Source organism: Rubrimonas sp. (genome assembly GCF_036788415.1).
Classification (GTDB): Bacteria; Pseudomonadota; Alphaproteobacteria; order Rhodobacterales; family Rhodobacteraceae; genus Rubrimonas.
The window spans coordinates 1-54,349 of the sequence record NZ_DAIQNN010000013.1 but is presented as its reverse complement, the minus strand read 5'-3'; the positions used below and the strand labels follow the sequence as shown (position 1 = coordinate 54,349).

56 protein-coding genes (1 of these 56 cut by a window edge) are annotated in these 54,349 nt (G+C 70.1%); 21 read left to right on the top strand and 35 right to left on the bottom strand.

The genetic code is table 11. The annotated features are described in order from the left end of the window. From V7Q31_RS05665 to V7Q31_RS05600, 14 genes are all read right to left on the bottom strand, one after another. A protein-coding gene (locus tag V7Q31_RS05665) for a PhoH family protein (protein WP_333832712.1) crosses the window boundary here: on the bottom strand, positions 1-902 show its 5' portion. Its footprint begins 151 nt before the window's first position; 902 of the gene's 1,053 nt are visible here — the first part of the coding sequence; it begins with the start codon at positions 900-902; the stop codon falls past the left edge of the window. An 85-nt stretch (positions 903-987) separates the two neighbouring features. Then, positions 988-2,331, bottom strand: a complete 1,344-nt coding sequence (miaB, locus tag V7Q31_RS05660; RefSeq protein WP_333832711.1) for a tRNA (N6-isopentenyl adenosine(37)-C2)-methylthiotransferase MiaB — start codon at positions 2,329-2,331, stop codon at positions 988-990. Between the two features lie 103 nt (positions 2,332-2,434). Further along, the gene (locus V7Q31_RS05655; protein WP_333832710.1) at positions 2,435-2,851 is read right to left on the bottom strand and encodes a MucR family transcriptional regulator; all 417 of its coding nucleotides are present in this window, start codon (positions 2,849-2,851) and stop codon (positions 2,435-2,437) included. A gap of 281 nt (positions 2,852-3,132) precedes the next feature. Then, a complete protein-coding gene (locus tag V7Q31_RS05650; protein WP_333832709.1) occupies positions 3,133-3,597 on the bottom strand; it encodes a GNAT family N-acetyltransferase in 465 nt (154 codons plus the stop codon). A gap of 6 nt (positions 3,598-3,603) precedes the next feature. Then, positions 3,604-4,206, bottom strand: a complete 603-nt coding sequence (tsaB, locus tag V7Q31_RS05645) for a tRNA (adenosine(37)-N6)-threonylcarbamoyltransferase complex dimerization subunit type 1 TsaB (protein WP_333832708.1) — start codon at positions 4,204-4,206, stop codon at positions 3,604-3,606. A 24-nt stretch (positions 4,207-4,230) separates the two neighbouring features. Then, positions 4,231-4,785, bottom strand: coding sequence for a NifU family protein (locus V7Q31_RS05640; RefSeq protein WP_333832707.1), 555 nt, complete (start codon positions 4,783-4,785; stop codon positions 4,231-4,233). 78 nt (positions 4,786-4,863) lie between these two features. Further along, the gene (locus V7Q31_RS05635) at positions 4,864-5,331 is read right to left on the bottom strand and encodes a universal stress protein (RefSeq protein WP_333832706.1); all 468 of its coding nucleotides are present in this window, start codon (positions 5,329-5,331) and stop codon (positions 4,864-4,866) included. A 70-nt stretch (positions 5,332-5,401) separates the two neighbouring features. Then, complete coding sequence (locus tag V7Q31_RS05630) at positions 5,402-5,938, bottom strand: bactofilin family protein (protein WP_333832723.1); 537 nt, start codon at positions 5,936-5,938, stop codon at positions 5,402-5,404. Continuing rightward, the gene (locus V7Q31_RS05625; protein ID WP_333832705.1) at positions 5,928-7,268 is read right to left on the bottom strand and encodes a peptidoglycan DD-metalloendopeptidase family protein; all 1,341 of its coding nucleotides are present in this window, start codon (positions 7,266-7,268) and stop codon (positions 5,928-5,930) included. The genes V7Q31_RS05630 and V7Q31_RS05625 overlap by 11 nt, the downstream gene beginning before the upstream one ends. A 213-nt stretch (positions 7,269-7,481) precedes the next feature. Beyond that, entirely contained in the window at positions 7,482-8,879 is a 1,398-nt protein-coding gene (locus tag V7Q31_RS05620) for an NAD(P)(+) transhydrogenase (Re/Si-specific) subunit beta (protein WP_333832704.1), read from the bottom strand. 11 nt (positions 8,880-8,890) lie between these two features. After that, positions 8,891-9,349, bottom strand: a complete 459-nt coding sequence (locus V7Q31_RS19185) for an NAD(P) transhydrogenase subunit alpha (protein WP_442976364.1) — start codon at positions 9,347-9,349, stop codon at positions 8,891-8,893. Between the two features lie 4 nt (positions 9,350-9,353). Then, the gene (locus V7Q31_RS05610) at positions 9,354-10,487 is read right to left on the bottom strand and encodes a Re/Si-specific NAD(P)(+) transhydrogenase subunit alpha (RefSeq protein ID WP_333832703.1); all 1,134 of its coding nucleotides are present in this window, start codon (positions 10,485-10,487) and stop codon (positions 9,354-9,356) included. 64 nt (positions 10,488-10,551) lie between these two features. Then, complete coding sequence (locus tag V7Q31_RS05605) at positions 10,552-10,683, bottom strand: aa3-type cytochrome c oxidase subunit IV (RefSeq protein WP_333832702.1); 132 nt, start codon at positions 10,681-10,683, stop codon at positions 10,552-10,554. A gap of 150 nt (positions 10,684-10,833) precedes the next feature. Further along, complete coding sequence (locus V7Q31_RS05600; protein ID WP_333832701.1) at positions 10,834-11,742, bottom strand: SDR family oxidoreductase; 909 nt, start codon at positions 11,740-11,742, stop codon at positions 10,834-10,836. 181 nt (positions 11,743-11,923) lie between these two features. On the opposite strand from V7Q31_RS05600, the gene V7Q31_RS05595 reads away from it, so the two are divergent. The 6 genes from V7Q31_RS05595 to V7Q31_RS05570 all read left to right on the top strand — a co-directional run bounded on the left by V7Q31_RS05595 (position 11,924) and on the right by V7Q31_RS05570 (position 16,767). Then, positions 11,924-12,835: an ROK family protein gene (locus tag V7Q31_RS05595; protein ID WP_333832700.1), complete on the top strand. Its 912-nt coding sequence runs from the start codon at positions 11,924-11,926 to the stop codon at positions 12,833-12,835. After that, entirely contained in the window at positions 12,832-13,113 is a 282-nt protein-coding gene (locus V7Q31_RS05590) for a succinate dehydrogenase assembly factor 2 (RefSeq protein ID WP_333832699.1), read from the top strand. The genes V7Q31_RS05595 and V7Q31_RS05590 overlap by 4 nt, the downstream gene beginning before the upstream one ends. 31 nt (positions 13,114-13,144) lie before the next feature. Beyond that, a complete protein-coding gene (gene mmsB / locus V7Q31_RS05585; RefSeq protein ID WP_333832698.1) occupies positions 13,145-14,032 on the top strand; it encodes a 3-hydroxyisobutyrate dehydrogenase in 888 nt (295 codons plus the stop codon). 151 nt (positions 14,033-14,183) lie between these two features. Continuing rightward, positions 14,184-15,203 (top strand): ABC transporter substrate-binding protein, encoded by a 1,020-nt coding sequence (locus V7Q31_RS05580; protein ID WP_333832697.1) that lies wholly within the window; start codon positions 14,184-14,186, stop codon positions 15,201-15,203. Beyond that, the gene (locus V7Q31_RS05575) at positions 15,200-15,991 is read left to right on the top strand and encodes an ABC transporter ATP-binding protein (RefSeq protein WP_333832696.1); all 792 of its coding nucleotides are present in this window, start codon (positions 15,200-15,202) and stop codon (positions 15,989-15,991) included. The genes V7Q31_RS05580 and V7Q31_RS05575 overlap by 4 nt, the downstream gene beginning before the upstream one ends. Next, on the top strand, positions 15,988-16,767 hold the full coding sequence (locus V7Q31_RS05570) for an ABC transporter permease (protein ID WP_333832695.1): 780 nt from the start codon (positions 15,988-15,990) through the stop codon (positions 16,765-16,767). The genes V7Q31_RS05575 and V7Q31_RS05570 overlap by 4 nt, the downstream gene beginning before the upstream one ends. Positions 16,768-16,773: 6 nt before the next feature. Here the strand turns inward: V7Q31_RS05570 and V7Q31_RS05565 are convergent, their stop codons facing one another. The 16 genes from V7Q31_RS05565 to V7Q31_RS05490 all read right to left on the bottom strand — a co-directional run bounded on the left by V7Q31_RS05565 (position 16,774) and on the right by V7Q31_RS05490 (position 30,713). Next, positions 16,774-17,628, bottom strand: coding sequence for a tellurite resistance TerB family protein (locus V7Q31_RS05565; RefSeq protein ID WP_333832694.1), 855 nt, complete (start codon positions 17,626-17,628; stop codon positions 16,774-16,776). Next, entirely contained in the window at positions 17,618-18,181 is a 564-nt protein-coding gene (locus tag V7Q31_RS05560) for a hypothetical protein (protein WP_333832693.1), read from the bottom strand. Before V7Q31_RS05560 ends, V7Q31_RS05565 begins: the two co-directional genes overlap by 11 nt. A 190-nt stretch (positions 18,182-18,371) precedes the next feature. Continuing rightward, positions 18,372-19,283 (bottom strand): AAA family ATPase, encoded by a 912-nt coding sequence (locus V7Q31_RS05555; protein WP_333832692.1) that lies wholly within the window; start codon positions 19,281-19,283, stop codon positions 18,372-18,374. Continuing rightward, positions 19,280-20,608, bottom strand: a complete 1,329-nt coding sequence (locus V7Q31_RS05550; RefSeq protein WP_333832691.1) for a HAMP domain-containing protein — start codon at positions 20,606-20,608, stop codon at positions 19,280-19,282. Before V7Q31_RS05550 ends, V7Q31_RS05555 begins: the two co-directional genes overlap by 4 nt. An 86-nt stretch (positions 20,609-20,694) precedes the next feature. After that, a complete protein-coding gene (gene dhaK / locus V7Q31_RS05545; protein ID WP_333832690.1) occupies positions 20,695-21,684 on the bottom strand; it encodes a dihydroxyacetone kinase subunit DhaK in 990 nt (329 codons plus the stop codon). Continuing rightward, entirely contained in the window at positions 21,681-22,139 is a 459-nt protein-coding gene (locus tag V7Q31_RS05540) for a hypothetical protein (protein ID WP_333832689.1), read from the bottom strand. The genes dhaK and V7Q31_RS05540 overlap by 4 nt, the downstream gene beginning before the upstream one ends. Then, complete coding sequence (locus V7Q31_RS05535) at positions 22,136-23,740, bottom strand: putative PEP-binding protein (RefSeq protein WP_333832688.1); 1,605 nt, start codon at positions 23,738-23,740, stop codon at positions 22,136-22,138. Before V7Q31_RS05535 ends, V7Q31_RS05540 begins: the two co-directional genes overlap by 4 nt. Beyond that, positions 23,724-24,038, bottom strand: a complete 315-nt coding sequence (locus V7Q31_RS05530) for an HPr family phosphocarrier protein (protein ID WP_333832687.1) — start codon at positions 24,036-24,038, stop codon at positions 23,724-23,726. The genes V7Q31_RS05535 and V7Q31_RS05530 overlap by 17 nt, the downstream gene beginning before the upstream one ends. Then, positions 24,035-24,436 (bottom strand): dihydroxyacetone kinase phosphoryl donor subunit DhaM, encoded by a 402-nt coding sequence (gene dhaM / locus V7Q31_RS05525; RefSeq protein WP_333832686.1) that lies wholly within the window; start codon positions 24,434-24,436, stop codon positions 24,035-24,037. The genes V7Q31_RS05530 and dhaM overlap by 4 nt, the downstream gene beginning before the upstream one ends. Further along, on the bottom strand, positions 24,433-25,062 hold the full coding sequence (dhaL, locus tag V7Q31_RS05520; protein ID WP_333832685.1) for a dihydroxyacetone kinase subunit DhaL: 630 nt from the start codon (positions 25,060-25,062) through the stop codon (positions 24,433-24,435). The genes dhaM and dhaL overlap by 4 nt, the downstream gene beginning before the upstream one ends. Then, positions 25,059-26,090 carry an ABC transporter ATP-binding protein gene (locus V7Q31_RS05515; RefSeq protein WP_333832684.1) on the bottom strand — a complete coding sequence of 344 codons (1,032 nt, stop codon included), beginning with the start codon at positions 26,088-26,090 and terminating at the stop codon, positions 25,059-25,061. The genes dhaL and V7Q31_RS05515 overlap by 4 nt, the downstream gene beginning before the upstream one ends. Then, entirely contained in the window at positions 26,083-27,198 is a 1,116-nt protein-coding gene (locus tag V7Q31_RS05510; protein ID WP_333832683.1) for an ABC transporter ATP-binding protein, read from the bottom strand. Before V7Q31_RS05510 ends, V7Q31_RS05515 begins: the two co-directional genes overlap by 8 nt. Positions 27,199-27,201: 3 nt before the next feature. Further along, positions 27,202-27,390: a hypothetical protein gene (locus V7Q31_RS05505; RefSeq protein ID WP_333832682.1), complete on the bottom strand. Its 189-nt coding sequence runs from the start codon at positions 27,388-27,390 to the stop codon at positions 27,202-27,204. A gap of 39 nt (positions 27,391-27,429) precedes the next feature. After that, positions 27,430-28,371, bottom strand: coding sequence for a carbohydrate ABC transporter permease (locus V7Q31_RS05500; protein ID WP_333832681.1), 942 nt, complete (start codon positions 28,369-28,371; stop codon positions 27,430-27,432). After that, positions 28,368-29,330, bottom strand: a complete 963-nt coding sequence (locus V7Q31_RS05495; RefSeq protein ID WP_333832680.1) for a carbohydrate ABC transporter permease — start codon at positions 29,328-29,330, stop codon at positions 28,368-28,370. Before V7Q31_RS05495 ends, V7Q31_RS05500 begins: the two co-directional genes overlap by 4 nt. Before the next feature lie 63 nt (positions 29,331-29,393). Continuing rightward, positions 29,394-30,713 carry an extracellular solute-binding protein gene (locus V7Q31_RS05490; RefSeq protein WP_333832679.1) on the bottom strand — a complete coding sequence of 440 codons (1,320 nt, stop codon included), beginning with the start codon at positions 30,711-30,713 and terminating at the stop codon, positions 29,394-29,396. A gap of 276 nt (positions 30,714-30,989) precedes the next feature. Between V7Q31_RS05490 and coaD the strand changes: the two genes are divergently transcribed. The 11 genes from coaD (at position 30,990) to atzF (ending at position 43,063) form a co-directional block, all read left to right on the top strand. After that, positions 30,990-31,493, top strand: coding sequence for a pantetheine-phosphate adenylyltransferase (coaD, locus tag V7Q31_RS05485; protein WP_333832678.1), 504 nt, complete (start codon positions 30,990-30,992; stop codon positions 31,491-31,493). A 71-nt stretch (positions 31,494-31,564) separates the two neighbouring features. After that, positions 31,565-32,155 (top strand): peptidylprolyl isomerase, encoded by a 591-nt coding sequence (locus V7Q31_RS05480; protein WP_333832677.1) that lies wholly within the window; start codon positions 31,565-31,567, stop codon positions 32,153-32,155. A 126-nt stretch (positions 32,156-32,281) separates the two neighbouring features. Continuing rightward, a complete protein-coding gene (locus V7Q31_RS05475; RefSeq protein ID WP_333832676.1) occupies positions 32,282-33,490 on the top strand; it encodes a sulfite oxidase in 1,209 nt (402 codons plus the stop codon). Positions 33,491-33,572: 82 nt separating this feature from the next. Continuing rightward, complete coding sequence (locus tag V7Q31_RS05470; protein ID WP_333832675.1) at positions 33,573-33,869, top strand: aldehyde dehydrogenase; 297 nt, start codon at positions 33,573-33,575, stop codon at positions 33,867-33,869. 71 nt (positions 33,870-33,940) lie between these two features. Further along, positions 33,941-34,999, top strand: coding sequence for a tRNA preQ1(34) S-adenosylmethionine ribosyltransferase-isomerase QueA (gene queA / locus V7Q31_RS05465; RefSeq protein ID WP_333832674.1), 1,059 nt, complete (start codon positions 33,941-33,943; stop codon positions 34,997-34,999). Positions 35,000-35,063: 64 nt separating this feature from the next. Continuing rightward, on the top strand, positions 35,064-35,747 hold the full coding sequence (locus V7Q31_RS05460; RefSeq protein WP_333832673.1) for a GntR family transcriptional regulator: 684 nt from the start codon (positions 35,064-35,066) through the stop codon (positions 35,745-35,747). 211 nt (positions 35,748-35,958) lie between these two features. Beyond that, positions 35,959-37,572: an ABC transporter substrate-binding protein gene (locus tag V7Q31_RS05455; protein ID WP_333832672.1), complete on the top strand. Its 1,614-nt coding sequence runs from the start codon at positions 35,959-35,961 to the stop codon at positions 37,570-37,572. A gap of 40 nt (positions 37,573-37,612) precedes the next feature. Continuing rightward, on the top strand, positions 37,613-38,752 hold the full coding sequence (locus V7Q31_RS05450) for an ABC transporter permease (protein WP_333832671.1): 1,140 nt from the start codon (positions 37,613-37,615) through the stop codon (positions 38,750-38,752). Beyond that, positions 38,749-39,621: an ABC transporter permease gene (locus tag V7Q31_RS05445; RefSeq protein WP_333832670.1), complete on the top strand. Its 873-nt coding sequence runs from the start codon at positions 38,749-38,751 to the stop codon at positions 39,619-39,621. The genes V7Q31_RS05450 and V7Q31_RS05445 overlap by 4 nt, the downstream gene beginning before the upstream one ends. Further along, positions 39,618-41,285: an ABC transporter ATP-binding protein gene (locus tag V7Q31_RS05440; protein WP_333832669.1), complete on the top strand. Its 1,668-nt coding sequence runs from the start codon at positions 39,618-39,620 to the stop codon at positions 41,283-41,285. Before V7Q31_RS05445 ends, V7Q31_RS05440 begins: the two co-directional genes overlap by 4 nt. Continuing rightward, complete coding sequence (atzF, locus tag V7Q31_RS05435) at positions 41,273-43,063, top strand: allophanate hydrolase (protein WP_333832668.1); 1,791 nt, start codon at positions 41,273-41,275, stop codon at positions 43,061-43,063. The genes V7Q31_RS05440 and atzF overlap by 13 nt, the downstream gene beginning before the upstream one ends. An 8-nt stretch (positions 43,064-43,071) precedes the next feature. Here the strand turns inward: atzF and V7Q31_RS05430 are convergent, their stop codons facing one another. The 3 genes from V7Q31_RS05430 to V7Q31_RS05420 form a co-directional block, all read right to left on the bottom strand. Continuing rightward, positions 43,072-43,272, bottom strand: coding sequence for a YdcH family protein (locus V7Q31_RS05430; RefSeq protein WP_333832667.1), 201 nt, complete (start codon positions 43,270-43,272; stop codon positions 43,072-43,074). Between the two features lie 153 nt (positions 43,273-43,425). Then, positions 43,426-46,140 (bottom strand): esterase-like activity of phytase family protein, encoded by a 2,715-nt coding sequence (locus V7Q31_RS05425; protein WP_333832666.1) that lies wholly within the window; start codon positions 46,138-46,140, stop codon positions 43,426-43,428. Positions 46,141-46,222: 82 nt separating this feature from the next. Next, the gene (locus V7Q31_RS05420; protein ID WP_333832665.1) at positions 46,223-47,725 is read right to left on the bottom strand and encodes a sensor histidine kinase; all 1,503 of its coding nucleotides are present in this window, start codon (positions 47,723-47,725) and stop codon (positions 46,223-46,225) included. Positions 47,726-47,866: 141 nt separating this feature from the next. Here V7Q31_RS05420 and rimO point away from each other — a divergent pair, with 141 nt between their 5' ends. Next, positions 47,867-49,252: a 30S ribosomal protein S12 methylthiotransferase RimO gene (gene rimO, locus V7Q31_RS05415; RefSeq protein ID WP_333832664.1), complete on the top strand. Its 1,386-nt coding sequence runs from the start codon at positions 47,867-47,869 to the stop codon at positions 49,250-49,252. 47 nt (positions 49,253-49,299) lie between these two features. Here the strand turns inward: rimO and V7Q31_RS05410 are convergent, their stop codons facing one another. Together V7Q31_RS05410 and V7Q31_RS05405 are read right to left on the bottom strand one after the other, a co-directional pair. Continuing rightward, a complete protein-coding gene (locus tag V7Q31_RS05410) occupies positions 49,300-49,479 on the bottom strand; it encodes a hypothetical protein (protein ID WP_333832663.1) in 180 nt (59 codons plus the stop codon). Continuing rightward, positions 49,479-50,858 carry a porin gene (locus V7Q31_RS05405; protein ID WP_333832662.1) on the bottom strand — a complete coding sequence of 460 codons (1,380 nt, stop codon included), beginning with the start codon at positions 50,856-50,858 and terminating at the stop codon, positions 49,479-49,481. Before V7Q31_RS05405 ends, V7Q31_RS05410 begins: the two co-directional genes overlap by 1 nt. 193 nt (positions 50,859-51,051) lie before the next feature. Between V7Q31_RS05405 and V7Q31_RS05400 the strand changes: the two genes are divergently transcribed. From V7Q31_RS05400 to V7Q31_RS05390, 3 genes are all read left to right on the top strand, one after another. Continuing rightward, positions 51,052-52,095, top strand: coding sequence for an alpha/beta fold hydrolase (locus tag V7Q31_RS05400; RefSeq protein WP_333832661.1), 1,044 nt, complete (start codon positions 51,052-51,054; stop codon positions 52,093-52,095). Beyond that, positions 52,085-52,720 (top strand): hypothetical protein, encoded by a 636-nt coding sequence (locus V7Q31_RS05395; RefSeq protein WP_333832660.1) that lies wholly within the window; start codon positions 52,085-52,087, stop codon positions 52,718-52,720. Before V7Q31_RS05400 ends, V7Q31_RS05395 begins: the two co-directional genes overlap by 11 nt. 17 nt (positions 52,721-52,737) lie before the next feature. Then, a partial coding sequence (locus V7Q31_RS05390; protein WP_333832659.1) for a hypothetical protein occupies positions 52,738-54,349 on the top strand: 1,612 nt, incomplete at its 3' end.

The window sequence follows — 54,349 nt, the reverse complement described above, 5'->3', positions numbered from 1 at the left end:
CGAGCCGCCTCGTCGAGGCCCGAGCGCACGCCGCGCGGCAGGTCGATCTGCGTCGGGTCGCCGGTTATCGCCATGCGCGAGCCCTCGCCCAGCCGGGTGAGGAACATCTTCATCTGCATCTCGGTGGTGTTCTGCGCCTCGTCGAGCACCACGAAGGCGTTGGCGAGGGTGCGCCCGCGCATGAAGGCGAGCGGCGCGACCTCGACATTGCCGAGCTCCATCTCGCGCTGAAGCTGCTTGCCGGGCAGCATGTCATGGATCGCATCGTAGAGCGGGCGCAGATAGGGGTCGATCTTCTCCTTCATGTCGCCCGGCAGGAAGCCGAGCCGCTCGCCCGCCTCCACCGCGGGGCGGCTGAGGATGATCTTGTCGACCCGCCCCTCGATGAACATCGAGACAGCCGCCGCCACCGCAAGATAGGTCTTGCCGGTGCCCGCCGGTCCGACGCCGAAGACCAGCTCGTGCTTGAACAGCGCCTCGACATAGGCGCGCTGGGCGGGCGTGCGCGGCTCGATCGTCTTCTTGCGGGTGTGGATCTCGACGCGGCCGCTTTCGAAGAGTTCGAGCTGGTCCCGCCGCGCGCCGCGCTCGGCGAAAGGCGAGGGCATACGGATCGCGGCTTCGACGTCGCCGGGTTCGACCGGACGGCCCGCCTCGATCCGGGCGTAGAGCTTGCCGAGCGCCGCGCCCGCGCGCTCGCGCGGACCGCGCTCGCCATGCAGGGCGAGCAGATTGCCCCGGCGCGTGATGGTCACGCCGAAGCCTTCCTCGATGGCGGCGAGATTTCGGTCGAAGGCTCCGCACAGGTCGATGAGCTTGCGGTTGTCGGCGAATTCGAGGCGCGTCTCCGCGAGGTCGGCGGAAGCTGTCTGCGTCGTCGTCTCGAGCTCTCGCGTCGCCACGAACCCCCCTGCGTCGCTGGCATCCTGTCGAGACAGATTGGCCGCCCCGCCGCCGCGCGCGCAAGCGAAATCGCGCCGAAGCGTTTCAGGCGGCGACGAGCACCGCGCCGAGGCTGTTGCGCATCGCCTCCTCGACGCGCACCCGGACGATCCGGCCCATCAAGTCGGGGGGCGCCTCGGCGTGGACGGCCTGCAGCCACGGGCTGCGACCGGTAAGCTGCCCGGTCGCGCGGCCCGGTTTGTCGAACAGCACGTCGATCTCGTCGCCGACGCGGCTGGCGTTGAAGATCGCCTGATCCATGTCGAGCCGCGCCTGCAGCCGGGCCAGCCGCTCGGCCTTGATCTCCTCGGGAAGCTGTTCAGCCTGCGCCGCGGGCGTGCCGGGACGCGGCGAATACTTGAAGCTGTAGGCCTGCGCGTAGCCGACCGCCGCCGCGAGATCGAGCGTCGCCTGGAACTCGGCCTCGGTCTCGCCGGGAAAGCCCACGATGAAATCGCCCGAGATCGCCATGTCGGGGCGGGCGGCGCGGATGCGTTCGATCAGCCGCAGATAGGACTCCGCCGTGTGGCCGCGGTTCATCGCCTTCAGCACCCGGTCCGCCCCCGCCTGAACCGGCAAATGCAGATAGGGCATCAGCCTGGGGTTTTCGGCATGGGCGGCGATCAGATCGTCGGCCATGTCGTTGGGGTGGGACGTCGTGTAGCGGATGCGCGCCAGCCCCTCGATCTCGGAGAGCGCGCCGATCAGCCGCGCGAGGCTCCAGGCGGCGTCGTCCGGGCCCCGCCCGTGATAGGCGTTGACGTTCTGGCCGAGCAGCGTGATCTCGACCGCCCCGCGCCGGACGAGCGCGCGCGCCTCGTCCAGCACCCGCGCGACCGGGCGCGACGCTTCGACGCCGCGCGTATACGGCACGACGCAGAACGCGCAGAACTTGTCGCAACCCTCCTGCACCGTCAGAAAGGCGGAGGGCGCCGCGCGATGGGCGGCGCTGCGACCGATATGGTCGAACTTGTCCTCGGTCGGAAACTCGGTGTCGATCAGGCCCCGCGCGCCGGCCTCGACCCGCGCGGCCATCTTCGGCAGGCGGTGATAGGCCTGCGGGCCGACGACGAAATCGACCAGCGGCTGGCGGCGCAGGATCTCCGCGCCTTCGGCCTGCGCCACGCAGCCCGCCACGCCGATCGCGAGCCGCCGGCCCGACGCCGCGCGCGCCTGCGACAGCGCGCGCAGCCGTCCGAGTTCGGAATAGACCTTCTCCGCCGCCTTCTCGCGTATGTGGCAGGTGTTCAGGACCACCAGATCGGCATGCTCGGGGTCGTCCACCCGCGCATATCCCGACGGGGCCAGCGCGTCGGCCATGCGCTCGCTGTCATAGACGTTCATCTGACAGCCATAGCTCTTGATGAAGACGCGCTTGGGAGCGGGCATGGGCGAGCCTCGGAACGGTGAAGGCGCGCCACAGCGGCGCGCCTTCTCGAATATGTCGCACGGGGGCGGCTTGAAAAGCCTCGCACCCGTCAGCTGTGTTGGGTCAGCCCTGCGCCGGGCGGTTGCGCCCCAGGCCATTTTCCTTGGCCAGACGCTGGCGCTTCAGCGAGTAGTTCGGCGCCACCATAGGATAGTCCGGCGACAGACCCCACTTCTCCCGATACTGCTCGGGTGTCATGTTGTAGGAGGTCATCAGGTGCCGCTTCAGCATCTTCATCTTCTTGCCGTCTTCAAGGCAGATGATGTAATCGTCGGTGACCGACTTCTTGACCGGGACTGCGGGTTTGAGCTCTTCCTTGGGTTCGCTGGGCGGCTCGGCGAGATTGCGCAGCGCGCCGTAGACCTGCTCGATCAGGGACGGCAGGTCCGCCATGCCGACCGAATTATGGGCGACGTGACTCGCGACGATCTGCGAGGTCATGTTCAGCAACTTCGACCGATCGAACTGCTCGTCAGACATGTTTTTCTCCTTGGTAGGCGGCGGCCAGAACCCCGGCTCCTTCGATGCGACTACCATCGAATCACCCGCCTGTGCTTGCTTCAATTCATGGCCGGAACGGTCATGATTTGCATTTACATGATAGGTCAACAGAATGAAAGGGGCCAGACGAAATTTTCTCTCAAACCTTCGTATTGCGCCAAATCGCCTCGAGTAATCCACAGAGCGACTGGCGCCAAATGCAAGCAGGGGCTCCTTGCGGTCCCCGGTGGGGCGGTCCACAGACTGCGCCGAATCGGACGTCACACGGATTTGAACGGAGCGACGGAGAGTTCGAGACGCAGCACGGCGGCGTCGACCCGCGCTCCGCACGCGGATCGATAGTAGCCGCGCCGCAGCCCGACTTCCGCGAACCCAGCGCCCGCATAGAGGGCGCGCGCCGCCGCGTTCGACGTCGCAACTTCGAGAAACATGGCCTGCGCTCCGTCCGCCCGCGCATGCGCGCAGGTTTCCGCAAGCAGCAGGCGCGCGAGACCGCGGCGACGGTTCTCCGGCGCGACCGCCAGCGTCAGAAGCTCGCCCTCGCCCGCCGCGACCCGCGTCAGCGCGAAGGCTCCGGCGCCCTGCGCGAACAGCGCGCCGCCTGGCGCGCGCGCAGCCGCCTCGATGGCCTCCGCCGACCAGCAGGGCGCGGCTTCATCGCGGAAAGCCGCTTCATGAAGCGCAGCGAGCGCCTTCCAGTCGGCGCCGTCGGGCGACAACCGCATACGCTGTCAGATGCGCGGGGCCGGCGCGTGAGCGGAGGGCGCCGCGTCGGGCGGGCGGAGATAGAGCGGCGCGGGCGCGGGCGCCCCGCCCTGACGGACCCGTTCGGCGACGAACCGCGCGAGCGGCGCGAGCCCGGCGGTCGCCAGAGCTTCGGGACCGAGCCGCGTCTCGCCCGGCGCGCACACGAGGCGCGGATCGTCCGCCTCCATCAACTCGGGCGGCCCCAGCGGGAAGCCGTCGCGGAAGCGCTGCGCGGCGACCCCGCCCGACGCGGGCAGCGCGACCAGGCAGGCCCCAGCGACGCCATGCCCCAACGCTTCGAGCCATTGCGCGCCGACCGCCGGAGCCCCGAGCCCCAGCGCCAGCCCGCGCGCCGCGGCGACGCCGATGCGCGCGCCGGTAAACCCGCTCGGCCCGGTGGCGACGGCGATGGCCTCGATGTCGCGTCGGCGGACACGCGCCTGACTGAGCGCCGCGTCGATCAGCGCGAACAGGCGCTCGGCGTGGCCGCGATCCATCGGCTCCCAGGCCTCGGCGCGCAGCGCCCCGTCCTCGAAGATTCCGGCGGCGCAGCGCGCCCCGGTGGCGTCGAGCGCGAGGATGCGCATCTGCGCCGCCCCCCGCACGTCGGCTCAGACCCCGACGGGCCTGACTTCGGAGACTTCGGGAATGTAGTGGCGCAGCAGGTTCTCGATGCCCATTTTCAACGTCATCGTCGAGGACGGGCAGCCCGCGCAGGCGCCGCGCATGTGCAGATAGACGACGCCACTCTCGAAGCCGTGGAAGGTGATGTCGCCGCCGTCCTGCGCTACGGCGGGACGCACGCGGGTGTCGAGCAACTCCTTGATCTGGCGCACGATCTCGCCGTCCGGGCCGTCATGCTCGGCATGGCCGCCGAGCGCGCCGCCCTCCATCACCGGCTCGCCGGAGGTGAAGTGCTCCATGATCGCGCCCAGGACCGCTGGCTTGAGATGCGCCCAGTCCATCTCCGACTTGCCCACCGTGATGAAATCAGAGCCGAAGAACACCGACTCGACCCCGTCGATCGCGAACAGCCGCCGCGCGAGCGGCGAGCCCGCCGCATCCTCGCGCGTCGGGAAGTCGGCCGAACCCTGGGCCAGCACGGTGCGACCCGGCAGGAATTTCAGCGTGGCGGGGTTGGGCGTGGATTCGGTCTGGATGAACATCGAAGCCTCCGTTTCCATGACAGATGCGCCGCCGCGGCGGCCAAATCAAGACGACAGATCGAAACGGCGGCGACCGCCTCAGGTGATCGCGTCGATCTCGTCGAGCCCGAGCGAGCCGGGCACCACGGTCACCGGGATCGGCATCCGCCCGCCCCGCTTGGCGACGAGCGCGGAGACCAGCGGGCCGGGATTGTCGCCTGCGGCGTCCGCGCCGAGCACCAGAACGCCGATCGCGGGGTCCTCCTCGAGATGCGCCAAGACCTCCTCGACCGGATCGCCTTCGCGGATCGCAAATTCCGGCATGACGCCGGCCAAGGCGCGCACCTCCTCGGCGAGGCCCGACAGCCGCTCCTCCGCGGCCTCGCGCGCCTCCGCGCGCATCATCTCCTCGACGCCGAGCCAGTGCTGCATCTCGGCGCGCGGCATCACGAACAGCATGGTGACGCCGCCCTGCGTGCGCGCAGCGCGGCGCGCCGCGAAGCGCAGCGCGACCATGCATTCGGGCGTCTGATCGACGACCACGAGAAATTTTCGCGTCCTGGGCATGCGCGTTCGCGTTTGCTCTCCCCGCGGGCGAGCGTGCCTCAAACCCGCGACGCGCGCAATGCGCGCTTCCTCAGGCCCCGTCGGCGGGTTTCGGCGCAGCCTGCGGCGCCGGCGCGGCGCGCGGCGCGACGACGGGGGCCGGCTTGCCCTCGCCGAGCGGATCGTCGCGCCGCTGCACCGAGCCCTCGAAATGCGCGCCCGACTCGATGGCGATCGTCTTGTGGATGATGTCGCCTTCGACGCGCGCCGTGGAGGTCAACCGCACCTTCAACCCGCGCACCCGACCGCGGATGTGGCCATGGATCACGATGTCGTCGGCGACGATCTCGCCGGAGATGTCGGCGCTCTCGCCGACGGTCAGCAGATGCGCGCGGATGTCGCCCTCCACGCGCCCATCGATCTGCAGATCGCCGGTGGTGACGATGTTGCCGGTGACGGTGAGGTCAGACGAAATCGCCGACGGGGCCGGTTTGGGCTTCGGGGCCGCATAGGCGGGTGAAGCGGCGGGCGCGGGGGAGGAGGGCGCGAAGGCCGGGGCCGCCGCTTCCGGCTGGACGCCCGGCTTAGGCGGCTCGATCGGGTCGTTGAGCTTGGATTTAGAGAACATCGACATGACGTGCGGCCTCGATGAATTTGCTCGGATTGACGGGTCTGCCGTTCACGCGGACCTCGTAGTGCAGATGGTTGCCGGTGCTGCGCCCGGTGCTGCCCATGTCGCCGATCCGCATGCCCGGGCGCACCCGCTTGCCGACCGCGACGCGGATGCGGTTGAGATGCGCATAGACGGTCTCGAAGCCGAAGGCGTGCCGGATCTTGATCACATTTCCGTAGCCGCTCTGACGCCCGGCGAAGACCACCTCGCCTTCCGCCGCGGCGAGGATCGGCGTGCCGCGGGGCGCGGCGAAGTCGAGCCCTTCATGCATCGAGCGCCTGCCGTTAACCGGATCGCGCCGGACGCCGAAACCGCTGGTCTTGCGATGTGGCGCCTTGACAGGCGCCCCGAACGGCATCTTGCGCGCCGCCGCCCGCAGCAAGTTGACGCGTTCGAGATCGGACATCACCGCCACGACCGCCGAGGCCTCCTCCGGCGCGATCATCGCGGCGTCGTCGGGCGCGGGGAGGAAGGGGCCGCCGGCGCCGTCCGGCGCGGACCGCAGGCTGTTGAGCACGGCGTCGACGTCGACGCCCGCGCCGCGCAGCACGCTCTCGAGCGAGCCGATGCTCGCCTGCGCCGCGGCCTCGATCTGGGCGAGGAGCCGGGCCTGCGCCTCGCGCCGCTCCTCGACGCTGCTCTCGAGCTCGCCGAGCGCAGTCTGGACTTCCTCGGCGTCGGCCATCGCGTCGTCGCGGGCGACCGCCGCCGTCTCGAGCGCCTCGGCCACGCGCATCAGAGTGTCGGCGAGTTCGCGCCGGTCGGCCTCGGCGCGCGCGCGGGCCTGCTCGGCCTCCGCGCGGGCGGCGCCCGCCTCCGCCTGCGCCTGCGCGGCCTCCGCCGCCTGCGCCTGAGCCGCCTCGCGTCGGGCTTCGGCCTCAGCGAGGCGCGCCTCCAGCGCCTGCGCGGTGCGAAGCGCCGCGCTCAGCGCGTCGTGACGCTCTGCGAGCGCGTCGACCGCCGCGCGCGTCCGCGCTTCGGCCTCGACCCGCGCGATCGTCGCCTGCGACGCCTCCGTTTCGAGTTCCGAGACCCGCGATCGCCAGAGCGCCGTCGTCTCGCGCAGCGTCGCGCGCTCGTCGGCGCGTTCGAACTTCTCGACAAGGTAGAAGCCGCTGGCCGCGCCCGCCAGCAGCAAAAGTGCTGCGCAGAGCGCGAGCGCCGCCGCCTGCCGGCGCGGCGTCAGCCGAAAATAGCGCGCCTGCGCGCCGGATAGGATGAGGACGGATTTTTCGGGGAGCGCCGCGGAGAGCCGGAAACGATCAGAGCTGGTCGGTTCGGGCATGCATCCTGTCCTTGAAGGTCCGCCGGCGGACGACTGAGAGATGATCCACCGCATCGTGACTAGAACAGGGCGGCGCAGGTTTCAAGCCGGTTAACGCTTGCCTAGGACGTCGGCGCGCCGGAGCCGGCGCGCCCAAGGCCCTTCGCCCCGCCCGTTCCATCGAAGCCGTCGGCGCAGGGGGGCGAGAGGCGGAACTCGGACGGACGACCCGCGTCAGTCGAGCGCCTTGACGATGTCCTCGGTCATCTTCTTGGCGTCGCCGAGCAGCATCATCGTCTGATCCATGAAGAACAGCGGGTTCTCGACGCCGGCGTAGCCCGCGCCCATCGACCGCTTCACGAACAGCACCGTCTTGGACTTCTCGACGTCGAGCACCGGCATGCCGGCGATCGGCGATTTCGGGTCGGTTTTTGCCGAGGGGTTGGTCACGTCGTTGGCGCCGATGACATAGACGACGTCCGTCCGCGCGAATTCGGAGTTGATGTCCTCGAGCTCGAACACCTCGTCGTAAGGAACATTCGCCTCGGCGAGCAGCACGTTCATGTGGCCCGGCATGCGCCCGGCGACCGGGTGGATGGCGTATTTCACCTCCACGCCGTTCTCCTTGAGCTTGTCGGCCATCTCGTGCAGCGCGTGCTGGGCCTGCGCCACCGCCATGCCGTAGCCCGGAACGATGATGACGCTCCCGGCGTTCTTCATCATGAAGGCCGCGTCGTCGGCCGAGCCGCGCTTGTAGGGCTTCTGCTCGCCCGCCGCCGCGCCCGCCGAGCTGTCCTCCCCGCCGAAGCCGCCGAGGATGACCGAGATGAAGCTGCGGTTCATGCCGTGGCACATGATGTAGGACAGGATCGCGCCCGAGGAGCCCACCAGCGAGCCGGTGATGATCAGCGCCTCGTTGCCCAGCGTGAAGCCGATGCCCGCCGCCGCCCAGCCCGAGTAGCTGTTGAGCATCGACACGACCACCGGCATGTCGGCGCCGCCGATCGGGATGATGATCAGCACGCCGAGCGCCAGCGCCGCCGCCGTGATCGCCCAGAACCAGAACGTGTCCTGCGTGTTGATGAAGGTGACCACCATGACCACCAGACCGACCGCGAGGGCGAGGTTGATGAGATGGCGGTTCGGCAGGAGGATCGGCGCGCCGGACATGCGCCCGTCGAGCTTGGCGAAGGCGATGACCGAGCCGGTGAAGGTGATCGCGCCGATGGCCACGCCGAGCGACATCTCGATCAGCGAGGCGGCGTGGATGTCGCCGGGAACGCCGATGTTGAAGGCGACCGGCGAGTAGAGCGCCGCTGCGGCGACGAACACCGCCGCAAGACCGACGAGGCTGTGAAACGCCGCGACGAGCTGCGGCATCTGGGTCATTTCGACCTTCCTGGCGATGCGCGCGCCGGCGAAGCCGCCGATGGCGAGGCCGGCGATGATCGTCAGGAAGGCCGAGCTTTCCGAGGGGCCCGCCACGATCAGCGTCGTGACGATGGCGAGCGCCATGCCGATCATGCCGTAGCGGTTGCCCTGCCGCGACGTCGTCGGGTGGCTCAGCCCGCGCAGCGCCATGATGAACAGCACGCCGCAGACGAGATAGGCGAGGGCTGCGAAGTTCTCCATCGATCAGACCCTCACTTCTTCTCTTTGGGCTTGTACATCGCGAGCATGCGCTCGGTGACGAGGAAGCCGCCGAATATGTTCACGCTGGCGAGCACCAGCGCGATGAACCCGAAAATCTTGGTGGCCTGCGTCGCGCCGTCGGCCACGTCCGCCCCGACCGCGACGAGCGCGCCGACGACGATCACCGAGGAGATCGCGTTGGTCACCGACATCAGCGGCGTGTGCAGGGCGGGCGTCACCGACCACACGACGTAATAGCCGATGAAGATCGCCAGAACGAAGATCGCGAAGCGGAACACGAACGGGTCCACCCCGGTCGCCGCCGCAACGCCATGGCCGGCGACCTCGGCAAGCGGCGCCGCGCCGGTCGCTGCGTCCGCGGCGACGCCGCGCGCGGCCTCGGCCAGCGCCGCGGCGGCGGAGGCTGCGGCTTCGGCGGCGGCGTTGAGTTTGTCCAGTGCTTCAGACATCGGATCAGCCTTTCGCCGTAAGTGACGGATGCACCAGCGCGCCATCCTTCGACAGGCGCACGCCCTTGACCAGCTCGTCCTCCTCGTTCAGCGCCAGAGCGCCGTCCTTCACGAAAGCGGAGAGGAAGTTGAAATGGTTGCGCGCGAACAGCGCGGAGGCGTCGGCGGCCAGCCTGCCGGGGATGTTGGCCAGCCCCATGATCTTCACGCCGTTCTCGGTCTCGACGATCTTGTCGAACTCCGCGCCTTCGACATTGCCGCCCTGCTCGACCGCGAGATCGACGAGGATCGAGCCGGGCTTCATGCTCGCCACCATCGCCGCAGTGACGAGGATCGGCGCCTTGCGGCCGGGGATCAGCGCCGTGGTGACGACGATGTCCTGCTTGGCGATGTGGCCGGCGACCAGCTCGGCCTGCTGGCGCTTGTAGTCGTCGGACATCTCCTTGGCGTAGCCGCCGGCGGTCTGCGCGTTCAGGAACTCCTCGTTCTTGACCGCGATGAACTTGGCGCCGAGCGAGGCGACCTGCTCCTCGGTGGCGGGGCGCACGTCGGTCGCGGTCACGATCGCGCCGAGGCGGCGGGCCGTCGCGATCGCCTGAAGGCCGGCGACGCCCACCCCCATGATGAACACCTTGGCGGGCGCGACCGTGCCCGCGGCGGTCATCATCTGCGGCATGCCGCGGCCATAGGCGTTGGCCGCCTCGATCACCGCCTTGTAGCCGGCGAGGTTGGCCTGAGAGGACAACACGTCCATGCTTTGGGCGCGGCTGATGCGCGGCATGAACTCCATGCCGAACAGGTCGACGCCCTGCGCGGCGAGCGCGTCCGTGATCTCGCGGTCGGCGAAGGGCGCCATAACGCAGAACAGTTTCTGGCCCTGCGCGAAGGACTTCACCTCCGCATCCGTCGGGCGCTGCACCTTCAGGACGATGTCGGCGCCCTTCAGCGTCGCGGCGAAGGTCTTGGCGATGGAGGCGCCGGCGGCCTCGAAGGCCGCATCGGGGATGTCGGCGGCGGTTCCGGCCCCCGACTGCACGACGATCTCGGCGCCGAGCGCCTTGAATTTCTTCACGGTCTCGGGGACCGCCGCGACCCGCGTCTCGTGCGCGCGCGTCTCCTTCGGCACTGCGATCTTCATGCCGCTCCTCTCGCTTGGTCCGCAGCCCAGGCAGCGGGCCGCTCGGGACGTGATGTGGGGATGGTCAGATTCGGAAGGTCAGCAGCAGCAGGATCGCCACGACGACCGCGATCGCATAGGCCGTGAGCCGAAGAAAGCCGTGAAACGTCTTCTCCTGCTCGGAAACGTCCATTTCACCCGGGCGATGCTCCGCCATCTGTCGTCTCTCCCGCCGTTTTCCGCGCCGACTGCCGCGGCGTGTCTCGCGCGCGCACTATAGTGGCTAAATCACGCGGCGAAAGAGTTCGCAACCCCACGCGACGGCGCAGGGGCCGACGCATTCTTGCGCGCCGCAGCAGGCCGGCGCTCAGAGGCGCGGCGCGCGCCAGCCCTGCATGCCCTCGGCCTCGTCGGGCGACGGGGCGTCGGCTGGCACGAAGAAATCGGGGGCCAGCAGGCCGCCCGGCTCGACCGCATAGGCGTCGAAATCCCGCACGCCCTCCGCCGCGAGCACCAGATCGTCGAGCAGGAACCAGCCGGAGAAACTCACCGGCCGCGCGAGGATCGCCGCCGCCGCGTCGCCCATGATCGCCGGGATCCGCGAGCGCGCCGCGAGCTCCGCGCCGCCCAACAGGTTTCGCACGGCGGCGGTGTCGATGGTGGTCCGCGGCCACAGGCAATTTGAGGCGATGCGCCCTGTGAACTCCGCCGCCCAGCCGAGCGCGAGCAGGCTCATGCCGTATTTCGCGAGGCTGTAGGCGGGGTGCCCGCCGAACCAGCGCGGTCTCAGGTCGAGCGGCGGCGAGATGGTCAGGATGTGCGGGGCCTCCGCCTGCATCAGATGCGGCAGGCAGGCGCGGGTGACGACGAAGCTCCCGCGGCTGTTGACGCCCGTCATCAGGTCGAAGCGCTTGACGTCGGTCTCGGCGGTGGGGGTCAGGCTGATGGCGGAGGCGTTGTTGACAACGGCGTCGATCCGCCCGAACGCCTCGGCGACCTGCGCCACGGCCTCGGTCACCGCGTCGGCGTCGCGGATGTCGCACAGCACCGGCAGGGCGCGCGCGCCATGGGCGCGGCCCGACGCCTCGATCTCGGCGGCCGCGCTGTGGATCGTGCCGGGCAGCTTCGGATGCGGCGCAGCCGTCTTTGCGAGGATCGCGACATTCGCCCCGCCGGCCGCGCAGGCGCAGGCGATCGCGAGCCCAATCCCACGGCTGCCGCCGGAGAGCACGATGGTCCGCCCTGCGAGCGGCCCGGGCGCGGCGTCGACCGTCACGGTCCGCCGCCCGGGGCGGGATTCGCCGTCGTGTCCATCGTGGCTCTCTCCCCTTCGCCGCCGTCCTCCGAAATCGCACGGGTTTCGGCGTGGGATCAAGCCCCGGACCGCCCGCCGCGCCTCTTGGCGCGCGCCCTGCGGCGGCCTAGACAGGTGTCCTGGCGAGCGGAGGGGCGTCGGCGTGCAGTTCGGCATCGACATCGGCGGCACCAAGATCGCGGGCGCGGTTCTCGACGCGCAGGGCGCCGAAATCGCAGCCGCGCGCCGGCCCAATCCCCGCGGCGACTACCCGGCGGCGCTCGCCGCCGTCGCAGAGGTCGTGACCGAGATGGCCGCGCAATGCGGCGCCCGCCCGGACCGCATCGGGGTCGGCATCTGCGGCATCGTCGACGCGGCGCGCGGCGAAGTCCGCTTCGGCAACGCCCCCTGGCTGACCGGGCGGCCCCTGCGCGACGACCTCGAGACGGCGCTGGGCGCGAAAGTGCGGCTCGCCAACGACGCCGATTGCTTCGCGCTGTCGGAAGCGCGCGACGGGGCGGCGGCGGGGGCGAATTCAGCCTTCGGACTGATCCTGGGGACGGGCGTCGGCGGCGGCTTCGCGCATCGGGGCGTTCTGGTGACCGGAGCGCGCGGCGTCGCGGGCGAGATCGGCCATGTCCCGATGCCGCGCGCCGACGCCGACGAGCTGTCCCGCGGCCCGTGCAGCTGCGGCCGCCATGGCTGCGTCGAGACGCTGCTCTCGGGTCCGTCGCTCGGCGCCGACTACGCGCGCGCCGCAGGTCTCGCAACCGCCCCCGACCCGCGCGCGATCGCCGCACGCGCCGAAGCCGGCGAGGCGCAGGCCGAGGCGGCGCTCGCGCGCTATGTCGAGCGGTTGGCGCGGGTGCTGGGTATGCTCGCCAATCTGATCGAACCCGACGTGATCGTGCTCGGCGGCGGGGTCTCGAACATCGACCGCATCCGCCGCGACGCCGAGCCGCTGGTGGCGGCGCATGTCTTCGGCGGCGCTACGGACATGCGGCTGTTGCGCAACGTCCATGGCGACAGCTCGGGCGTGCGCGGCGCCGCGCGGCTGTGGAAGGAAGGCGAATGACCGACGCGACCGAAAGCGACGCCCGCGCCACTCGCCTGAAGCGCCTGCGCATCCGCTGCTGGCGGCGTGGCACGCGCGAGATGGACATGCTGCTGGGCCCCTACGCCGACGCCGCGCTGGAGGCGCTCGACCCCGCCGCGCTCGACGCCTTCGAGGCGCTGCTCGACGAGAACGACCAGGACCTCTACGCCTGGATCAGCGGCGCCGCGCCCATGTCCCCGCGCCACGCGGAGGCGTTGGGCCGGGTCGCCGCGCATCATCGGATCTCCCGCGCCTGAGACGGGAGGCGAAACAAGGGGAGGACGCGCCATGCGTCGGATCGGCTTCATCGGACTGGGCAATATGGGCGCGCCGATGGCGCGCAACCTGCTGAAGGCGGGCTTCGCCGTCCGCGCCTTCGACCTCGACGCGGACGCGCTCGAAGCGGCCCGCGCGGCGGGCGCCGAAGCTGCGAACTCGATCCAGGACGCGGTGCGCGACGTCGAGGCGGTGGTCACGGCGCTGCCCGCGGCGCGCCATGTCCGCGCCGCGCTGACCGGGCCGGAGGGCGCCTTCGCGGCGGCGCGTCGGGGCGGGCTGTTCGTCGACTGCTCGACCATCGACGTCGAGACCGCCCGCGCGCTCGCCGCCGAGGCCGAGGCCGCCGGCCACCAGATGCTCGACAGCCCGATGTCGGGAGGGGTCGGCGGGGCCGAGGCCGGGACGCTCACCTTCATGGTCGGCGGCGCGGAGGCGGCGGTCGAGCGCGCCCGCCCGATCCTGTCCGCGATGGGGCGCAACGTGCTGCACGCAGGCGGCGCCGGGGCCGGCGCGGCGGCCAAGATCTGCAACAACATGATGCTCGCGATCCAGATGATCGCGGTGTCCGAAGGGTTCAACCTCGCCGCCAGGCTCGGGCTCGACGCGCAGAAGCTCTACGACATCTCCTCCACCGCGACGGCGCGCTGCTGGTCGCTCAACGACTATTGCCCCGCGCCCGGGCCGGTCCCCTCCGCCCCCTCCAACCGCGACTACCGCCCCGGCTTCGCCGCCGATCTGATGCTCAAGGACCTGCGCATCGCGATGCAGGCGGCGCAGGCGGCGGGGGCGGTGACCCCGATGGGCGCGCAGGCGACCCAACTCTATGCGATGATGGCGGCGGCGGGGCGCGGCGGCGAGGATTTCTCGGGCGTCATCCGCTATCTCGACGGCGTCTGACCTCCCGGCGCCGCTTTTCTGGGCGTCGCTCCCCCCGCAGAGCGGGCGCGAGGCTTCCGCGCAGGCGATCGCGCGGAAGATGCGATTCAAGTGGACAAGCTGCGCGCCGCGTCCTGATATCCGCGCAAAGCCTCAGAACAGGGAGAGGATGATGATCCGCACGACTTTCGCGCTCTGCGCGAGCCTCGCGCTGTCCGCCGCCGCAGCGCTTCCCGCCGCCGCGCAGACGGCGATCAAATACGCGAGCGACTGGAAATGGGAGGGGCCGTCCGCGCCGTTCCTGCTCGCGCTCGAACGGGGCTACTACAAGGAAGAGGGGCTCGACGTCGCGATGGACACCGGGCAGGGCTCGCGCGAGTCGATCCCGCGCGTGGCGTCCGGCGGCTACCAGATGGGCTTCGGCGACTTCAACTCGCTGGTGCGCTTCGTGGACCAGAACCCCGGCATCCCGGTCAAGGCGGTGCTGATGGTCTACAACAAGCCCGCCTTCGCCATCGTCGGGCGCCGCTCGCAGGGCGTGGAGGCGCCGAAGGACCTGGAGGGCCGCAAGCTCGGCGCCCCCGCGCCCGACGCCGCCTGGGCCCAGTGGAGCGCCTTCGTCGACGCGGCGGGGATCGACCCGGCCAAGGTGACGGTCGAGAACATCGGCTTCCCCGTGCGCGAGCCGATGCTGGCGCGCGGCGAGGTGGACGCGGTCGCCGGCTTCTCCTTCTCGGTTTTCCTCAACCTCAAGGCCGCGGGCGTCCCGGAGGACGACATCAACGTGATGCTGATGGCCGATCACGGCCTCGACATGTACGGCAACGCGGTCTTCGTGAACGGCGACTGGGCCGCCGCCAACCCCGACGCCGTCGCGGGCTTCGTGCGCGCCACGCTGCGCGGGGTGAAGGACGCCGCGGCCGACCCGGAGGCGGCGGTCGAGTACGTGCTCGCCAAGAACGACGTCGCCCGCCGCGAAGTCGAACTCGAGCGGCTGAAGCTGTCGCTCGCGCAGAACTTCCTGACCGATGAGGTCGCGGCCAACGGCTTCGGCGGGATCGACCCGGCGCGCTTCGAGCGCTCGCTGAAGCAGATCGACATGACCGGCGCGTTCGACGGCGACTGGCCGACGCTCGACGAGGTGTTCGACGCCTCCTTCCTGCCGCCCGCCGACGAGCGCCGCATTCCGTGACGCCGTTCGTCGAGATCGAGGACGTCGCCCTGCGGTATCCGCCGCAGGGCGCCGCCGAAGGCCATCTCGCCGTCAGCGGCCTGTCGCTGACGGTGAGGAAGGGCGAATTCGTCGCCGTGGTCGGGCCGTCGGGCTGCGGCAAGTCCACGCTGATGAAGCTGACGACCGGCCTGAGCTTTCCGACCGAGGGCAGCGTGCGCGTCGCCGGTCAGCCGGTGCGCGGGCCGGTCTCCATCGCCGGCATGGCGTTCCAGAACCCGGTGATGCTCCCGTGGCGGCTGACGCGCGACAACGTGCTGTTGCCGCTGGAAGTGGTCCAGCCGCACCGCTCGCGTCTGCGCGCGCGGCGCAAGGAGTATCAGGAGAGGGCCGAAGCGCTGCTCGCCTCGGTCGGCCTGAAGGGCGCGGGCGCGAAATATCCGTGGCAACTCTCCGGCGGGATGCAGCAGCGCGCCTCGCTCTGCCGCGCGCTGATCCACGAGCCGGAACTGGTGATGCTCGACGAGCCGTTCGGCGCGCTAGACGCCTTCACCCGCGAAGAACTCTGGCAGGTGATGCGCGACCTGCACGCGGCGCGCGGCTTCACCGCGATCCTCGTCACGCATGATTTGCGCGAGGCGGTGTTCCTCGCCGACCGGGTCTTCGTGATGAGCGCAGGTCCCGGTCGGATCATCGTCGAGCGCGAGGTGGCGATCCCGCGCCCGCGCGACCTCGAAACCCTCTACGAGCCCGCCTTCGTGGACCTCGTCCACGAATTGCGCGGCCACATCGCGGAGGCGCGCGCATGACCGCGAGGACGTCGCGAATCGACTGGGTGCGGCTGGCGCCGTGGCTCTGGACGGCGGGGCTGTTCGCGCTGTGGGAGGGCGCGGTCTGGGCGCTCGACGTGCCGCATTACATCCTGCCCGCGCCGACGCGCATCGCCGTCGCCTTCTCGGAATTCGGCCCCGGCCTCTGGCGCAACTCGGTGCAGACGCTCTGGACGACGCTGGCGGGCTTCGCGCTGGCGATCGGCTTCGGACTGCTGCTGGGCCTCGCCATCGGCTGGAGCCGCACGATCTACGCTGGGCTCTACCCGCTGATGATCGGCTTCAACTCGATCCCCAAGGTCGCGGTGGTGCCGATCCTCGTGCTGTGGTTCGGCGTGGGCGACGTGCCGGCCATCCTGACCGCCTTCCTGATCTCGTTCTTCCCCATCGTGGTGAACGTCGCGACTGGCCTCGCCACCATCGAGCCGGAGATGGAGGACGTGCTGCGCGCGCTCGGGGCGAAGAAGCTCGACATCATGACCAAGGTGGGAATCCCGCGCTCGATGCCGTATTTCTTCGGCTCGCTGAAAGTGGCGATCACGCTGGCCTTCATCGGCTCGGTGCTGTCGGAGACCATCGCGGCGAATTCGGGGCTGGGGCACATGATGCTGGTGGCGCAGTCGAATTTCGAGGTTCCGCTGGTCTTCGCCTGCCTCGTGGCGCTCGCGATCCAAGGGATCGGGATGTACGCGGTGATGGCGTGGATCGAGGGCCGCACGACCGGCTGGGCGCATCGGTCGGGGTTCAGCCGGTGAGGGCGGCTACGTTGTCGCTTCGCGCTTCGAGGCCTCGTCGACGCCAAGGAACACTCTTCCAACCCATGTGTAGCGCAAGTCGGGAAGACTTCCTCCTTTGCCTAAATTTTTTAGGCCATCAAGGACTTGCGCGATTGCAGCGGTTTCCTCCGGGGTGATCCGGTCATCGGCTTCGACAAGGCCCGTCAGCAACTCTTCGACGCGCTCCCGCAGTTTATCGAGCTTGCAGTCAGGATTTCGGCGCATGAAGCGTGCGAATACATCGACCTGCTCTTCGAGCGAAGACTCGGTGACATTCTCCTCGACTACCGTCAAGGCGACGTCGGCGTAGGCCGGATCGATGCCCCAGCGATCTGCGAAGTACTTCCGAATGTGCGCGCGCTCCTCGTCGCAGATCGCGCCATCGGCGGCAGCGACACGGATCGCCATCGCGCCCATCATGTCCACAAGCGCAGCGCCCAGCAGATCGATTGGCGCATTAACGAAGTGTGGAACAGTGTCGACCAGCGAGTTTCGGTATGCGCCGAAGGCGCGCATTGCCCCGAAATAGGCCCCACCCGAGAGGATGGCGGCAGCGACGACCCAGCCGATAGGGGTCAGCGCCGCAGGGGCGAGACCGATTGTTGCAAGCCACCCCGTGCTGGCGAAAAATGTACCCGCAACAGGTGACGTGGTTGCGACGAACCCACCCAGTCCGGCGGCAGTTGAAACGTTAACGACAGTACCGACGTTTCGTGCGATTTTCAGACTTTTGTAGGCGTCTTCGCCGACTCCAAGCATTCTTATGAATTTTTCTTGATCTTCAACAACATTCTGCACGCCCTTGAAGCGCTCCAGCATCGCGTTGACGTCACCCGACATTCTTCGCGCCCCCTGCGAGAACGACATCGCGCTCGGTAGCGTCGAAGAGCCTCGTCAACTCCGGAAGGCGGTCGAGCAAACCAGACTTTTCGGCTGACGCGAGCTTGTCGAGCAACTCCGTCTGCGCCTCCAGCGCCGCCTGTTGCGCGGAGGTTCTCGTAAGCAGTGCGCGGGCGCGCATGTCGCTGATGCCACCAACGATAAGAGTGAGAACTCCGAGCAACGGACCAAAAAACCCTGCGAGGAATGGTCCGACCCAAGGGATGAATCCAATAAGCGTGGTCACCACGATAGTGAGGATGAGTGCGAAGGCAGTGTTTGGATATCGATTCGCAAGATCCAGGACAAAACCAAGGATGAGCCGTCCGATCCTAATCACTCGCTCTCCAACCCGCACGCTTACTTGCGCAATCTTCATCACCAACGCTTTGGCGTCCGCCGAGATAGGGAGGTTATTCACCTGTTTTCTTATCACGTCGAGAGCGGGTGAATTCTTGATGGCTTCGCCCAATTCCGAGATCGGCGCGGGAGGGGCTTTTTTAGGTGCGCTCATTCCAAATCCTCACCACAAAACGATAGGACGATGCCGCGCTCATCCCGGCGCGGCAATTCCATCGAAAGTCGGTGGCGCTAGGGCGTAAGCCGACCTGATGGAATCGGTTGACCAGATTATTCTTTTGGAAACAACGGTCCCCACCTCGGGACCTGCGTCTTTCAGGTCGATCTCCGCTCCAACCTTCGCCTCAGGCCGGGATCGCCTCGCGCGCCGCGTCGAGGATGCGCTTGGCCTCCGAGCCTTGGAACTGGGCGATGTCGTCCTGATACTTCAGCAGCGCGCCGAGCGTGTCGCTGACCGTCTGGGGATCGAGCGCCATCACGTCCAGCGCGACGAGGCATTTCGCCCAGTCGATGGTCTCGGCGACGCCGGGCTTCTTGAACAGATCCTCGGCGCGCAGCCGCTGCACGAAGGCGACCACTTCGCGCGACAGCGTCTCCGTCGCCTCGGGCGCGCGGGTGCGCAGGATTTCGAGTTCGCGCGCCATCGAGGGGTAGTCGACCCAGTGATAGAGGCAGCGCCGCTTCAGCGCATCGTGCACTTCGCGGGTGCGGTTCGAGGTCAGGATCACGATGGGGGGCGTCTCGGCGCGCACCGGGCCGAGTTCGGGGATCGTCACCTGAAAATCGCTCAGCGCTTCCAGCAGGAACGCCTCAAAGGGCTCGTCGGTGCGGTCGATCTCATCGATCAGCAGGACGGGCGCGCCTTCGGGATGCGGGGCCATCGCCTCCAGCAGCGGGCGCCGGGTCAGGAAGCGCTCGGAGAACAGCTCCGCCGCCAGCGCCTTGCGGTCGCGCGCGCCCTCTGCTTCGGCGAGCCGGATCTCCAACATCTGCGCCGCGAAGTTCCATTCGTAGACCGCCGAGGCCGCGTCGAGCCCCTCATAGCATTGCAGCCGGATCAGTTTGCGCCCGAGGCTCTGCGCCAGCGCCTTGGCGATCTCGGTCTTGCCGACGCCGGCCTCGCCTTCCAGAAAAAGCGGCCGCCCCAGCTTGAGCGACAGGAAAGTCACGGTGGCGAGCTCGCGCCCGCAGACATAGCCGGCTCCTGCCAGCAGCGTCTGGGCGTCGTCGATCGAGGCGGGAAGCGGAACGGTCATGCGGAAGGCTCCTGTCTGGCGCGCGCCAGTTGCGCCCCCGGAGACGGGGAAATCAACCCCGATCCCCCCTCCCCGGCCAGGCCCTGAGCCGAGGGCGCGCCCGTGGTCTGGAGTCGCCCGACCAGCGCGGCCCCGCTCTCGATCACGCCGTTCAGGCGCTCCTCCAGCCGCGCCATCTCGGCCAGCGCGTCGCGGAACTGCTCGGCCTCCTCGCCGAGTCGGGCGAGATCCTCGAACAGCGCGGCGTTGGTCGCGATCTGGCTGCGGGCATGGCCGATCACGGCCCCGAGCTTGTCGAGCGTGTCAGACAGCGCCGGGCCGACGCCGTCGGTCTGCGCGCGTTCGCGCAGCGCGGCGATGGAGGCGGCCATCGCCTCGAACCATTCCGGCGACAGCATCGGCTCGCGCCGCGCGGCCAGCATCGCCCGCCGCTCGACTTCGCGCATCGAGGCGGTGAAGCCCGCGATCCGCCCGCGCAGGTCGGACTGGATGCGCATGATGTCGTCGTTCACCCCCACGACCCGCCGCAGCACGGCGTCGAGCTCGGCGACGATCCGCGCCAGCCGGTCGAGAAACAGGTTGAGATCGCGGGCCAGCGCGCCGAACTCGTCCTCGCTCGTCACCTCGACGCGGCGGTCGAGCCCCCCGAAGGCCCGGCTCAGCCCGCTGACGGCGCCGCGCAACGCCATCAGCGGCGCCATCCGCGCCTTGAGCAGCAGAAACAGCAGCACCGAATGAAGCACGGTCTTGCCGAGCGCGAGCGCGCCGGTGAGCTGCAGGCCTTTCCACCATTCCTCCAGCTCGCGCCCGAGATAACTGCGCACCGTCACCACGCCGAGCACCTCGCCGATCTCGGCCTTGACGTGGCAGTCCTGACAGAACGCCTCGGCGCGCAACTCGACGCTGGCTTCGTTGTGGCGGCCTTCGGGCCAGAGCGGGGCCGGCATGCCGCGCGGGGCGAAGCCGAAAGTCGTCTCGATCGAGGCGACCGTCACCTCGCTCGGCGCGATCTCGACCAGATGGCCGCGCGCGTCGAGATTCTCCTGCAGGATCGGATACAGGGTGCGAGCCGCCACCGGCCCGCCTTCGTTGAGCATGATCTGGCGGACGTTGTCGGCGACTTCCTCGGCAACGCCGCGGGTCCGCGCCGGACCGTCGCGCTCGAAGCTCCATACCACGAGCCCGGCCTTGAGCGCGAACTCGAGCAGGCTCACCAGCACGAGGATCAGGAAGAAATCTCGGATCATGGTGACGAGGAAGGAGCGGTCGAAACCGCCCAGCGGCTCGCGGCTCATGTCCCGCGCGATGTCGCCAGCCGGCCGCATGAACGCCCCTCCCCGCATCGTTCCATGCGGGAACATATCCCGCGACGCGCGCGGTGCGAGCGGGAAACGCGCCTCGGATCTCCCCGTCAGGGTCCTTTGCGCAGCGCCGCCGTGTGGACCAGCGCGTCCCACAGCGTCGTCGTCTCGGCGTCGAGCTTCGTGAGCGTGAACGAACAGCCCTGCATCTCCAGCGACGTGCAGAAATTGCCGACGAGGGTCCGCGCGACCTCGATCCCCAGCGCCGCGCAGCGCCGCCGCGCAGCATCCAGCATCAGGTAGAGCTCCATCAGCGGCGTGCCGCCCATGCCGTTGACCAGCAGCAGCGCGGGCGCGCCCTTCGCCGGTTTGATCTCCTCGACGATGGCGCCGAGCATGTCGGCCACCAGCGCGTCGGCGGCGCGCAGCGCCTCGCGGCGGCGGCCCGGCTCGCCATGGATGCCGACGCCCATCTCGATCTCGCCCTCGCCGAGCGTGAAGGTCGGCGTTCCGGCGGCGGGCACGGTGCACGAGGTCAGGGCGAGGCCCATCGTGCCCGAGGCGGCGGCTATGCGGTCGCCGAGCGCCTTGCAGGCCGCCAGATCGTCGCCGCGCTCCGCCGCAGCCCCGACGATCTTCTCGACGATCACCGTCGCGGCGACCCCGCGCCGACCCTGCGAGTGGAGCGAGCTTTCGACGGCGACGTCGTCATTGGTCAGCACCGTCGCGCTCTCGCCCGCGAACATCTCGGCGGCCATTTCGAAGTTCATCACGTCGCCGGCGTAGTTCTTCACGATCCAGAGCACGCCGGCGCCGCCGTCAACCGCTTCGGCGGCGGCGAGCATCTGATCGGGCGTCGGCGAGGTGAAGACCTCGCCGGGGCAGGCGGCGTCGAGCATCCCGACGCCGACGAAGCCCGCATGCATCGGCTCGTGCCCCGAGCCGCCGCCCGAGATCAGCGCGACCTTGCCCTTGCGCGGGGCCTTGCGCGCGACGAATTTCGGGTCGAGCGACAGGCGCACGATGTCGTCATGCGCGGCGGCGAAGCCGCGCAGCGCCTCGGTCAGCACGTCGTCGGTCGCGTTGATCAGCTTCTTCATCGGTTCTCCCCCTTGCGGTCGGCCAGGTCGGGCCGGTCGGCGCGCAGCGCGAGCCGGATGGCGCGGCGCGCGAAATCGCGGATGAGCGTCTCGACTTCCGCGCGCGTGCCGGGGTCGCGGAATTCGGGCATCGGGATGCGCAGCGCGTCGCGCTCATGGGCGGCCAGCTCATCCATCGCCGCAGACTGCGCCGGGTGCGCCTGGGCGTAGAGCGCGAGGAACTCGGCCTGCTCCTCCGGCGAGAAGCGGCAGGTGCGGAACAGCGCGGGGATGTGCTGGGCGGGCAGCGGCACGCGCAGCGAAGGGTTGGTGATCTGGGAGACGAAGCTCGGATGCGTGCCGAAAGCCGCGGCGAGCTTGCGCCGCGTGCCCGACGGGCGCTTGGCGACCAGCGCGCGCAGCAGGCGCTTGTAGTCGCCCACCGCGTCGAGCCGGTCGTCGGCGGCGCCGGTCACGGCCGCGCCTGCGATGTCGCGCGCTTGACGGCGCCGACCGAAGCCGGCGCGACCGAGAAGGCGCGCACGCCGCAGCGCAGCAGCGTCTCGGCCAGATCGGGGCGCGAGGCCATGTCGCCGCAGAGCGAGACCTCCACGCCCCGCGCCGCGCCCGCCTGCGCTGTGCGCGCGATCAATTCCAGCACCGCCGGATGCAGCGGGTCGGCCAGCGCCGCGACTTCCGGCGCGTCGCGCGCGGCGGCGCAGACATATTGCGTCAGGTCGTTCGAGCCGATCGAATAGAAGGCGGCGTCGAAATCGGCGGCGGTCAGCGCGGCGGCGGGCGTCTCGACCATGATCCCGAGCGGCGGCTCGGCGCAGGCGGCGCCCTCGGCGCGCAACTCCTCGAGCGCCGCGCGCAGATGGGCGCGGGCGGCCTCGAACTCGTGCGGCGCCGTCACCATCGGGACCATGACCTTGAGCGGCCCGAGCGCAGCCGCCCGCGCCAGCGCGCGCAGCTGGACGCGGAACAGATCGGGCCGCGCGAGCGAGAGGCGCAGGCCGCGCAGCCCGAGGAAGGGATTGGCCTCGCCCGCGAGAGTGACCCCCGGAACCGGCTTGTCGCCGCCCGCATCCAGCGTGCGGATCGTGACGGGCCGGCCTTTCGCCCAGCCGAGCACGCGGGCGTAGGCGCGGAACTGCGTCTCCTCATCGGGCGCGCCGCCCTCGAACAGGAATTCGGTGCGGGTGAGGCCAACGCCGTCGCAGATCGCGGGGTCGAGCGCGTCGAGGAGCCCCGGATCGTCCACGTTGATCAGCACGGCGACGGGCGCGCCGGACGCGTCGGCTCCTGGGCGCCGGGCGAATGCGGCGTCCTCGGCGCGCGCCATGCGGTCGGCTTCCGCCTGCGCCGCGAAGGCCCCGCGGGTCGGCGCGGACGCGCCCAGGGTCAGCCGCCCCGCGCCTGCGTCGAGCAGCGCGTCGCCCGCGACGTCCGCCGGCGGCTCGCCGAGCCCCACCGCCATCGGCACGCCGCGCGCACGGGCGAGGATCGCCACATGGCTGGTCGGCGCGCCGGCGCCGAGCGCCGCGCCGCCGAGCCGCGACCAGTCGAGCGCAAGGAATTGCGACGGCGCGAGGTCGCGGGCGAAGAGGATCGCGCCGTCGGGCAAGGCGCTTTCGCCGCCGCTCTCGCCGCGCAGCGCGCGCAGCACGCGGTCGCGCAGGTCGCGCAGATCCGAGGCGCGGGCGGCCATCGTCTCGTCCGCGGCGGCGGCGTAGTCGGCGATCTCGGCGTCGAGCGCGCGGGCCCATGCGGCGTCGGCGGGCGCGCCTTTGGCGATGGCGGCGAAGGCGGGGGCGGAGAGGTCCTCGTCGGCGGCGAGCATCTCCTGGAATTCGAGGATGTCGGCGGCGAGCGGGTCGAGCGTCGCGCGGAGCGCGGCGATCTCGGCTTCGGCGCACGACAGCGCCGCGCGCAGCGCCGCCGCCTCCGCCGACGGGTCGCCGGCCCTGCGGGCGGGTCCTGAAGCCGCAGGCGCGTCGAGGCGCGCGAGCGGCCCCTGCGCGAAGCCGGGCGCGGCGCAGACGCCCTGAAGCGAGATCTCAGAGGGCGGCGTCATCGAAATCGGCCTCGACCAGCGCCAGCAGCGCCGCCGTCGCCGCCTCGGCGTCCGCGCCGCGCGCCCGCACGCCGAGCGCGCCGCCGCAGGGCGCGCGCAGCTTCATCACGGCGTTGGGCGACTTGGCGTTGACCCATGCGCCGTCGGGCTCGGCGCGCACCTCGACCTCCGCCGCGAAGCGCTTGGCGAGCTTGGTCAGCTTGACGGCGGGGCGCGCGTGCAGCCCGACCGGGTCGCGGATCACGGCGGCGCCGGCGCGCCAGCCGCCCTCGGCCTCGTCGCGCAGATCGGCGGTCATGACTGGAACTCCTCGGCCGTGGCGCGCACGGCCTCGAGATCGGCGCCGCCGGCGGCCTCGGTCGCCGCCATCACCGCGCCTTCGACGATGGGCGCGTTGCAGATGACGACCCGCGCGCCCTTCTCGGCATCCAGCATCTCGATGGCCATTTCGCTGTTGGTCTCGGCGCCGCCGAGATCGACCAGCACCGCCACGCCCGCCGGGCGCCAGACCGCCTCGATCGCGGCGCGGATCGCCGCGACGTCCGTCCCGAGACCGCCGCCCGGATCGCCGCCGACATGGGCGACGGCGACCTCGTCGCCGACCATCTGGCGCACCATGTCGGCCGCGCCCTGCGCCACCAGCGAAGAATGCGAGACGATGACGATGGCGACATGGCCGTCCGAGGCCGCGCTCACGACGCGCCCTCCGCCAGATCGCAGGCGACGTTCGCCAGCACCTGCGCCGACCGCGCGCCCGGGTCGATATGGCCGATCGAGCGCTCGCCCAGAAAGGCCGCCCGCCCCTTGGTCGCGCGCATCTCGCGCGTCGCCTCCAGCCCCTGCGCCACAGCCGCGCGAACCTCTGCCGCGCCGCCCCCCGCCTCCAGCGCCGCCAGAACCGGGGCGAGCGCGTCGAGCATGGTCTTGGCGCCGACATCGGAGCGCCCGCGCGCCTTCACCGCCTCGAAGCCCGCCCGCAGCATGGCCGCCGCTTCCTGCGGGGTGGAGGGCGCAACGGGCGCGGCTTTGCCCATCGCCATCAGCGCCGAGCCGTAGAGCGGCCCCGACGCGCCGCCCACCTTCATCACGAGGATCGTCCCCGCCTTCTGCAGCGCCGCGCCGAAAGGCGCCGCGGCGAGGTCTTCGGCGGCCTCGGCGATGGCGAGGAAGCCGCGGTTCATGTTGAGGCCGTGATCGCCGTCGCCGATCGCCTGATCGAGCGTCGTCAGCTCGAAAGCGGACTCGGAGATCGCCGCCGAGCAGCGCTTCGCCAGCGCCCGGATCAGGGCGGCGTCGGTCGCGGACTGGGTGTCGGACGTCATCGCGAAACTCCTCGCGCGCGGATGCGGCGCCCTTCGGCGTCGAAGAACAGCGGATCGATCGGGCCCACGGTCACCGCGTCGCCGGGGCGGGCGCGGTCATGCGGGTCGGTCAGGCCGACGAGCTCCACCCCGTCCACCGCGAGGTGCAGGCGCGTCTGGTCGCCGAGCCGCTCGACCCGGCGCACCACGCCTTCGGTCGAGACCGGCGCGCCGGGGCCGACATGCAGCGCCTCGGGCCGGATGCCGAGCGTCGCGCAGCCCTCGGGCCAAGCGGCGGGGCCGAAGAGATGCGCCGGCGCGAGGTTGATGCGGGGCTGGCCGAGCCGGGCCGCCACCGTCACGCTGTCAGGGTCCTCGTAGATCTCGCGCGGCGGGCCGAACTGCGCGAGGCGGCCATGGTCGAGCACGCCCACATGGGTCGCCATGGTCATCGCCTCGATCTGGTCGTGGGTGACGTAGAGCATGGTCGCGCCGAGTTCGGCCTGGATGCGCTTGAGTTCGATGCGCAGATCGGCGCGAAGCTTCGCGTCGAGCGAGGAGAGCGGCTCGTCCATGAGATAGACCTGCGGCCGCCGCACGAGCGCCCGCCCGATGGCGACGCGCTGCATCTCGCCGCCCGAAAGCTGCGTCGCCTTGTTGTCGAGCTTGTGGGGGATGCGCAGGAGCTCGGCGATTTCGGTCACGATGCGGTCGATCTCGGCTTGCGGCAGGGCCCGCACCGGCGCGCGCAGCGGGAAGGCGAGGTTCTCGCGCACGGTCATGTGCGGATAGAGCGAGTATTGCTGGAACACCATCGCCACGTCGCGCGCGGCGGGCGGCGCATGAGTCGCGTCGCGCCCGCCGATCAGCACGCGGCCCTGATCGGGGCGTTCGAGGCCCGCGATCAGCCGCAGCGTCGTGGTCTTGCCGGCGCCCGTCGGGCCGAGCAGCACGACGAAGGCACCGTCGGGGGCTACAAGGTCGAGCGACTGAACGGCTGTGACCGAGCCGAAACGCTTCGAAACGCCTTCTAGGCGGATTTCAGCCATGCGCGGCCCTCCGCTGTTCGGCGGGCGCATCGTGCAGCGCGCTGCGCAGCGCGCGGCCGGAGGCGCGGTCGAACAGGCTGAGCGTGCGCGCGTCGAAGGCGAGGCCCACCGTCTCGCCGGGCCGCGCGCGGTTGGCGACGCCGGCGCGCGCCTTGATCTGGCCGAAGCCCGTCTGCAGCGTGACGACCTGCGAGGCGCCGAGATACTCCGCCGCCAGAACTTCGGCGCGCATCGGGCCGTCGTCGCGCAGATGCACATGCTCGGGCCGCACCCCGAGGGCGAGCTCCGGGCCGGGCGCCGCCTCGCGAAGGGCGGGCATCGGGATGCGGGCGCCGCCAATCTCGAGCCAGTCCTGGCCGATCCCCGCGCGCGCCTCGACATGGAGGAAGTTCATCGGCGGCGAGCCGATGAAGTCGGCGACGAACATGGTCGCGGGGCGGTCGTAGATCTCCTGCGGGTCGCCCCATTGCTCGACGACGCCATGATTCATCACGAGGATCTTGTCGCCCATCTGCATCGCTTCGAGCTGGTCGTGGGTGACGTAGACGGTCGTGGCGCCCATCCGGTCGTGCAGCGCGCGCAACTCGTGGGCCATGTGCTCGCGGAATTCGGCGTCGAGCGCGCCGAGCGGCTCGTCCATCAGGAAGGCCAGCGGCTCGCGCACGATGGCGCGGGCGAGGGCCACGCGCTGGCGGTCGCCGCCCGACAGCCCGCCCACGCCCCGGTCGAGAATGCCCTCGATGCCGAGGATGCGCGCGACTTCGGCGATCTTCGCGGCGATGTCGCGCCGCGCCATGCCCTGACTCACGAGCGGATAGGCGATGTTGCGGCGCACCGACATGTGCGGATAGAGCGCGAACATCTGGAAGACGAAGGCGATGTCGCGCGCGCGGGCGGGGAGCATCGTCACGTCGCGCCCGCCGATCAGGATTTCGCCGGAAGTGGGCGTCTCCAGCCCCGCGATCATGCGCAAAGTGGTGGTCTTGCCGCATCCCGAGGGCCCGAGAAGCATGAAGAATTCGCCGTCGTCGATGGTGAAGGTCGAGCCCTGCACGGCGGTGAAGGCGTCGAACTCCTTGCGCAGGTTGCGGATGACGATCTCGGCCATGCGCTATTCCGGGAAATGGCTGACGACGAGAAACATCGCCGTGCCGGTGAGCGTGACCGCGAAGGACCAGCCAAAGGCCCAGAAGGAGAAGGGCTGCATCAGCATGATCACGCCGGCGCCGATCAGCACGGAGGCGACGCTCTCCCACGGGCCGCGGCGGAAGCGGAGCAGGGCGCGGAGGAAGTCAGCCATGGGCGCGGCTCCCCGGATGCGAGGGTGAGCAGACGCCGCTCATTTGCGCACCGCGCCGAAGGTGATCCCCCGCAGCAGGTGCTTGCGCAGCAGGATCGTGAAAACCAGCACCGGCAGCAGGAACAGCGTCGCCCCCGCCGCCACCGCCGGCCAGTCGAGCCCGCCCTCGCCGATGATGGTGGGGATGAAGGGCGGCGCGGTCTGCGCCGTGCCCGAGGTAAGCAGCAGCGCGAAGGCGTATTCGTTCCAGGCGAAGATCAGGCAGAAGATCGCCGTGGAGGCGATGCCGGTCGCGGCCTGCGGCAGCACCACTTTCCGGAACGCCTGGAGGCGCGTGTAGCCGTCGATCAGCGCCGCCTCCTCGTATTCGCGCGGGATCTCGTCGATGAAGCCCTTCAGCAGCCACACGGCGAGGCTGATGTTGACCGCCGTGTAGAGCAGGATCATCCCCAGATGCGTGTCCGACAGCCCCAGCGTGCGGTACATCAGGAAGATCGGGATGGCGACCGCGATGGGCGGCATCATCCGGGTGCTCAGGATGAAGAACAGCAGGTCGTCCTTCAACGGAATGCGGAAGCGGCTGAACCCGTAGGCCGCCAGCGTGCCGAGGAACACGCTCAGGAAGGTCGATCCGAAGCCGATGATCACCGAATTGAGGAACCGCTCGCCGAATTTCGACGGCCCGGCGATGACCATCGAGCGGTCGCGCACGATCTGCTCATACCAGCTCTGCGGCGGCCCGAGGCTCTCCATGTAGTCCGGCGTCTGGCGGGTGCGGGTGGTGAAGAGGTTCACATAGCCTTCGAGCGTCGGCTCGAAGACCACTTTGGGCGGATAGGAGATGCTGTCGGGGGGCGACTTGAACCCGGTCAGGAAAATCCACACCAGCGGCGTCAGCGCGATCGCCGCGTAAAGGATCACCGCCGCGCCGGCGAACAGCTTGGCGCGGCGCGACGGTTCGAGGATCGAAGCCGCGCTCATCGTCCCTTCACCCGGTTGAGCGCCTTGACGTAGATGTTGGCGAGCCCGAACACCGTCACGAACAGGATGATCGCGAAGGCGGAGGAATAGCCCGTCCGCCACTTCTCGAACGCTTCGCGCTTGAGGTTGATCGAGGCGAGTTCGGTGGTGCTGCCGGGGCCGCCGGAGGTCAGCTCCACCACAAGATCGAACATCTTGAAGTTCTCGATGGCGCGGAACAGCACCGCGAGCATCAGGAAGGGCGCGACCATCGGCACGGTGATGGTCCAGAACTGCCGCCATGCGCTCGCGCGGTCGATCTCCGCCGCCTCGTATATGCTCTCGGGGATCGAGCGCAGCCCGGCGAGGCAGATCAGCATCACGAAGGGCGTCCACATCCAGGTGTCGACGATCACGATGGCCCAGGGCGCGAGCGCGACCGAGCCGATCATCTCGAAAGACGAGACCGGCGCGCCGGTGAAGAACGTCACCACGTAATTGAACAACCCGATCTGCGGCTGGTAGAGGAACGTCCAGAAGTTGCCGACCACGGCGGGCGAGAGCATCATCGGCAGGACGATGATCGTCGTCCACAGATCCGCGCCCCTGAACTTGCGGTTGATCAGCCAAGCCAGCGTGAAGCCGATCAGCACTTGCAGCACGATGGTCCACAGCACGAAATGCGCCGTCACCTGCATGTTGTGCCAGATGTCGGGGTCGGTGAGGATGCGCTCGTAATTGCGCGTCCCGACCCATTCGACAGTCTGGTTGAGCCGGTTGGCGCGGTAGTTCGTGAAGCTCAGATACACCGTCCAGATCAGCGGGAAGATGTTGATCGCCAGCAGCAGGGCGATGGTCGGGGCGACGAAGATCCACGCGATGGCGCGGTCCGACAACCCGCGCGCGCGCGTCGCAAGCGCGTCGGGCGTCGCCCGGGCGAGGGCGTCGGCGGCGCGGGCGATGGCGGGGGCGTCGGACATGGCGGGCGAGCCTCGATCGGCGGGGTCGCCTCTCCCCCGGCGCGGGGGGAGAGGCGGATGGCGTCAGAGCTTGCCTTCGTCCTCGAAGACCTCGGTCCAGTCCTCGATCAGTCTGTCGAGCGCTTCCTGCGCCGTGCCGACATCGGCGACGATGTAGTCATGCAACCGCTTCTGCATCGCCAGCAGCAGTTCGGCGTAGGCGGGCTCCTGCCAGAAATCCTGCACCGCCCCCATCGCCTTGAGGAAGTCGGCGGCGAAGGGCTGCGAATTCGGGAAGGACGGGTCGTTCAGCACCGAATTATGCGCCGAATAGCCGCCGAGCGACCACCATTTCGCCTGCACGTCGGGCTGCGCGAACCACTTGATGTAGTCGAGCGCGAGGTCCTGCTTCTGGCTGTAGGCCACCACCGAGATGCCCTGCCCGCCCAGCGTGCTCGCCTCGACGTTCTGGCCGGGATTGACGAAGAAGCCGATCCTTTCGCCGCCGACCTGCTCGTCCTTGTAGAGGCCGGGGAAGAAGGCGAACCAGTTCATCGCCATCGCCACCTGCCCGGATTTGAAGGCGTCGAGGCTCTCCTGCATGTAGGCGTCGGTGTAGCCCGGAGGCGTGCAGCACTTGTAGAGCTCCTTGTAGAACTCCAGCGCCTCGACGGCTTCGGGCGAGTTGACCGCGCCCTGCATCTGGTAGGTGCCCGGCTCGGTCTCGTATTTGAAGCCCCAGGCGTAGAGCGCGCCGGTCGCGCCCATGGTGATGCCCTCGGAGCCGCGCTCGGTGAAGATCGAGGCGCCGTAGCGGGTCTGGCCGTCGATCTCGCGGCCCTGGAAGAACTTCGCGATGTCCATCAGCTCGCGCTGGGTGGTCGGCGGGGCGAGCTCGCGGCCGTATTCGGCCTGGAACGCCTCGCGCAGCTCCGGGCGCGAGAACCAGTCGCGGCGGTAGAACCAGGCGTTGGCGTCGCCCATCGCCGGCAGCGCCCAGTAGTTCGGCGTGCCCTTGGGCCAGGTCGAGTAGGCGTAGACGGTCGCCGGGGCGAAATCGTCCATGCTGATGCCTTCGCGCTCGAAGAAGTCGTTGAGCTTGACGTAATGCCCGTTCTCGGCGCCGCCGCCGATCCACTGGCTGTCGCCGATCAGCAGGTCGCAGAGCTGGCCGCGCGAGTTCAGCTCGTTGAGCATGCGGTCGGCGAAGTTCGGCCACGGCACGAACTCGAACCGCATCTGCACGCCGGTCTGCGCGGTGAAGTCCTTGCTGAGCTCGACCAGCGCGTTGGCGGGGTCCCAGGCGGCCCAGCACAGCGTCAGCGAGCGGTCTTGCGCGGCGGCGCCTGTTGCTCCGGCTGCGATCAGCGCGGATGCGGCGACGCACGCATTGAGAATGCGCATCGTTCTTCCTCCCCTGTGCGGCCGCCCTTGACATGCGCTTGCTGCGCCGGGTCTTCGCCGATCGACGGGACGGCGGCCGAATCGCGGCCCTGCCGATAGAGTAAAGCTAAACTCTGGCGCTAAACTTCCGTCAAGCGCGAAGTGCCGGCCCGGGCGTTGGATCGCCGCGCGCCGCCCGTCGCGCGACGCCCTGGCGCTTGACCTTGGGTGGCGCGCTCTGTTGCATGCGCGAAACCGGCCCTGCGCGCAGGATCGGGCGGAAAGCGGGGGAGCATAATGCGCATCGGCCTCTATCCCGGCACGTTCGACCCGGTCACGCTGGGCCACACCGACATCATCCGCCGCGCGCTGCGGCTGGTGGACACGCTGGTGATCGGCGTCGCCATAAACCGCGACAAGGGTCCGTTGTTCACGCTGGACGAGCGCGTCGAGATGCTCGAGGCCGAACTGGCGCCAATCCGCGAGGCCGCCCCGGGCGGCGCGATCGAAGTGCGCCCTTTCGAGAACCTGCTGATGCATTTCGCCGAGGATGTCGGCGCGACGGTCATCATCCGCGGCCTGCGCGCCGTCGCGGATTTCGAGTACGAGTTCCAGATGGTCGGCATGAACCGCGCGCTGAACGCCGAGATCGAGACCGTGTTCCTGATGGCCGAGGCGAGCCGGCAAGCCATCGCCTCCAAACTCGTCAAGGAGATCGCGCGCCTCGGCGGCGACGTCTCCAGCTTCGTCGCCCCACAGATCGAGCGGAGGCTGGTCGAGAAGTTCGGCCGCCATGACTGACGCGCCCTCCGGTTGACCTCTGCGCGCCGGGCTGCGAAACCGGCGCGTCGCTTCAATCAGGGAGACGCTTCATGCTGACGCGCCGCACCGCGGTTCTCATCGCCGCGCTCCTGCCCTTTCTCAGCCAGGAGGCCGCCGCCGTGGACATCAAGGATCCCGAGAACACCCTGCTGCTCGAACTCAAGAGCGGCGTCGTGACCATCGAATTGCTGCCGGACGTGGCCCCGAAGCATGTCGAGCGGATCAAGACGCTCGCGCGCGAGGGCGCCTATGACGGCGTCGCCTTCCACCGCGTGATCCCCGGCTTCATGGCGCAGACCGGCGACGTGGAGCACGGCAACACCAAGACGGGCTACAACGCCCGGCGCGCGGGCACTGGCGGCTCGAAATACGGCGATCTTCCGGCGGAGTTCTCGAAAGTGCCGTTCGAGCGCGGCACGGTCGGCATGGCGCGGTCGCAGAACCCCAACAGCGCCAACAGCCAGTTCTTCATAATGTTCGAGGAAGGGTCGTTCCTGAACGGCCAGTACACCGTCTTCGGGCAGGTGATCGACGGCATGCAGCATGTCGACAACATCAAGATGGGCTCGCGCGCCAACAACGGCGCCGTCGAGGGCGATCCCGACGCGATCCTCTCGCTTAAGGTCGCCGCCGACCAATGACCGGCCGCCGCTGAGCGCTCCGCACCCCGCCTCCGACGAAACCGGAAGCGGGGTGCGGCATTTTGCGCTTGCCGTTGCGGGATTTCGCGCCAAACTTGGGTGAAACAAAAACCAAGGGAGGATGCGATGTCTCTGGATCACCTCGACTTCGACGCTTACTCGCCGTCGCGGCGACGGTTCCTGCAAGGCGCGAGCCTCGGCGCGCTCGCCGCGGCGACCGGCGCGCTCAGCCTGCCGCATGTGGCGCGCGCCTCGTCGGACCTGCTCGCCGGCAAGGACGGTCTCACCTTGCTCGGCGACCGTCCGCTCAACGCCGAAACTCCGGCGCATCTGCTCGACGACGCGATCACGCCCACGGCGCGGCACTTCATCCGAAACAACGGCGCCACGCCGGAGAATCGCGACGCCGAGACGTGGACGCTGACCATCGACGGCGAAGTGGAGACGCCGCTCACGCTCTCCATCGCCGACCTCAGGAGCCGCTTCGAAATCGTCACGCGCGCGCTGGTGATCGAGTGCGGCGGCAACGGCCGCGCCTATTTCGACCCGCCCGCCTCCGGCAACCAGTGGACGGTCGGCGCGGTCGGCTGCTCGAACTGGACCGGCGTGCGCCTGCGCGACGTGCTGATGGCGGCGGGCGTGAAGCCGTCTGCGGTCTACACCGGCCATTTCGGCTCGGACACGCATCTCTCCGGCGATCCCTCGAAGGACACGATCTCGCGCGGCGTGCCGATCGAGAAGGCGCTGCACGAGGACAACCTGATCGCCTTCGCGATGAACGGCGAGGATCTGCACCCCGAGAACGGCGCGCCGCTGCGCCTCGTGATCCCCGGCTGGCCGGGCTCGGTCTCGCACAAATGGGTCACGCGGATCTGGGTGCGCGATCAGGTGCATGACGGCGAAAAGATGGGCGGCTCGTCCTATCGCCTGCCCAACCGCCCCGTCGCGCCGGGCGAGGAGGTCGCGCGCGAGGACTTCGTCATCATGGAGCGGATGCCGGTCAAGTCGGTCGTCACCCATCCGATGGACGGGGCCGAGACGGGCCGCGAGATCGAAGTGCGCGGGCATGCGTGGTCCGGCGACCGCTGGGTCAAGCGGGTCGACATCTCGACCGATTTCGGTGCGACCTGGACGATGGCCGAACTCGACGCGCCGGTGAACTCGGGCGCCTGGCAGAACTGGCGGGCGCGGATCGTGCTCCCAGTGGCGGGCTATTACGAGGTCTGGGCGCGCGCGACCGACAGCGCCGGCGACATGCAGCCCTTCGCCGTCGCCTGGAACCCTCGCGGCTACGGCAACAACATGATGCATCGCGTGGCGCTGCGCGCCGCCTGACGCCCGCCCTGAGCGGCGCGCGTTCTTTCAGGACGCGCGCCGCCTCCCGACCCGTCCCTTCCCAAACTCGAGCGATCCGACGATGTTGCGCTTGTCCGCCGCTGTCTTCGCCATCCTCTTCGCCGGCGCCGCCCCCGCCGCAGATTACGGCCTGCTCGTGAACGAGCCGGGCGCCGAAGTGACCTACTACTCGTGCATCCAATGCCATTCCGAGCGCATCATCGCCCAGCAGGGCCTGACGCGCGACCGCTGGGCCGATCTGCTGGTCTGGATGGTCGAGGAGCAGGGCATGCAGCCCCTCGACGAGGAGGATCGCGAGATCATCCTCGACTACCTCTCCACCCACTACAACACCGACCGCCCGAACTTCCCGCGCTGAGGCGGGCGACCGACCCGGCTTGCGTCGGCCTGCGGCCTCGGCGATAGGGCGCGCAGCCGCTGGAGGTCGCGATGCGCGTGGACGAGTTCGATTTCGAGCTGCCCGAAGAGCTGATCGCCCTGCGCCCTGCGCGCCCGCGCCGTGCGGCGCGGCTGCTGGTGGCCGAAGCCGCCCGCACCGCCGATGCGACCGTCGAGGCGCTGCCCGATTTTCTGTGCCCGGGCGATCTGCTGGTCTTCAACGACACGAAGGTGATCCCGGCGCGGCTTTTCGGCGTGCGGCGGCGGGAAACCCGCGACGGTTCGGGCGCGGCGAAAGTCGAGGCGATCCTGCTCAAGCGTCTGGGCGAGGATCTGTGGGAGGCGCTGGCGCGCCCGATCCGCCGGCTCCGCGAGGGGGACGCGCTCGATTTCGCCGGGCTCGGCGCGACGGTGGCCTGGATCGGGGCCGGGGGCGAGGTCGCGCTGCGCTTCGACCGGGGCGAGGCCGCGCTCGACGCCGCCATCGCCGAGACCGGCGTCACGCCGCTGCCGCCCTACATCGCCGGCAAGCGCCCCGCCGACGCCGAAGACGTCGCCGACTACCAGACGATCTTCGCCGAGCGCCCCGGCTCGGTCGCGGCCCCCACCGCCGCGCTGCATTTCGACGAGGCGCTGATCGCGGCGCTGGAGGCGCGCGGGGTGCGCATGACGCGGCTCACCCTGCATGTCGGGGCCGGCACCTTCCTGCCGGTCAAGTCCGAGACCGTCGAGGGCCATCGCATGCACGCCGAATGGGGCGAGATCGGCGCGGCGGCGGCGGAGGCCGTGGCTGAAACCCGCGCCGAAGGCGGGCGGGTGATCGCGGTCGGCACGACGTCGCTGCGCCTGCTCGAGACGTCGGCGCGCGAGACCGGCGCGGTGGCCCCGTGGCGCGGCGAGACCGACATCTTCATCGCGCCGGGCTTCGCCTTCCGCGCCGTGGACGGGCTGATGACGAATTTCCACCTGCCGCGCTCGACGCTGATGATGCTCGTCTCCGCGCTGATGGGGGTCGAGCGCATCCGCGCGCTCTACGCCCACGCCATCGCCGCGCGCTACCGCTTCTACTCCTATGGCGACGCCTCGTTGCTGCTGCCGCGGGCCGACTGACGCGCCACGCTTGGCGGAGGCGTGATTGCATGCGAAACTGCGCGCGATTTGCGCAGGAGCCGCCATGTCCCTCCCCGGTCACGCCAAGGAAACCGCTGTCGAGATGCTTGTGCGGCGGTTGTCGGCCGGGATCGTCGAGGGAGCGCTGGCGCCGGGGGTCCGGCTCGACGAGCAGTCGCTGGCCGAGCGCTTCGAGGTGTCGCGCACGCCGGTCCGCGAGGCGTTGGCGCAGCTTGCGGCGCAAGGGCTGGTCGAGCGGCGCCCGCATCGCGGCGTGGTGGTCGCCGGGCTGTCGATGGAGCGGCTGCTGCATCTGTTCGAGTTGATGACGGAGCTTGAGGGCGTCTGCGCCCGCCTCGCCGCGCTGCGCATGACCGACGCCGAGCGCGCCGCGCTCGCCGCCGATCATCTCGCGGCGCGCGCGCTCGCCGAAGCCGAGGATTCCGAGCGCTACGCCGACGCCAACCGCCTGTTCCACCTCGCGATCTACGACGGCGCGCATAACCCCGAGCTGGTTGGCACCACCCGCGACGTGCGCAACCGCCTCGCGCCCTTCCGCCGCGCGCAGTTCCAGGTGCATGGCCGCCCTTCGGCGAGCTGGCGCGAACACGACGCCGTGGCGCAGGCGATCCTCGCGCGCGATGGCGAGGCGGCCTCGGCCGCGATGCGCGCGCATATCGAGAAGGTGAAGGACGCCTACCGCGCCTTCGCCCATCTCGATGGGCTGCCCGACCGCGCGCCCTCATGAGCGGCGGCGCCGCCCAAACAGGCGCCATTTCGCCATTAATGCCGTATTAACCAGCGCGCAGAAATCCGCCCGCCCACGCGCCGCGCCCGCCTTCGGCGCGATTTCAACATCTTGCCGCGGCGCCGCGAACTGGCGCCGTTCTTGCTATCCTCATTCCAGATTGCATGCGATCCTGCACGCGAAGCGCGGGACGCCACGACAGGAGAGACGGATGGACCGACGCAATTTCCTCAAGACCGCCAGCGCCGCGACCCTCACCGCCGCGTCGCTGCCCTTCCTGCGGGCGCTGCCCGCATCCGCAGCGGGCGGCGACACGATCGTGATGGTGATGGGCCAGACGATCAACAGCCTCGACCTGCACCGCACCGGCACCAACCGCCCCAGCTACCAGATCGCCGTCAACGCCTATGACCGGCTCGTCGGCTTCGGCGTGAAGACCCTGCCGGACGGCTCGCTGAGCTACGACTATTCCACCATCGTCCCCGAAGTGGCCGAAAGCTGGGAGTTCTCCGAGGACGGCCTCGTCATCACCTTCAAGCTGCGCCCCGACGGCAAGTTCCAGGACGGCTCGCCGATCACCGCGCAGGACGTGAAATGGTCCTACGACCGCGCCGTGACCGTCGGCGGCTTCCCGACCACCCAGATGAAGGCGGGCGGGCTGGAGAAGCCCGAACAGTTCGAGGCGGTGGACGACCTCACCTTCCGCGTGACGCTCCTGCGCCCGAGCAAGCTCAGCCTGCCCGACATGGCCGTGCCGGTGCCCTTCATCCTCAACAGCAAGCTCGCGCTCGCCAATGCGACCCCCGACGACCCCTGGGCGATGGAATACGTCCACAAGAACACCATCGGCTCCGGCCCCTTCAAGGTCACCCGCTGGGACCCCGGCCAGCAGCTCGTCTATGAGCGCAATGACGGCTGGACGTCCGGCCCGCTCCCCGAAATCCGCCGCGTGATCGTGCGCGAAGTGCCGAGCCCGGCCACCCGCCGCGCGCTGATCGAGCGCGGCGACGTGCAGATGAGCTTCGACATCCCTAACAAGGACGCCAAGGAGCTGGACGGGACCGAGGGCCTCACCATCAACACCACCCCGGTCGAGAACGCGCTCTACGTGCTCGCCACCAACCTCAATTTCGAGCCGTTCAAGGACAAGCGCGTGCGGCAGGCCGTGGCGTGGTCCGTTCCCTATGACGAAGTGTTCCAGACCGCCGCCTATGGCCGCGGCGTGCCGATGCATGGCGGGCCGTCCTTCACGCCGGAGACCATCGCCTGGCCGCAGCCCGCGCCCTATGCGACCGATCTCGACAAGGCGAAGGCGCTGCTCGAGGAGGCGGGCTACGGGGCCGGCTTCGAAGTGCCGTTCTTCATCGACCTCTCGCAGTCGGACTGGATGGAGCCTGCGGCGCTGCTCATTCAGGAGAACCTCGCCAAGATCGGCATCCGCGCCCCGCTGGAGAAGATCCCCGGCGCGAACTGGCGCACGGCGTCGCTGGTCGAGAAGCGCCTGCCGCTGCATCTGGAGACTTTCGGCGGCTGGCTCAACTATCCCTGCTACTTCTTCTACTGGGCCTATATCGAGGGCAACCTGTTCAACTCGATGAACTACCGCAACGAGGAGATCGAGAAGATGATCCCCGTCGCGCTCCACCTGCCCGAGGACGACCCCGAATACATCGCCATGTGCAAGCGCATGATCGAGATCGCCTGGGAGGACACGCCGCGCATCGCCCTGTGGCAGCCGGCGGTCAACGCGGCCTATCGCGAGATGGCGGGCTACGAGTACTGGTTCCACCGCCAGCCGACGATCCGCGGCTGGACGCGGGTCTGAGGCCTTGGCGGCGTCGGAGATTGCGGGCGCCGAGGGGGTGATGGGGGGGTCGGCGCCGTTCGCGCCGCGCCCTTCTCCCACCGCGCTCGGGCGCTGGCTGAAGGGCGAGCGGCTCGACGAGGGCGCGGCGGCGCTGATCGCCGCGAGCAATGCGGCGGCGAAGGCGCGGCTGGGCATGATCGCCCGGCGCGTGCTGCTCGCGATCCCGGCGCTGGTCGGGGTGGTGCTGGTGAGCTTCATCCTCACCCGCGCTCTGCCGGGCGACCCCGCGGCCTATTTCGCGGGGCCCGCGGCCGACGCTGAATCCATCGCCCAGATTCGCGCCGCCCTCGGCCTCGACCGCTCGCTGCCCGAGCAGTTCCTCGTCTATGTCGGCGATCTGCTGCGCGGCGATCTCGGCCAGTCGATCTCCACCGGGCAACCGGTGGCGGAGGAGCTCGCCCGCCGCCTTCCGGCCTCGCTCGAACTCACGCTTTCGGCGCTGATCCTCTCCACGCTGATCGCCGTGCCGTTGGGGATCGCGGCGGCGGCGAAGCAGGGGACGTGGGTCGACCACGCCTGCCGCGCGCTGGTGACGGCGGGCGTCTCGCTGCCGACCTTCTTCACCGGCATCGCGCTGGTCTATGTGTTCTACTACCTGCTCGGCTGGGCGCCCTCGCCGCTCGGGCGGCTCGATTTCCTCTACCTGCCGCCCGAGCCCGTCACTGGCTTCTACACAATCGACGCAGCCCTCGCCGGCGACTGGGAGACGTTTCGCGGCGCGCTGGCGCAGCTTGCGCTGCCGGCGATCACGCTGGCGCTGTTCACGCTGGCGCCGCTCGCCCGCATGGCCCGCGCAGCGATGCTGGAGGCGCTGGGTTCGGACTATGTCCGCACCGCGCGCGCCGCCGGCCTCGGCCCGCGCAAGGTGCTGTTCGGGGTCGCCTTCTCCAACGCGATGCTGCCGGTCGTCACCACGCTCGGCATGGTTTTCAGCTTCACCCTCGGCGCGAACGTGCTGGTCGAGAAGGTGTTCGCCTGGCCCGGCGTCGGCTCCTACGCCGTCGAGGCGCTGGTGGTGTCGGACTACGCCGCCGTGCAGGGCTTCGTGCTGGCGATGGCGGTGCTGTTCGTGCTGCTGAACCTCGCCATCGACCTGATCTACACGCTGATCGACCCCCGGACCCGGAGCGCTGCATGACCGACGCCGCCATTCCGCGCCCCGCGCCCGGTTTCTGGGCCCATGCGGGGCATGTGCTGCGCGACAACCCGGTGACGGGCTTCGCCTTCGCGATGTTCCTGCTGATCGTGCTCGCGGCGATCTTCGGCCCGGCGCTCGCGCCTTACGACCCGCTCGAATCCAACGCCGCGCGCGCCCTTCAGCCGCCTTCCGCCGATCACTGGTTCGGCACCGACAATCTGGGCCGCGACGTGTTCAGCCGCGTGCTGGTCGCCACAAGGCTCGACCTCACCATCTCGGTCGCCGCCGTCGCGCTCTCTTTCGTCGTGGGCGCTGCGATGGGCGCTGCGGCGGGCTACTGGGGCGGCTGGGTGGACGCAGTGACCGGGCGGATGATCGACACGATCATGGCCTTCCCGCTGTTCGTGCTGGCGATGGGCATCGTGGCGGCGCTCGGCAACACGGTCGAGAACATCATCTACGCCACCGCCATCATCAACCTGCCCTTCTACGCCCGCGTCGCCCGCGCCGAAGTTGCGATCCGCCGCGAGGCGGGCTTCGCGCAGGCGGCGCGGCTCTCGGGCAATTCCGACCTGCGGGTTCTGGCGGTCCACATCTTCCCCAACGCGCTGCCGCCGATGATGGTGCAGCTCTCGCTTAACATGGGCTGGGCGATCCTGAACGCCGCCGGCCTCTCCTTCATCGGCCTCGGCGTGCGGCCCCCCACGCCGGAATGGGGGATCATGGTCGCCGAGGGCGCGAATTTCATCGTCTCGGGCGAGTGGTGGCTCGCGATCTTCCCCGGCCTCTCGCTGATGCTCGCGGTCTTCACCTTCAACCTGCTCGGCGACGGTCTGCGCGATCTGGTGGACCCAAGGAGGCGCACATGAGCGCGCTGCTCGACATCGAGGGCCTGCGCGTCGAGTTCTCGACCCGGAGGGGCCTCGTGCCGGCCGTGCGCGGCCTGTCCTTCTCGCTCGCCAAGGGCGAGACGCTGGGCGTCGTGGGCGAATCCGGCTCCGGCAAGTCTGTCACCTCCTACGCCGTCATGCGCATCCTCGACCGGGGCGGGCGCATCGCCGAGGGGCGCATAACCTATGGCGGCGTCGATCTGCGCGCGGCGTCGGACCGCGAGATGGGGGCGCTGCGCGGGCGCGAGATCGGGATGATCTTCCAGAACCCGCGCGCCGCCCTCAACCCGATCCGCAAGGTAGGGCGGCAGATCGAGGACGTGCTGCTGCGCCATTCACGCGCCACGCGCTCCGACGCCAAGGCGAAGGCGATCGAGGCGCTGAAGGCCGTCGAGATCCGCAACCCCGAGATGCGCTACCACGCCTATCCGTTCGAGCTGTCGGGCGGCATGTGCCAGCGCGTGGTGATCGCGCTCGCCCTCGCCTGCGACCCCCGCCTGCTGATCGCCGACGAGCCGACCACCGGGCTCGACGTCACCACCCAGAAAGCCGTGATGGACCTGATCGCCGATTTGACCAGGGCGCGCGGCATGAGCGCGATCCTCATCACCCACGACCTCGGGCTCGCCGCCGCCTATTGCGACCGCATCGTGGTGATGAAGGATGGCGAGGCGGTCGAGACGGCGCCCTCCGCCGCCATCTTCGCCCGGCCCGCCCACGCCTACACGCGCAAGCTGATGAAGGCGACCGCCCGCCCTGGCGCCGAGCTGCGCGATCTTCTGGAAACCCCCACGCCCGCCCCCGCGCGCCCCGAGATCGGCGCGCCGCTGCTGCGCGTCGAGGGTCTCGAAAAGACCTTCGCGGACGGCACGCGCGCCGTGAAGGGCGTCAGCCTCGACATCCGCTCGGGCGAGAGCGTCGGGCTCGTGGGCGAGTCGGGTTGCGGCAAGTCCACCACCTCCTCGATGATCATGCGCCTGCTGGACCCCACGGCGGGGCGCATCCTGTTCGACGGCGAGGACATCGGCGCGGTTCCGGCCGCCCGCTTCCCCCGCGACCCCCGCCGCGGCGCGATCCAGATGGTGTTCCAGGACGCGACCGACAGCCTCAATCCCCGCTTCACCGCCCGCCGCGCGATCCTCGACCCGCTGCTGAGGCTGACCGGTCTCGACAGCGCCGCGCGCGCGGCGAAAGTGGAGGCGCTGGCCGATCAGGTGGGCCTGCCGAGGCCGCTGCTCGACCGCTTTCCGCATCAGCTCTCGGGCGGCCAGAAGGCCCGCGTCGGCATCGCCCGCGCGCTCGCCACGGGGCCGCGCCTGCTGATCCTCGACGAGCCGACTGCGGCGCTCGACGTCTCGATTCAGGCCGTGGTGCTGAACCTGCTCGCCGATCTGCGCGCGGAGCTGGGGATGTCCTACCTGTTCGTCAGCCACGACCTGCATGTGGTCCGGCTGCTCTGCGACCGGGTGATCGTGATGCGCGACGGCGCCATCGTCGAGGAAGGGACCGCCGAGGCCGTGATGGAGCGCCCGCAGCACCCCTACACCCGCAGCCTGCTCGACGCCGCGCCCGTCCCGCCGGCGCTTCCCGCCGCCGACATGTCCGAGTCTCTCACCACGGAGCCCGCAAGATGCGCGAGCTGAGTTTCGACCGCGACAGCCTCCACGCCTTCTACGCCGAAGGCGGCGACCCGGCGGAGGTGTTGGCCGAAGCGCATCGCCGGCTCGCCGAGGCGGACGATCCGGGGGTGTTCATCGACCTTATCCCGCTCGCCGAAGCGCAGGCGGCGGCGCGCGCGCTGCCGCCCTTCGACACTGACCGCTTCCCTCTCTGGGGTCTGCCTTTCGCCGTGAAGGACAACATCGACGCGGCGGGCCGGCCCACCACCGCCGCCTGTCCCGCCTTCGCCTATGTCCCGTCCGAGGACGCGCCCGCGGTGGCGCGGCTCAGGGCGGCGGGCGCGCTCTGCCTCGGCAAGACCAATCTCGACCAGTTCGCGACCGGCCTCGTCGGCCTGCGCACGCCATACCCCGCCCCGCGCAACGCGCTCGACCCCGATCTGCCGCCGGGTGGGTCGTCCTCCGGCTCGGCGGTGGCGGTGGCGCTCGGCGTCGCCGCCTTCGCGCTCGGCACCGACACCGCCGGCTCGGGGCGCGTGCCCGCCGCGCTCAATGGCGTCGTCGGCCTGAAACCCTCGCTCGGCGCGATCTCGACGCGCGGCGTCGTCCCCGCCTGCCGGACGCTCGACTGCGTGTCGGTCTTCGCGCCGACCGTCGCCGACGCCTGGGCCGCCTTCGCCGCCTGCGCCGGGTTCGACCCCGCCGACCCGTTCTCGCGCGACCGTCCTGCGACGGGCTTCGGCGCCGCCCCCACCGCCTTCCGCCTCGGCGTCCCGAGCACCGCCACCCGCCGCTTCTCGGGCGACGCGCTGCAGGCGGCGAGTTTCGAGGCGGCGCTGGGCCGGCTGCGCGCGCTGGGCGCCGAGATCGTCGAGCTCGATTTCGCGCCGTTCTACGCCTGCGCCGCGCTGCTCTACGAAGGCGCCTGGGTCGCCGAGCGCCTCGCCGCGATCGCCGAATTCCGCGCCGCGCATCCCGGCGCGCTGCACCCGGTCACCGAGCGCATCATCGGCGGCGCCGAGGGCTTGAGCGCGGTGGACGCCTTCCGCGGCCTCTACCGCCTCGCCGAGTTCCGCCGCCAGCTGGAGCCGGTGATCGCCTCCGTGGATCTCATCGCCGTCCCCACGATCCCGACGCTCCATACCCTCGCCGAGATCGGGGCGGACCCCATCGGCCCTAACTCCGATTTCGGGACCTACACCAATTTCGTGAACCTGCTCGACCTGTGCGGGATCGCCGTACCCGTCGATCCCCGCGCGGACGGTCGCCCCGGCTCGGTCACGCTGCTCGCGGCGGCGGGGCGCGACGGGTTGACGGCCTCGGTCGCCGCCGCGCTCCATGCGGCCTACGCGCCGGGGCGCAAGGCGCCGAGCCGCTCCGCGCCGCCCGGCGCCGGCGAAACCGAACTGCTCGCGGTCGGCGCTCACATGACCGGCATGGCCCTTGAGCCGCAGATGCGCGGCTTCGGCGCGCGCCCGCTCGGGCCGGCCCGCACCGCGCCCTGCTACCGCCTCGCCGCGCTGCCCGGCGCACCCGCGCGTCCCGGCCTGACGCGGGTCGCGCAGCGCGGGGCCGCCGTCGAGGCCGAACTCTGGGCGATCCCGACAGACCGGCTCGGCGCGCTGCTCGCCGCGATCCCGGCGCCGCTGGGGCTCGGGCGCGTTCGGCTTGAGGACGGGCGCGAGGTGATCGGCTTTCTCGCCGAGGCGGCGGCCTGCGCGGCGGCGCCCGACATCACGGCATTCGGCGGGTGGCGCGCCTATGTCGCCGCGCAGCAGACGCCGAGCCTAGCCGGCGTCTGAGCGCGCGGTCAGGCGATGATGTCGGGCAGAATCTGATCCTCGATCCGCGCGATCTCGTCGCGCAGGGCGAGCTTGGCTTTCTTCATGCGGCGCAATTCGAGCTGGTCGACGGTCAGCGCGGCGGTCAGCGCCTCGATGCGCGCGTCGAGCGTGCGGTGCTCGGTCTTGAGCGCGGCGAGCCGCGCGCGCAATTCGGTTTCCTCGGCCATCGAGGCGCTCTCCCGCGACTGATGCAGCGCAGCGGCGCGAACTCTACGCCTCCCGAGCGCGCAGGCAAGCGCCGCTGAGAAGCCCCCGAGAAGAAGACCGCGCCCCTTCGCCGGGGCGCGGTCTGTCGGTCGCGAAGCCGCGACGGCCTCGGTTCAGTTCGCGCGCGCCGCAGTCGCGTCGACGCCCTCGACGCGGAGCAGATCGACCGACTGGCCCTTGCCGACTTCGGCGATCATCTCGATCGCCGGATGCGACAGGCGCTCGCGCGCGGCGAAGGTCACTGAGACGCGGCGGTTCGGCGCGAGGCAGGCCTTGAGCGCGTCGCCCGTAACCTCAGGACCGCAGGCGACCAGCGGATCGGTCTCGCCGAGGCCCACCGGCATGACGGTCCCGGTCTCGCCGGTCGCCCGGGCGGTCACGAATTCGGCCACCGCCTGTGCGCGCCTGAGCGAGAGTTCGCGGTTGTAGCCCGCATCGCCGATGCTGTCGGAGTGCCCCTTCACCAGCACCTTCGGCGCCGAGGCGCGCGAGAGATAGGAGGCGAAGAGGTCGAGCAGCGGCTTGTCGGCCTCGCCCAGCGCGGCGCTGTCGAAGTCGAAATGCTCGTCGGCGCCGACGGTTCCGCGATAGACGAAGACAGGGCCCGCGATGGCGCGGATCGTCATCGACTCCGCCGCCGGGGCGAGGTCGGTCCCGATCGACCAGAAGAAGGTCTCGCCCGAGCTGTCGTCCACGCCGTCATTGTCCGTGGAGAGCCAAGCGGTCCCGTCCGGGGCGATGGCCAGCCCCTCGACCTTGTCCACGACATAGCCGCCCCAGCCCTTGAGGTCGGGGATCAGGTCGCGCACCAGCTCCTTCTCGACCACGGGCGCCTCGCCGCCCAGTGGCGCCGGGACCATCTGAGAGGCGGGAACGCGGTAGAGCGCCTTCACCTTCGCGTCGGCTCCGATCTGGTTGTCGCGTTCGACGATGTAGACCCAGTCGCCATGCGCGGCGATGTCTGACAGGCCCATCCAGCCCTTCCCCGGCGTCTCCAGCGGATAGCGCACCGCGCCCCACTCCTTGCTTTCCGTGTCGTAGGAGACGAGCTTCACGAAGCCCTTGGGGTCGTCCTTCCACTCGCGCTGCATCGCGATCCAGAGCGTGTCGCCGATTCGCGTCACGCCTTCGGCGCCGAAGCGGATCTCGCCGGCCAGAAGTTCGGGCGGGAAGGCCACCTCGCCCGTGACCTCTCCCTTGGCGTTCACCCGGTAGAGCGCGTGCGGGATCAGCCGGTCGGCGCGGCCTTCGGAGGCGAGCCAGAAGCCGCCCTTCCCGTCCAGCGCGATCCCTTCGAGGTCGAGCTTCTGGGCCGGCTGGCTGGCGCGGGTCACCGGGGTCGCGGCGACGATTCGCGCAGGCGTCTGGGTGGCGTCGATGGTGAAGATCGTCGGCTGCATCTCGTAGAAGCTGTCGTTGACGGCGTAGATGCGACCCGGAACTTCCGGGTCCGCGACCATGCCCGAGATCGCGCCCCAGGCGATCGGCGTCCCGTCGGGGCCGTCCTCGGAGAGCAGCGTCGGATAGGCGGGCGCGTCGTCCTGAAGCTGGTAGATCATCACATGGGCGCGCACGCCGCCGTCCTCGCCGAGGTCGAGTTCGTTGGCGGTGGCGAACAGCCCGCGCGCGGGGATCGCCACGGCGCCTTCGGGGCTGATCCCGGAGGGGAGCATCTGGACGAATTCGGGTGCGCCGCCGGTGTCGCGATAGACGCCCACGAGCGAGCCGCGCTCGGACAGTACGAAGATGAACGTGTCGTCGCCGAAGCGCGCGACTTCGAGCCCCTCGGGCTCGACCCCTTTCGCGCGCGAGCGATTTTCGGGGTAGTGACCGTGGCGGATGACTTCGTGCTCGAAGGCGGAATTGCTCTCGAACAGCACCTCGCCGGTCTTGGACCAGATGGTGAAGCCGCGCGAGCCGCCCTTCCAGTCGCCTTCATTGGCGGTGACGAGGCGATCGGCGTCGATCCATTTCACCGCATCCGGCTCGCGCAGGCGGCCCGGCTGCGACTGGACCGGGCGGATCGCGCCGTCGCGCGCAAGATCCACCTTCTCAAGATCCACCGCGCCGGCGGAGAAATGCGACAGCACCTCGCCCGCCGCGTTCAGCACGACGATGTGGTTGTTCTCCTGCAACGTGACCGCGATCTCGCCCGCCGCGTTCACATCGACGAATTCCGGCTCGGGGTCTTCGGCGCCGACGGCGGCGAGGCCGGTCACGTCCGCCTTGACCATGGCGGCGCAGTCGGGCGCGCCGTCTTTCAGCGGCAGGATGACGACGAAGCCCGCGGGAAGCTGCGGCAGGCCGCCGTCGCCGAGATCCTCGTCGCGCTCGTTCTCGATGGCGATGGCGAGGAACGACCCGTCCTTGGCGAGTACGGCGCTGTCGGGCTGGCCGCCGAGGTCGCAGCTCTCCGTCACGGCGCCGCTCGCGAGATCGACCAGCTTCAGCACGCCCGACGGCGCGACATAGCTCGGCGAGGTGTTGACCGCGACGAAGGCCGCGCCGCCCAGCACCGTCACCGAAGTCGGCTCGCCGCCCATGTCGATCGCGCCCTTGGGCTGCGGGTTCGCGGGGTCGGAGATGTCGATCATGCCGATCGCGCCGAGCGGGCTGTCGGAATAGACGAGCGTCATGCCGTCGCCCGAGGCGGCGATGATTTCAGGCGAAGTCTCGGTCAGAGGCTCGGCCCCCGCAGGCAGATTCAGGTTCACCGGGAAGGCGGCGATGCGGTTGAAGCTCTGGGCCGCCGCCGAGGAGAGGGCGGGCGCGGCGAGGGCGGTGCTGGCGAGCAGCAGCGCGGCGAGGCTGCGGGCGTGGGTCGGCATGGCGGCTCCCTTTGAAGCGATGGCGCGCCGCTCTGATAGCGGCGCTTCGCGACGGTTCCGTGACGCCGCAGCCCCTTCGGCCTCAGGCGGCGCGCGCGGCCATCCGCAGAGCGGGGACGTCGAGCCGGAACTCCGCCCCGCCGCCCGGCGCGTCCTCCATGCCGAGCGCCCCGCCGAGGGCGCGGGCCGTCTCGCGCGCCAGCGACAGTCCGATCCCGAGCCCCCCCGCCTTGCGCGTCGCCGAGCCGTCGCTCTGCGAGAAGGGCGCGAAGATCGCCTCGCGCAGAGCGTCGGGCACGCCGGGGCCCTGGTCGCACACGCTGAAGCGCAACCCCGCGCCCGGCCAGACCGACACCTCGAGCCGGACGGCGCCCCCGCCATGCCGCACCGCGTTGTGGAGCAGCGCGCCCACCGCCCGGCCGATCCGGCGCGCGTCGCCGATGAAGCGGTCCCGCGCCTCGGGGGCGATTTCGAGCGAGAGCGAGACGCCGCGCGCGGCGGCGCTCTCGGCGAGCGCGTCGAGCTGGCCCTGCGCCAGCGCCTGCGGCTCGAACAGCTCGGGATCGGCGCGGAACTCGCCCGCCGACAGCCGCGACAGCTCGATCATGTCGTCGAAATGGGCCATCAGCCGCGCGCCCGCCTCGCGCATCGCGGCGAGGCGGGCGCGGTCCTTCTCGTCGCGAGGCTCGGCGTCCATCAGCGCCGCGAAGCCCAGAAGCGCGTTGAGCGGCGTGCGCACCTCGTGGCTCAGGCGGGCGAGGAACTCGGCCTTGAGGCCGTTGGCCGCCGCCTCGGCCCGGCGCGCCGCCACGACGTCGGCGCGCGCCTGCTCGGACGCTTCCAGCGCCTCGGCGAGGTCGTTGCGCGCCTCCGCCAGTTCGGCGTTCGCGCGCATCAGCCCGCCCGCCGCCTCGTCGAGCCGCGTATGGGCGCGCTCCATCCGGGCGAGCCCGCGGGCGAACACGAAGCGCCCCTGCAACAACAGGATCAGCACCGTCAACCCGAGGCTCGCGCGCCAGATGAGGCTGTGGCGGTCGTCCCAGAGCGCGCCTTCGGCCGAGCGCAGATCGTCGATCTTCACCAGTCGCGCCTCGAGCGTCGGGAAGGCGTCGGCGATCCGCCGCAGCGCCTCGGCCTGCTCGGGCGCGGCCTCGGCGATCAGGCGCGCATCGGCGGCGAACTGCGCCAGCCGCGCGCAGGGCGGCGCGTTGGCGTCGCCCGGATCGGGGAACGTCTCGTCGAGCGCGCCCGTCGCAGCCCAGCCGCCAGCGCCGTCGGGACGACAGATCGAGACCGCCTCGATCCGCGCGACCTGATCCGCGATGGCGGCGCGGATCCGCTCGCGCCGGGCAACCGAGCCTTCGAGCTGTTGCGCGAGGCGCGCGACGGCGCCGATCGCCACGATCTCTGCGCCAATGCGCGCCTCGACGTCGCGATAGGCGTCGCGGTGGCGGTCGGCGACCTCGCTGATCAGGAACAGCGCGCCGAGCGCGGCGACGATCACGGCGAGGCTCGCCGCGTAGCGCCGCCGCAGCGCCCGCGCCTCTTCCGCATAGTCGGCGTGTGAGCCCGCATCTCCCGCCATGCCCGGCATCTCTTCGAACGACATGGAGAAACCGTAAACCCGCGAGACCGGTTTCGCCACCGCAGCGTGCGCCGCAGCCCCTGCGCCACCGAGATGGGCGCACTCGCCATAAGCCCGACGCGCGCGTATAAGCCGCGTCCCATGAGCAACCCGCCCGACCTCCGCCCCGACCGCGCCGCGCCCGCGCTGACCGCCGACGCGCCCCGCCCCGGCCAGCCGCGCGTCGGCATGGTGTCGCTCGGCTGCCCCAAGGCGCTGGTCGACAGCGAGCGCATCCTGACCCGCCTGCGCGCCGAGGGCTATGCCATCTCGCCCGACTACGCCGGCGCCGACGCGGTGATCGTGAACACCTGCGGCTTTCTCGACAGCGCCAAGGCTGAGAGCCTCGACGCCATCGGCGAGGCGCTGGCGGAGAACGGGCGGGTCATCGTGACCGGCTGCCTCGGCGCGGACGAGAACGTGATCCGTTCGGCGCACCCATCTGTGCTCGCCGTCACCGGGCCGCAGGCCTATGAGGACGTGATGGCCGCCGTGCACGAGGCCGTCCCGCCCGCCCCCGACCCTTTCTTCGACCTGATCCCGGCGGGCGCCGTGCGGCTGACCCCGCGACACTACGCCTATCTCAAGATCTCCGAAGGCTGCGACCACCAGTGCCGCTTCTGCATCATCCCCTCGATGCGCGGAAAGCTGGTCTCGCGCCCGGCGGCGGCGGTGCTGCGCGAGGCGGAGAAACTGGTCGAGAGCGGCGTGCGCGAGATCCTCGTCATCAGCCAGGACACCTCGGCCTACGGCAAGGATCTGGGCCATGCCGCGAGCCGCTGGCGCGACCGCGAGGCGCGCGCCCATGTGACCGACCTCGCCCGCGATCTGGGGCGCCTCGGGGCGTGGGTGCGGCTGCACTACGTCTATCCCTATCCGCATGTCGATCAGTTGATCCCGCTGATGGCCGAAGGGCTGGTCCTCCCGTATCTCGACATCCCCTTCCAGCATGCGAGCCCTAAGGTGCTGCGCGCGATGCGCCGGCCCGCCAACGAGGCGAAGACGCTCGACCGCATCCGCCGCTGGCGCGAGACCTGCCCGGAGCTGGCGATCCGCTCGACCTTCATCGTCGGCTTTCCCGGCGAGACCGAGGACGACTTCCGGCATCTGCTCGACTGGCTGGAGGAGGCGCAGCTCGATCGCGTCGGCGCTTTCCAATATGAGGACGTCGCCGGGGCGGCGGCCAACGCCCTGCCTGGCCATGTGCCCGCGGAGGTGAAGGCCGAACGCCATGCGCGGTTCATGGAGGCGGCGGCGCGGATTTCCGCGGCGCGGCTGCAGGCGCGGGTGGGAACGCGCTGCGCGGTGCTGATCGACGAGGTGGACGAAGACGGCGCGGCGGGGCGGTCTTACGGAGAGGCGCCGGAGATCGACGGCGAAGTGTTCATCGACGCCGATTTCGCAGATCTCGCGCCGGGCGATCTGGTCGAGGTCGAAATCGACGAGGCCGACGACCACGACCTTTGGGGCGCGCGGCTGCGCGCCTAGAGCGGAGATCGACCAGCTTCTTTCAGGTCGGTCTCCGCTCCAGCGCGTCAAGGCGCCGCCGGGGTCTCCGGATCGCTCCCGATCAGCAGGAACTCGCCGCTCGGCCCGCTCAGCAGCCCGGGCCGTTGTTGCAGTTCCGCCGGGCCGGCCATCGGCGGCGTTCCGGGCCGCACGCCTGCGCAGCCCCCCAACGCCGCCAGCGCGGCGAGGATGACGAGGGCCCGCATCAGAACCGCACCATCGCGCCGGTCTGCAGCACGGTCATGTCGTTGTAGTCGAAGCTGTCGCTGTCGAGGGTGAGGAAGTTGATGTTGGCGTAGAGCTCCAGTCCCAGCGGATCGACATTCTGCGAGAAGCCGACACCCACCATCTCGCCTTTCTCGTCGACGGCGGCGAATTCGTCGTAGCTGGCGTAGTTCACCGCGAAGCCGGTGCGGCCGAACTCCCAGATGTCGGTGACGTAGGCGAGCTTGCCGTACCAGTAGAACGGCTCGTTGGCGCGGTCGTCGAACTCCTTGCGGGCGACGGCGCCGACGAGGCTGATCCCGTCATACCACGCGTCGTTTCCGGCGAGGCGGATGGTGCCCGAAGCGCTCATGCCGTCGAAGCCGCCAGCGCTCTCCTCGTCCGCCCAGTAGGAGGCGCCCACGAGGAACTGCGCCCAGTCGGTCGAGCCCGACCAGCGCAGCGCGGCGTCGTAGGCGTCGTCGGCGGCGACCGAGGCCGAGAGCTGGAAGCCCGCGACGACCGGGGTGTTGTAGCGGATGCGGTCGCGGCGGCTGAGCCCGTCGAGGCTGTCCATCGCGGCGAACACGCTGCGGCCCTGGATGCCGGCGGTCGCCGGATCGGTGTCCACGATGCCGGCGTCGTCGGTGAAGAGCATCCCGCCATAGCCGAAATGGATCGACGGCCAAGCGGGGGTGGTGACGCCGGAGATGTCGAGCTCCGACGTGCCGTCCGACGCCATCCAGCCATGGCCGAGGAAGACTGAGCCGTAACGGTTGTTGCTCAAGCCGAGGTCGAGCAGGCGGCGGCTGATCTGCTCGTTTCCGCTCTGGTTCAGCTGGTTGACCGTGAGCGAGCGGTTGCTGAGATACTCGAACTCGAACAGCGACAGCGCCTTCCACCCCTCGTATTCGGCTGTCTCGCCGAGGATGCGGAAGCGGGTCGAGGCGTTCTCGTTGTCGACGAAATAGGCGTCGGTGTCGTTGCCGTCGTCCACCGTGTTGATCGAGCGGTTGATCTGGCCCGACAGGGTGAGGCGGAAGCGGTCGTTGCCGGTGCCGAGGACGCCGGTGCGGCGGCCTTCGGGGGCGGCGGGGTAGAAGGGGTGGCCCGAGACGCCTTCGGTCGGCGGCTGCTGGATCGTGACGGCGCCGCTGGGGGCGCGGGCGACGATCGGCTGGGCGGCTGGGGCCGCGGCCGGGATGGGGGCTGCGGCCTGAGCGACCTGGAGGGCCTGCACCTGCGCCATCAGCGCCTGCACTTGCGCCTCGAGGGCTGCGATGCGGGCGTCGTCGGCCAGCGCCGCGTGCGGCGCCGCCGCAAGGCAGGCGACGGCCGTGGCGGCGCGCAGTTGCGCGCGCCGAACTGATGCGAGGGTCATGCTGTTTCTCCCGCTCGGATCGCCGTTCGTCGGCGATTTGATTGTTGCGCCGCAGCATATTCACGCCGCAAACACCGCCTCGTGGAAACAGCGTAAGAAAAAGGCGACTCACGGTCAATCGACAGTTGCGCGCGCTCTTGGCGTGCGGCTACGGGTGGTGCGCGAGGGGACGGCCTCAGACGGGAGCGAGTCGATGCTGGAGGCGACGATCGGGGGGCGCACCGCCCGCTTTCGCCTCGACGGGCGGCCCGGCGCGCCGGTGCTGGCGCTGGTCAACGGCCTCACGCAATATTCGAGCCTGTGGGACGGCTACGCGGCCCATTTCACCGCGCGCGGCTGGCGGGTTCTGCGCTTCGACATGCTGGGGCAGGGCGACAGCGACAAACCCGCGCTCGGCGTCGAATTCGAGGATCACTGGCGCACGCTGGAGGCGATCCTCGACGCGGCGGGCGTGGCGCAGGCGCATGTCGCGGGCATCTCCTTCGGCGGCACGGTGGCGACCCAGTTCGCCTGCGAGAGGCCAGAGCGCTGCGCCAGCCTGATCGCGATGAGCTGCTTCGCGGAGATGCCGCCGCAGCTCTACATGCTGGGCTGCGGGCTCTACGAGGCGCTGACGCAAGTCGGGCTGTCCTCGCTGCAACGCTGGCTCATGCCGATGAACATGAGCGACGACTGGCTGGAGGCCAACGGCCCCGCCCTGCCCGAGATGATGCGGCGGGGCTACGCGATCAACGATCTCTACGCGCTGCAGAACCTGATGGAATCGGTGCAGCATTTCCGCCCGATCACGGATCTTCTGGGGCGGATAACCTGCCCGACGCTGATCCTGAACGGCGAGCACGACTTCTTCACCCCGCGCAAGTGCCACGAGGTGCTGCGCAGGGGGATCGCGCACTCGCGGCTGGTGATCGTGCAGCACGCCTACCACGCCTACACGCTGGAGCATCCCGCGATCACGATGCGGCTGATGGGGGCGTTTCTGGACCATGCGCGCGCTGGGACATGGCCGGGCGACCAGAGCGTGTGGGTCGCCGACGACGACGCGGAGGCGCCCGAGCCGTGGTTCCCCTGCCCCGGCGACCACATGCGCGCCGTGCCGCTGCCGCAGTCGGGGCCTCAGTCGGGGCCGCATTCGGGGCCGCGCGCCGAGCCGACGCCGATCGCCCCCGCGACGCCGAAAACCGTCGCGCGCAAGCCCGCAGCGCCGCGCCGCAGGAAGGCCGCCGATGCGTCTTGAGACTTACGACCGCATCCGCGCGCGCATCGAAGCCGAGGGCTTCACGCCGGCGACGCAGACCCGGATCGCGCTGTTTCTGGCGGCGAGCAAGGCGGTGAACCTGCCGGCGCTCACGCTGGCTGCGGCGGGGCCGGCGCGCAACCCGGCGTGGCTGGCGCTGTCCTCACAGCTTTTCCGCGAGACCGAGGCGCTGGGCGTGCTCGCGCGGATCACGGAGTGGTCGCCCGATCCCTTCGTCTGGGCCGAGGCGCAGGGGCTCGCGGCCCCGCTCTGGGCGGCGGCGGCGGAGGCGGGCTTTCGCGGCTTCGGGATGGGGCATGCGGGCCTCGGGCTCGACGCGATGGCGCTCGGCCATGCGCTGCTCGCGCGCATCCGGCTGGCGCCGATCATCCCGGAGAGCGCGGCGCAGACGCCCTTCGCCGTGGCGCTGCTCAGAATCGAACAGGAGAACGGCCGCCTGATGCAGACCCAGATCCGGCTGCTGAAGGATGGCTATCAGGCGCTGCCGCTCGCGTCGCGCGAGAATGCGGTGGCGGCGAAATCCGCGCTGGTGGACGCCGCCTTCGGGCGGTTTCTCGACGCGCTCGGCGCCGGAGAGCCGGTGGCCGCGAGACCGACGACATAAGAACAGGGGAGACGTCCATGCTGTCGCGAAAGCGGTTTTCGATGGTTCTGGGAGCGGCGCTCGCGCTCGCGCTGACGGCGCAGGCCCCGGCGGCGCTGGCGCAGCTTCTGGCCGAGCCGGTCACGGGGCGGTCCTCGGTGGCGGCGCATGACGCGCTGAAAGTCACCGTCGCGCTGCCGGAGTTCCGCATCGGCGGGGCCTACGACCTCGACGACCCCGCGTCCTGGGAGAATGGCGGCGTCGGCGGGACGACGCTGGAGAGCCTCGGCGCAGGCCCGCTCAAGATGTCCTACATCGCCGTGGGCACGCCGCAGCGCGACGCAGAGGGACGGATCGTCAACGCGGTCGTCATCCCCTCCTTCTACTCGGGCGATGCGACGACGATGTACGCGCAATGGGTCGAGGGCACGGCGCTGTCGGGCGGGCCCGTGGTCGGCCCCGGGGAGATCATCGACACCGACCGCTTCTATGTGGTGATGTTCGACGCGATCGGGCTGTGGGGCGCGGGCAAGCCCTCGGAAGGGCTCGGGCTCGACTTCCCGCAATACAGCTATTTCGACATGGTCCAGTCGCAGTACCGCGTGCTGCGCGACCATCTGAACGTCGGCCGCGTCGCTCTGGTGACGGGCGTGTCGATGGGCGCCACCCAGACGCATCTCTGGGGCGTGATGCACAGCCCCTCGGGCTTCGTGCGCGCAGTCATGCCGATCGGCGGCGCGACGCAGGAGGACGGCGCCGACCCGGTGCGCAAATGGGTGTTCCAGCTCGCCACCGCCGGGCTCGAGAGCGACCCGGTCTGGCGCGAGACGGGCGGGCGCTACTACCATCTGCCCAAGGAGCAGCACCCCAATCAGGGCGTGGAGTTCCACTGGTCGGCGCTGCTGCACACCGGCTTCGACTTCGACTTCCGCGTCCAGCAGCCCTGGGACACGGTGCGCAAGGACGTGTTCTTCTGGGATCCGTCGGACGAGACCGACAGCGCCAATCTCAAGGGGCTGGCGAGCAATTTCGACGCGGTGGACCTGTTCTACCGCAACCGCACCGGGACGACCTACAACATCAACGACGATCTGCGCCGCTCGCGCGCCGACACGCTGGTGATGCATGTCGAGAACGACCAGTGGCTGCCGGCGCGGCTCGCCCGCGCCTCGGCCGAGCGCATCCCCGGCGCGCGCTTCGTCTCGGAGGAGAGCCCTTTCTCGCATTACGCGATCTTCGGGATGCCCAACAAGCTGCGCGACGATCCGGCCTTCCGCGACTTCATGCAGGCGGTGTCGATGTACGCCGCGGAGCCCGCAGCCGCGCTGCCGAACTTCACGGTTCCGCATGTCCGCACGCCGGTCGATCCCGAAAAGTCCTTCTGGAAGGACCACATGGTCTATCCCTTCCCCGTGAAGTTCGAGACCGGGACGGACGCGAAGGGCCGGGCGTGGGAGATCGGCTACATGGACGAATATCTCGGCGACGACGCCAATCCGCCGACGCTGGTGATCATCCACGGCAAGGGCGCCTTCGGCGGGCACTACGGCAACATCATGGAGCATGCGCTGCGGCGGGGGATGCGGGTGATCGTGCCCGACCTGCCGCATTACGGCATGTCCGGACCCGGCAACCTGCACCTCGACGAGT

Excerpts from the sequence above, each read along its gene's own strand:
- V7Q31_RS05405 (WP_333832662.1), bottom strand. The coding sequence starts at position 50,858 with ATGACCCTCGCATCAGTTCGGCGCGCGCAACTGCGCGCCGCCACGGCC.
- V7Q31_RS05625 (WP_333832705.1), bottom strand. The coding sequence starts at position 7,268 with ATGCCCGAACCGACCAGCTCTGATCGTTTCCGGCTCTCCGCGGCGCTC.
- V7Q31_RS05590 (WP_333832699.1), top strand. The coding sequence starts at position 12,832 with ATGACCGACGCGACCGAAAGCGACGCCCGCGCCACTCGCCTGAAGCGC.
- queA (WP_333832674.1), top strand. The coding sequence starts at position 33,941 with ATGCGCGTGGACGAGTTCGATTTCGAGCTGCCCGAAGAGCTGATCGCC.
- V7Q31_RS05610 (WP_333832703.1), bottom strand. The coding sequence starts at position 10,487 with ATGAAGATCGCAGTGCCGAAGGAGACGCGCGCGCACGAGACGCGGGTC.
- miaB (WP_333832711.1), bottom strand. The coding sequence starts at position 2,331 with ATGCCCGCTCCCAAGCGCGTCTTCATCAAGAGCTATGGCTGTCAGATG.
- V7Q31_RS05635 (WP_333832706.1), bottom strand. The coding sequence starts at position 5,331 with ATGCCCAGGACGCGAAAATTTCTCGTGGTCGTCGATCAGACGCCCGAA.
- mmsB (WP_333832698.1), top strand. The coding sequence starts at position 13,145 with ATGCGTCGGATCGGCTTCATCGGACTGGGCAATATGGGCGCGCCGATG.
- V7Q31_RS05455 (WP_333832672.1), top strand. The coding sequence starts at position 35,959 with ATGGACCGACGCAATTTCCTCAAGACCGCCAGCGCCGCGACCCTCACC.
- V7Q31_RS05620 (WP_333832704.1), bottom strand. The coding sequence starts at position 8,879 with ATGGAGAACTTCGCAGCCCTCGCCTATCTCGTCTGCGGCGTGCTGTTC.
- V7Q31_RS05565 (WP_333832694.1), bottom strand. The coding sequence starts at position 17,628 with ATGTCGGGTGACGTCAACGCGATGCTGGAGCGCTTCAAGGGCGTGCAG.
- V7Q31_RS05460 (WP_333832673.1), top strand. The coding sequence starts at position 35,064 with ATGTCCCTCCCCGGTCACGCCAAGGAAACCGCTGTCGAGATGCTTGTG.
- V7Q31_RS05640 (WP_333832707.1), bottom strand. The coding sequence starts at position 4,785 with ATGTTCATCCAGACCGAATCCACGCCCAACCCCGCCACGCTGAAATTC.
- V7Q31_RS05515 (WP_333832684.1), bottom strand. The coding sequence starts at position 26,090 with ATGGCTGAAATCCGCCTAGAAGGCGTTTCGAAGCGTTTCGGCTCGGTC.
- V7Q31_RS05430 (WP_333832667.1), bottom strand. The coding sequence starts at position 43,272 with ATGGCCGAGGAAACCGAATTGCGCGCGCGGCTCGCCGCGCTCAAGACC.
- V7Q31_RS05450 (WP_333832671.1), top strand. The coding sequence starts at position 37,613 with ATGGGGGGGTCGGCGCCGTTCGCGCCGCGCCCTTCTCCCACCGCGCTC.
- atzF (WP_333832668.1), top strand. The coding sequence starts at position 41,273 with ATGCGCGAGCTGAGTTTCGACCGCGACAGCCTCCACGCCTTCTACGCC.
- V7Q31_RS05655 (WP_333832710.1), bottom strand. The coding sequence starts at position 2,851 with ATGTCTGACGAGCAGTTCGATCGGTCGAAGTTGCTGAACATGACCTCG.
- V7Q31_RS05510 (WP_333832683.1), bottom strand. The coding sequence starts at position 27,198 with ATGGCCGAGATCGTCATCCGCAACCTGCGCAAGGAGTTCGACGCCTTC.
- dhaL (WP_333832685.1), bottom strand. The coding sequence starts at position 25,062 with ATGACGTCCGACACCCAGTCCGCGACCGACGCCGCCCTGATCCGGGCG.
- V7Q31_RS05395 (WP_333832660.1), top strand. The coding sequence starts at position 52,085 with ATGCGTCTTGAGACTTACGACCGCATCCGCGCGCGCATCGAAGCCGAG.
- V7Q31_RS05650 (WP_333832709.1), bottom strand. The coding sequence starts at position 3,597 with ATGCGGTTGTCGCCCGACGGCGCCGACTGGAAGGCGCTCGCTGCGCTT.
- V7Q31_RS05505 (WP_333832682.1), bottom strand. The coding sequence starts at position 27,390 with ATGGCTGACTTCCTCCGCGCCCTGCTCCGCTTCCGCCGCGGCCCGTGG.
- tsaB (WP_333832708.1), bottom strand. The coding sequence starts at position 4,206 with ATGCGCATCCTCGCGCTCGACGCCACCGGGGCGCGCTGCGCCGCCGGA.
- V7Q31_RS05580 (WP_333832697.1), top strand. The coding sequence starts at position 14,184 with ATGATCCGCACGACTTTCGCGCTCTGCGCGAGCCTCGCGCTGTCCGCC.
- V7Q31_RS19185 (WP_442976364.1), bottom strand. The coding sequence starts at position 9,349 with ATGTCTGAAGCACTGGACAAACTCAACGCCGCCGCCGAAGCCGCAGCC.
- V7Q31_RS05560 (WP_333832693.1), bottom strand. The coding sequence starts at position 18,181 with ATGAGCGCACCTAAAAAAGCCCCTCCCGCGCCGATCTCGGAATTGGGC.
- V7Q31_RS05420 (WP_333832665.1), bottom strand. The coding sequence starts at position 47,725 with ATGGCGGGAGATGCGGGCTCACACGCCGACTATGCGGAAGAGGCGCGG.
- dhaK (WP_333832690.1), bottom strand. The coding sequence starts at position 21,684 with ATGAAGAAGCTGATCAACGCGACCGACGACGTGCTGACCGAGGCGCTG.
- coaD (WP_333832678.1), top strand. The coding sequence starts at position 30,990 with ATGCGCATCGGCCTCTATCCCGGCACGTTCGACCCGGTCACGCTGGGC.
- V7Q31_RS05480 (WP_333832677.1), top strand. The coding sequence starts at position 31,565 with ATGCTGACGCGCCGCACCGCGGTTCTCATCGCCGCGCTCCTGCCCTTT.
- V7Q31_RS05570 (WP_333832695.1), top strand. The coding sequence starts at position 15,988 with ATGACCGCGAGGACGTCGCGAATCGACTGGGTGCGGCTGGCGCCGTGG.
- V7Q31_RS05630 (WP_333832723.1), bottom strand. The coding sequence starts at position 5,938 with ATGTTCTCTAAATCCAAGCTCAACGACCCGATCGAGCCGCCTAAGCCG.
- V7Q31_RS05500 (WP_333832681.1), bottom strand. The coding sequence starts at position 28,371 with ATGAGCGCGGCTTCGATCCTCGAACCGTCGCGCCGCGCCAAGCTGTTC.
- V7Q31_RS05555 (WP_333832692.1), bottom strand. The coding sequence starts at position 19,283 with ATGACCGTTCCGCTTCCCGCCTCGATCGACGACGCCCAGACGCTGCTG.
- rimO (WP_333832664.1), top strand. The coding sequence starts at position 47,867 with ATGAGCAACCCGCCCGACCTCCGCCCCGACCGCGCCGCGCCCGCGCTG.
- V7Q31_RS05495 (WP_333832680.1), bottom strand. The coding sequence starts at position 29,330 with ATGTCCGACGCCCCCGCCATCGCCCGCGCCGCCGACGCCCTCGCCCGG.
- V7Q31_RS05400 (WP_333832661.1), top strand. The coding sequence starts at position 51,052 with ATGCTGGAGGCGACGATCGGGGGGCGCACCGCCCGCTTTCGCCTCGAC.
- V7Q31_RS05440 (WP_333832669.1), top strand. The coding sequence starts at position 39,618 with ATGAGCGCGCTGCTCGACATCGAGGGCCTGCGCGTCGAGTTCTCGACC.
- V7Q31_RS05605 (WP_333832702.1), bottom strand. The coding sequence starts at position 10,683 with ATGGCGGAGCATCGCCCGGGTGAAATGGACGTTTCCGAGCAGGAGAAG.
- V7Q31_RS05445 (WP_333832670.1), top strand. The coding sequence starts at position 38,749 with ATGACCGACGCCGCCATTCCGCGCCCCGCGCCCGGTTTCTGGGCCCAT.
- V7Q31_RS05470 (WP_333832675.1), top strand. The coding sequence starts at position 33,573 with ATGTTGCGCTTGTCCGCCGCTGTCTTCGCCATCCTCTTCGCCGGCGCC.
- V7Q31_RS05425 (WP_333832666.1), bottom strand. The coding sequence starts at position 46,140 with ATGCCGACCCACGCCCGCAGCCTCGCCGCGCTGCTGCTCGCCAGCACC.
- V7Q31_RS05475 (WP_333832676.1), top strand. The coding sequence starts at position 32,282 with ATGTCTCTGGATCACCTCGACTTCGACGCTTACTCGCCGTCGCGGCGA.
- V7Q31_RS05550 (WP_333832691.1), bottom strand. The coding sequence starts at position 20,608 with ATGCGGCCGGCTGGCGACATCGCGCGGGACATGAGCCGCGAGCCGCTG.
- V7Q31_RS05535 (WP_333832688.1), bottom strand. The coding sequence starts at position 23,740 with ATGACGCCGCCCTCTGAGATCTCGCTTCAGGGCGTCTGCGCCGCGCCC.
- V7Q31_RS05530 (WP_333832687.1), bottom strand. The coding sequence starts at position 24,038 with ATGACCGCCGATCTGCGCGACGAGGCCGAGGGCGGCTGGCGCGCCGGC.
- V7Q31_RS05490 (WP_333832679.1), bottom strand. The coding sequence starts at position 30,713 with ATGCGCATTCTCAATGCGTGCGTCGCCGCATCCGCGCTGATCGCAGCC.
- V7Q31_RS05410 (WP_333832663.1), bottom strand. The coding sequence starts at position 49,479 with ATGCGGGCCCTCGTCATCCTCGCCGCGCTGGCGGCGTTGGGGGGCTGC.